Source organism: Aliikangiella maris, from assembly GCF_040719265.1.
Taxonomy (GTDB): domain Bacteria; phylum Pseudomonadota; class Gammaproteobacteria; order Enterobacterales; family Kangiellaceae; genus Aliikangiella; species Aliikangiella maris.
In genome coordinates this window covers 1-57,671 of the sequence record NZ_JBFDAH010000028.1, presented here as the reverse complement: position 1 = coordinate 57,671, position 57,671 = coordinate 1, and the positions used below count along the sequence as shown (strand labels likewise).

Here is a 57,671-nt window from a genome sequence, read left to right as displayed (position 1 = left end):
TCACTAGTTTTTAATCTCTAAAAGAGAATGTTTTTAGCTAAAGTTATTCGTACAGCAAACTTCTTAGGTTATAAAAAATCTTAAGCAAATTTTTTGCACTCATAGATACAGTTTATTTGAACCTGGTTGCATTTAAAATTAAATTATCAGGTACCATGCACTTCATTATCTTTAGTCACCAAACAGCCATATTAACTTTCAAAGAATCATTGGTGAACACTGCGTCATAAAATGCAGTATTTATACGTTTATAATAGATAAGATTTTATCAATTTAACGATACGTTTTTATCAGGCATTTTCTCAGAATAATTGCGCGTTCTTAAGGTAATGGATTTAGAGGTAAATGAGTGGCTGAACCTAATGATAAAAAAGTTATATGATTAATTTTTCAATATTACTCAAGGTTTATTTTGAGTAACTAATTAATGGCAAGTTATTAGCCTCCTACATAATACATAAGGGGAATTTTAATGTTGGATACTTTGGCGAACAAGCTGATGATAAAAGGCAGTTTTTATGGTTTATGCTTGTTAATTTATTCAACATCACCTTGCGCTGATGATATGGAATACACAACCGTTTTGACCTATAAAACAAAATATTTAGCTAAAATCGGTGCAACGGTTGATACTAATGTTTTTCAACCTTACTTTGAAGCGAAATCAAAAAGTGGCTTTTACAGTTCTTTGTGGTTGAACATTCCGCTTGAACACGGTAATCCTAACAAGTCTATCGAAGTTGAGCCAAGCATCGGGTATATATCACACTTCGAGGGTTGGACCTTGAACACTTCTCTTACTTTATTTGATATTGAAAATCCTGACACATTGGATTTTGATGGAGATATGATAGGCTCAAAAATTAGAGTTGAGAACTCAATGATGTACTTTGAAGTATTGCATTATACCGCAGATGACAATAACAATGGATTGCTTTCAGAAATAGGAACGGAATTAAAGTTTTTCGAAAAAGAAAAAATATTTGTGAACTTGAGTTATGTTGATGGACCGTTGCACTTTAAGCCTATCATTTTTTCAAAGGTAAAATTAGTCAGGCCAATTGATAACTCGAACTTTAGCTTTTCGTTAGAGTTACTTAATGTTATAGATAAAAAAAGCTCTCAAGATGTTAGAAAGGATGGCGTTTCACTCGGGATAAGTTATGCTTTTTAGGTTTTGGTGGGTAGGGTTTATTTTTAAGCGTTATTTTTGGCAGGTTATCTGCCAGCTTTGATTGTTTTGTAGGCACTTAGTGATCATGTCAGCTTATGTGTTTACACAAAAAAGACTGGCATAAAAAAAGCCTAACTATTTCTAGTCAGGCTTTTTTCAACGAATCAATGGTGGCCCGGGACAGAATTGAACTGTCGACACAAGGATTTTCAGTCCTCTGCTCTACCAACTGAGCTACCAGGCCATAATGCTTACTAAAGTAACTTGTTTAAGTAAGTTAAACTTTACACACCAAAGTGATTTTCAATACTGTGAAATGGCATCACCTCGGGAGCGCGCTATTAAACTAGGATTAGGATTTAAAGTCAAGCATCTAATTAAAAAAAATTATTTTTCGGGTGGCACGTAACCTTCGATTTTGTCGTAATCACCACCAAATAAGAATTTCTCCATTTCTCCGGTTAAATAAGCTCGTGCTTCAGGGTTTGCCAGACTAAGCTGTTTTTCGTTAATCAGCATGGTTTGATGGCCAATCCAGAGCTTCCAGGCTTCGGCAGATATATTGTTTAAAATTCGCTCGCCTAACTCACCTGGGACGGGAGCAAAGCTTAGCGGCTCGGCTTCTTTTTGTAGCTTTTGGCAAAATATCATTTGCATTATCTCACTCGTTTATTTGAAAGTACCGAAATAGAAATTTTTTAATTGGCGTTGGCAACGCCAGTCTTTTTAATTCGTTGATATTATGCCATTTTTGCTGGCTGGTTTCCTCAATTGTCCAACCATTTGCCGATTGACCTGTTGGCACCTTAGGCGCGGTATAGACTTGGGCGTGTAAATGAAAATGAGTAAAAGTATGCTTGATTTCATCGATAAGGTTTTCACACATTGTGTCATCGCTTTGAGGCTTAACTGAGTCGATGGATGATGGTTGAGAAAATTGTGGGAGTGTCCATAGCCCTCCCCAAATGCCAGTTGGTGGCCTTTTAACCAATAAAACTTGCTGACGTGGATTAATCTGCAAATACATTTTTGCTTGCTTGGTAGGAATCGTTTTCTTTGGCTTTTTATGAGGATACTCGGCTGTTTTTCCATGAATGTAAGCCAGACAATCGATGGCTAGTGGACATTGCTCACATTGTGGTTTGCTCCGGCTACAAAAGCTGGCACCCAAATCCATCATGGCTTGATTAAAGTTTGCGGTGTTTTCCTGTGGCGTATAACGACTTGTTAAGTCCCATAAATGCTTATTCACGGCTGATTGACCGTACCATCCATCAACCATAAATACACGCGCCAAGACCCTCTTAACATTGCCGTCCAAAATAGGTGTTGGCCGGTTCATTGCCAGTGACAATATAGCGCCAGCCGTCGAACGGCCAATGCCCGGGAGAGACTCCATTTGTGCCAGTGTTTTTGGGAAACGCCCGTTGAACTCTGTCATGACTTTTTGTGCACATTGGTGCAGGTTTCTTGCTCTAGAGTAATAGCCTAAACCTTGCCAATGATGAAGGACATCATCTAGTGGCGCATTAGCCAGTGCTTTAATGGTTGGGAAACTGCGCATAAACTTTTGGTAATAAGGAATTACAGTCTTCACCTGAGTTTGTTGCAACATGACTTCCGAAACCCATACTCGATAGGCTGTTGGATTCTTTTGCCAGGGTAAATCTTTGCGACCGTGAGTTTGATAAAAGGCTAAAATTTTTGCAGCAAATGATTCTGGCGTTATTAACATGCTCAAGTTCGATCTAAATCACAGATTAAAAAATGTCGTAATAGAAAGGAATAAAAATAGACAGTGTCAGCCAAAGCGTTAGCGCCAGCGGAATGCCAATGCGCATAAAGTCTTTAAACTGATAGCCACCCGCATTCATAATTAACAAGTTGGTTTTATAGGCCATCGGTGTTGCATAACTAAAGTTAGCACCAAACAAAACGGCAATAACAAATGGCTCTGCGGGGAGGCCCAATTGACTGGCAACACTAATCGCAATGGGTGTACCAATGACCGCCGCGGCATTGTTTGAAACAATGTTGGTTAAAACTGCGAGCAATAACATCAGCGCACTTAAAATAATCGGCGGTGGTAGCCCTTGGGTAAAAAATAGAAACAGTTGCGCTAGATAATCTGCACCGCCGGTTTTCATTAATGCTTCACCCAGTGCCAGACTGGCGACAACAATCAAAATAACCTGCGTGTTCAATGCGCGGCTGGCGTCGCTCCAGTTAATGCAACGAGTGGTTAGTAAAGCCATGACACCGAGCAATGCACTGATAGCTATGGGTAGTATGCCAAAGGCTGCCAAACCAATCACCAGGCCCATAATAAATAAAGCCAATGGGGCTTTGTTGGTGTGGGGCAAATCCGTGGTTGCATCTAAAACGAGTAAGTCGCCTTTTTTCTTGATTTCGGCAATTTTGTCGCGCGAACCTTGAACCAGTAATATGTCACCCACATGCAATGAAACGCTGCCAAGTTTTTTATACAGATCAATTTCTTTACCTTCACGGTGCAGGGCGATGGCAACCATTTGGTATTGATCAATAAAACGAATATTTTTTAGGGTTGAACCCGCCAGTGGCGACCCAGGCACAATAATAACTTCAGCTAATTGTTGATCTTCTGCAATCAGAGGGTGAGTTTCATCGACTTGGTGTTTACCCACAAACAACTGCGCACCTATAATTTTTTCATAGTCTTTTAAGTTTTCTGCAGTATCAGAAACGCGAATTCGATCGCCTGCCTGCATAACAACATCGGGCATTGGCATGATGCGAATATCTGAAGAGGAACCAAAGCGTTGAATTCGTTCTGCCTTTAAAGAGCCGTTAGTTGCATCAATTAATTCGGCAAGGGTTTTGCCAACGCCAAATCCTTTTTCATTGAGCGTTAAGTGAGCGGTAAATAAACGCGGTGCGGAGCTTTCAAGAATAGAGTCGCGTGGCGGCAGTAATTTGGGGGCAATTAACCATAAATAGATAATGGCTACAACGCCTGCTACGGTCGCTGGAATGGCAAAATCGAATACACCGAGTTTGCGCATACCTTGTTCAGCCGCTACTGCGACCACCAGCAGATTGGTTGAAGTACCAATAGTGGTTGACATGCCACCGACTAAAGTCGCAAATCCCATTGGCATAAGCATACCGGAAGGGGATGTATTATTCCTCATCGATACGCTGATCAAAATGGGAATTAGTAAAACTACAATTGGTGTATTGTTCATAAATGCAGAAAGTACAGCGGCAACCAGTAGCGTGACCAGCAGTGAAAGCTGAGGATTCGACTTCCATAAGCGCCCCAGCATTCGGCCAACCGGCTCTAAAGCACCGGTTCTTACCAGACCTTGTCCGGCAATCATCAGTGCACAAACTGCAACCAATGCTTCATGTCCAAAACCATAAAAAAAGTGGATAGATTCCAGATGTCTGCCATCGGGCTGAATGTATGGAAATATCTCAAAAATGACAGTAACCAGAATGAGTACCGCTAGACAGCTGGACTCCAGTTTAATATCTTCCCGCCGGAATAAATACAGCGCAGCTATTGTTAAAAACAGCATGGCTAAAGCATGATAGTTGGGAATGGCTGGGAACATAGTGTTCAGAAATGAATTATTGTCAGATGTATTAGTTTGTCAGATTAAACTAAAACTAACACTTTTTTGAAAATGATCAATAGTTTTATTGGTATGCCTATTTTGTAGTCTAAAACATTTAAGCCGAATCTGGCGCTGGTTAGTCATTTCAAGAATAATGAGGTTTTTTATTAAAAAATCTTATTTTTACCCACTGATAGCCTTGTTTGTCGTGAGACTGATATAATTTAGGACTGTTTAAGATTAAGTGAGCGAAATTGTGCAAGAGTCTCATCGAAAAGTTCGTAGTTTTGTTCGGCGAGAAGGACGAATGACCGCTGGTCAGACTTTGGCCTATGAGTCAATGATGCCTGATTACGGCATCACCTATAGTCAACAGGTTTTAAATCTGACCGAATTGTTTGGTAACAGCAATCCGGTAACGCTGGAAATTGGTTTCGGTATGGGGGCTTCGCTTGCTGAGCAGGCTGCCAACTACCCACACTTTAATTTTATTGGTATCGAAGTGCATCGGCCTGGGGTGGGGTCTTTGTTGGCGCGCATGAAGGAACGAGAGTTAACTAACATTCGGGTAATCAGCCATGATGCCATCGATGTGTTACAACATATGATTCCGCTAAACAGTTTGAGCAAACTACAGTTGTTTTTTCCTGATCCGTGGCATAAAACTCGCCATCACAAACGGCGTATTGTTAAAGATGAGTTTGTCACACAGGTTCGTAATAAGCTTTTGTCTGGCGGTATTCTTCATATGGCAACTGATTGGGAAAATTATGCTCAGCACATGTTAAAAGTGATGCAACAAGTCAGCGGTTGGGAAAATCTATCTTCTACCAACGATTTTGTTCCAAAACCTGAGGACAGGCCTGTGACCAAATTTCAGCAGCGTGGTGAACGTTTGGGACATGGCGTTTGGGACTTAATGTTTAAAAAATGTTGATGGTAGAAGCGGGTTAATAATGGAAAGTGCTACTGCTTGAATTTCGCTAGCATAAGTGCTTAAAAATTTTTACCTTTGCTGATTGTAAACCGATAAAAGCATCCCCATTGACAAACAAATTGACCGCCTGTCTGGTCACAAGCGGCTTACTTGGGCTTCGCAATCCGGCGGTAATAAAGTCCAGTCATAAACTTGAACGTATGGTTAAATTTATTTTATTTGACCGGTGACGCATAACTGTCATGACTGTTTTTCTATAATGATGGTATGCAAATAATCTGTTGAATAGCGTATATTGTTTTCGTTGTTTAATGGTTTGTATTTCAATTCTATTTAGGATGCTATCTGTGTTTAAGCGAATTTCTGTTGATGAAGCAGCAACGCTAATTGAAGAACAACAAGCGTTGGTTGTTGATATTCGGGATGTGAATACTTTTGCTAATGGTCATATCAATCAAGCCATTCGAGTCGATAACGATAATCTGCGCCAGTTTTTAGATAGCAATGACAAATCGAGACCACTTGTGGTGTGTTGTTATCATGGGAATTCCAGTCAGTCTGCTGCGCAAATGTTTTTTGAACAGGGCTTCACTCAAAGTTATAGTATGGATGGCGGAATGTGTGAATGGGTCATTAAGCACCCGGTTGTAAGCTCTTAATCAAGCGGGTTTGCTAACAAAGTTCTAATACTTTTTTTACCAGTTTTCTAATACCACTGGCTGCTTCTGAAATATTATTGGCAAGCATATAGGCTGGCGTTGAAACGACATGATATTTTTGATCGACCACAAAATTGTTGACCGGACACTGAATATGTATGCCGCCCATCGTTTCAATGGCTGTCGCAGTTTGAGGGTCATTGCCAATCGTTAATTGGACCGCCTCGCCATAAATTTTGGGTATCAAAGCGGGCGAAATACAAATAAAGCCCATCGGTTTTTTGTTGGCAACAAAAGTTTGAGTTGCTTTTAACACACTGGGTTCGATGTGACAGTTTGCTCCGGCCAAAGCAAAGTTGCTCAGATTTTTAGCAACACCAAAGCCGCCAGGAAATATCATCGCATCAAAAAATGAGGGTCTGAATTCATCGAGTGACTTGATATTCCCACGGCAAATTCTGGCTGATTCAATCAAAACATTTCTTGAACCGGGCATTTCTTCGCCGGTCAAATGATTAATGGTGTGGTGTTGATTGATATCTGGTGCAAAACATTGGTAATTGGCACCCTGTTCTTCAAGAGCCAGCAGGGTGATGACACTTTCATAAATTTCAGACCCATCATAAACGCCACATCCCGAAAGAATTACCGCTACGTTGGCCATAGTTACCTCGTCTTATTTATTTAATGATAATGAGTATCTGCTAATTGTTAATTCGCACAATTACGCGCCAATTTGCTTTAAGACTAGGTTGTGATAAAGGCGAAATCAATACTCGATTATTGAATATCTCGGTAAAATTTTTTGAAAATCGGTAATTTGGACTATTTTTTGTTCATGATTTAGGCGATTTCCCTGTAAATGGTTTGATCATGAGGCGTTCGTTTGAGAAAATACGCACCGTCAAAATTCCCGCTTACTTTAGAACCTCGACTTAGGAGTCTATATGTCATCTCGATTTCAGTTAGCGAACGCTATACGGGCGTTAAGTATGGATGCTGTACAAAAAGCCAAATCAGGGCATCCTGGCGCGCCAATGGGTATGGCCGATATCGCTCAAGTACTTTGGTGTGACCATTTACGGCATAACCCCAGTAACCCCGAGTGGGTCAATCGAGATCGATTTGTTTTATCAAACGGCCACGGCTCAATGCTGATTTATTCACTCCTTCATCTAACCGGGTATACCTTAAATATTGATGATTTAAAAGCTTTTAGACAGTTACATTCAAAAACACCGGGACATCCTGAATTTGGTTATACACCTGGCGTTGAAACGACAACTGGTCCATTAGGACAAGGTCTCGCCAATGCCGTTGGTATGGCAATTGCCGAAAAATCATTGGCGGCACAGTTCAACCGCCCAGGATATGATGTGATTGATCACCATACTTATGTTTTTCTGGGTGACGGTTGCTTAATGGAGGGAATCTCCCATGAGGTCTGTTCATTGGCTGGTACTTTGGGATTAGGCAAGTTAATTGCTTTTTATGATGATAACGGTATCTCGATTGATGGTGAAGTTGAAGGGTGGTTCACCGATGACACCGGTAAGCGTTTTAGAGCCTATGGCTGGCATGTAATTGGTGATGTTGATGGACATGACCCCGAAGCGATTCAGCAGGCTATTGAGCTGGCAAAAGCAGAAACTGCTCGTCCAACCATGATTTGTTGTAAAACGACCATTGGATTTGGCTCACCTAATAAAGCCGGTAAAGAAGATTGCCACGGCGCACCGCTTGGCAATGATGAAATTGAGCTAGTGCGCAAAGAGCTTAACTGGCCACATCCACCGTTTGAAATTCCAGAAGAAATTATGCAAGCCTGGGATGCTAGAGAAAATGGTAGCAAATTGGAGTCCGAATGGAATGATACTTTTATTGCTTATCGCGAGGTTTACCCTGAACTTGCGGCTGAGTTAACTCGCCGTTTGAGTAATCGTATCAGTGGTGACTTTGAAAGTGCTGCAAAAGCCTATATCGCAAAAACCCAAGAAGCTGCTGAAGGAATTGCAACACGTAAAGCCTCACAAAATGCGATAGAAGCGTTTGCGCCATTTTTACCTGAATTTATTGGTGGTTCTGCCGATTTGGCTGGTTCAAACCTGACTAAATGGCGTGATTGCAAAGCGATAACGGCCGAACAAGCCGATGGTAACTATTTATATTACGGGGTTCGTGAATTTGGCATGTGCGCCATCATGAATGGAATTAAACTACACGGCGGCTTTATTCCATTTGGCGGGACCTTTCTAATGTTTATGGAATATGCACGTAATGCCGTGCGTATGGCGGCCCTGATGAAACAGCAGGTCATTTATGTGTTCACACATGATTCAATTGGACTTGGTGAAGATGGTCCTACGCATCAGCCTGTTGAGCAACTGACTGCATTGCGTTCAACACCTAATATGGTTAACTGGCGACCTTGTGATGCCACCGAAACTGCGGTTGCCTGGAAAAGTGCGATTGAGCACCAAGATGGCCCAAGCGCATTAATCTTAACCAGACAAGGATTACCCACGCAACCTCGTACCAAAGAGCAACTTGCAATGATTGCTAAAGGCGGTTATGTGTTGGCCGATTGTGAAGGCAAGCCCGATTTGATCATCATCGCTACCGGTTCAGAAGTTCAATTGGCAGTACAAGCAAAAGAGCAAATCAGTAATCGAAAAATTCGCGTAGTTTCTATGCCAAGTTGTGAAGTCTTTGAAAAACAAAGCAATGATTACAAAGAGTCTGTTTTACCCGCCGGCGTGACTAAACGAATGGCCATTGAAGCTGCCTATGGTGACTTCTGGTATAAGTATGTCGGGTTAAATGGGGTTATCGTATCAATGAATCAGTTTGGTGAGTCGGCCCCAGCCGGGGAGTTATTAAAAGAATTTGGTTTCGATATTGAAAATGTCGTCGAAAAGGCACAATCACTATTTGTGTCGGAATAAATTTTGTGTCGGAATAAATTGCGATTTATTCCGGTGCATTGAATTGGCGGATTCAATATTAAAGCTGAGCGCTTTATGTTTTAGTTGCAACCAGCAGTAGCTGAATTTAGAAGAACGTTTGAGGAAACACAATGACAGTTAAAGTAGCAATTAATGGTTACGGACGTATTGGTCGAATGGTATTGAGAGCAATTTATGAATACAACAGAGAAGATGAAATCAAAGTTGTCGCGATTAATTCCTCTCATCCAATTGCCACCAATGTGCATTTAACCAAATACGACACCACACACGGTCGTTTTGAAGCAAATGTCGAAGGCGATGACGAAAACATGTACGTCAATGGTGACAAAATCGCTATGTTGGCTGATCGTAATCCTGAAAACCTGAAGTGGTCTGATTATGATGTAGATGTGGTTTTAGAATGTACTGGTCACTTTAAAGACCGTGCTGGCGCATCAAAGCATTTTGTTGGCGGCGCGAAAAAAGTGTTGATCTCTGCGCCTGGTGGTTCAGATATTGATAAAACAATTGTTTTTGGTGTTAATGATAATACCCTGACAGCAAATGATAATATTGTGTCAAATGCTTCGTGTACAACTAACTGTTTGGCTCCTGTTGCTAAAGTTCTGCATGAAGGTATTGGTATTGAAAATGGGTTAGTTAATACCATTCATGCTTACACCAACGATCAGCGCATCATTGATAATCAGCATAGTGACTTAAGACGTGCAAGGGCGGCAGCGCAATCAATTATTCCAACTAAGACCGGTGCAGCTAAAGCGGTTGGTTTAGTTTTACCCGAACTATCTGGACGACTGGATGGCTTTGCACTAAGAGTACCAACTGTAAACGTTTCTGTCGTTGATCTAACATTCGAAGCATCTCGTGATACAACTGCTGAAGAAGTTAATGCTTTAGTTAAAGCTGCGGCGGATAATTATGTGCTCGACTACAACGATGAACCACTGGTTTCTATCGACTTTAATCATTCTCCTGCTTCGTCAACTTTTGATGCCACTCAAACACGGGTTAATGGAAATCTGGTTAAGATTTTAACTTGGTATGATAATGAATGGGGCTTTAGTGTGCGAATGATAGATACCGCTATTGCCATGATGAATGCGAAATAACGGTTTTAAATAGTGTGCTTAATTCAAGCCATAAGGTTCAGATATAATCTGAAAAAAATAGTGCGATTAAGTATCTAAAGAATAAAATTAAAAAGTGTATTTAAAAAGTGTGTTAAGAATGATTAATTGATTATTCAATTAATCATTCGCTCACTGCTCGATGTTATAAAGACGATATTATAAATAAACCTACAATAAACTTTCTGTTTAAGCTGGAGAAAGAAACAGCATGTCAGTTTTAAGAATGTCTGATTTGGACCTGACCGGTAAACGGGTTCTGATTCGCGAAGATTTAAATGTCCCCGTCAAAGATGGAAAAATCACTTCTGATGTTAGGATTCAAGCGGCTATTCCAACTATTCAATTAGCCTTGCAAAAAGGAGCTAAAGTGATGGTAATGTCACATCGTGGCAGACCAACTGAAGGCGAATTGACCGAAGAAGATTCAATGGCGTTGATTGTTGAACACATGCAATCGTTACTTGATGTGCCGGTTATTTTAGCCAGTGATTATTTACAGGGCGTTGAAGCTGCTGAAAATCAGGTGGTTGTGTTTGAAAATGTTCGCTGTAACATCGGTGAAAAGAAAAATGATGATACGTTGGCCAAAGCTTATGCGGCGCTATGTGATGTTTTTGTCATGGATGCATTTGGAACGGCTCATCGGGCACAGGCTTCAACCTACGGCGTTGCACAATTTGCACCCATAGCTTGTGCAGGACCATTGCTGGCAGCCGAACTTGATGCATTGGGCAAAGCGCTTGAAAATCCGGCTCGTCCTTTGGTCGCCATTGTAGGCGGCTCGAAAGTTTCGACCAAATTAACTGTTTTGGAAGCTTTATCGGGAATTGTTGATCAATTGATAGTCGGTGGCGGAATTGCCAATACCTTTATCGCATCTGAAGGACACAATGTTGGCAAGTCATTGGTTGAAAATGACTTAATTGATGAAGCTAAACGCTTGTCTGCTGCCGCAATTGCAAACGGTGGCGAAATTCCGAAAACAATTGATGCTGTTGTCGGTAAAGTGTTTTCAGAGACAACATCTGCTACTTTAAAATCGGTTAACGAATTGGCCGATGACGATATGATTTTTGATATTGGTCCGTTAACGGCAGCTAAACTATGCGAGATAATCAAAAGTGCGGGTACCATCGTATGGAATGGCCCAGTTGGTGTTTTTGAGTTTGCACAATTTTCCAAGGGAACAGAGCAAATTGCGCAAGCTATCGCTGATAGTTCTGCCTTCTCTATTGCTGGCGGTGGTGATACGCTAGCGGCCGTCGATAAGTTTGGTATTACCGATAAAATTTCTTATATTTCAACTGGTGGCGGCGCATTCCTTGAGTTTTTGGAAGGCAAGAAGTTACCCGCTGTTGAAATTTTGGAGCAACGTGCAGCTCAAGCATAATGGATTGCCTGGTGTTTTAGTTTAAGTACCGGCTAAGGCACCGGAATAATGGCAACCTATTTAAAAACAGATAACGATTCAATGGTAACGGCTATCATTAATCGACAGTAATCGAATTTAACACAGATACAATTAAAAACGGAGATAACAATGGCACTGATTTCTATGCGACAACTACTCGATCATGCGGCAGAGTTCGGGTATGGCGTTCCGGCATTCAATGTAAACAATCTTGAGCAAATGCGGGCAATCATGGAAGCTGCCGATGAAACCGACAGCCCGGTCATTGTTCAGGCATCTGCTGGCGCGAGAAAATATGCTGGCGCACCTTTTTTACGTCATTTAATCCTAGCCGCGATTGAAGAGTTTCCACATATTCCCGTGGTCATGCATCAAGATCACGGAACTAGTCCCGCAGTTTGTCAGCGCTCAATTCAACTAGGATTTTCATCGGTAATGATGGATGGCTCATTAAAAGATGATGGTAAAACGCCTGCTAGTTACGAATACAACGTTGATGTCACTCGTCGTACCGTAGAAATGGCACATGCTTGTGGCGTAAGTGTTGAAGGCGAGTTGGGTTGTTTAGGCTCGCTGGAAACTGGTGAAGCCGGTGAAGAAGATGGTATTGGCGCCGAAGGTAAATTAACGATGGATCAAATGTTGACTGATCCAGAAGAAGCGGCAGATTTCGTCAAAAAAACTAATGTTGATGCGCTGGCAATTGCAATTGGTACTTCTCACGGCGCCTATAAATTTACTCGCCCACCAACCGGTGATGTTTTAGCGATAAGCCGCATCAAAGAAATTCATGAACGAATTCCTAACACCCATTTGGTGATGCATGGTTCTTCATCGGTTCCTCAGGAATGGTTGAAAGTAATCAATGAGTTTGGTGGTGAAATTCCAGAGACCTATGGTGTGCCGGTTGAAGAAATTTGTGAAGGAATTAAACACGGTGTACGTAAGGTAAACATTGATACTGATTTGCGCCTGGCTGCTACTGGTGCTATTCGTCGCAGCTTGAGTGAGTCTCCTGCTAATTTTGACCCACGTAAATATCTGGCTGTGTCGGTATCAGCAATGAAAGAAATTTGTTTGGCACGTTATGAAGCGTTTGGTACTGCAGGTAACGCCAGTAAGATCAAACCTATTTCATTGGAAAGCATGTTTATGCGTTATGCAGCTGGTGAATTGGAAGCGAAAGTTAAATAATACTAGGTTAGCCATTAAGTTTTATTGGGCAGTATGTTGATTGATTCGACATACTGCTCAAACTATTCAATCTGTTTTAAAAGAACGGATAAAAACTATAAGAATAAAATAAGTACATTAGAAAACTTTAAAAAAATAGAAATTGATTACAAAAAGAGTAAAAAATTTTTGATACATTGCTTAATATGAATCTTAACAATCAAATGTTTTATTTGGTTTACTGCTAATAAGGAATTGCTCATTAATCTGGTCAATGGAAATAAATCTAATCATGGAATGCTGGATACAACGCGTGAAGTTGAAGTGCCAGAAGGGATTACCTTATCATTACCGGTCGCAGGTCTTGTCAGCCGCTCTTTGGCTTTTATTATCGATTTCTTAATTCGTCTTGCTGTTATCCTTTTAAGCGCGCAAGCTTTATCTGTATTCGACAATATGGGTATAGGATTGTTACTGATTTTGACTTTTTTTATCGAATGGTTTTATCCGGTATTATTTGAAATCTTTTATCACGGACAAACCCTCGGGAAGAAAGCTTTAGGGATTGCAGTCATTAATGATGATGGAACGCCTATCGATTGGTCTTCATCGATTATTCGCAACTTGCTGAGAGCTGCTGACTTTTTACCATTTTTTTATTTCTTTGGTATTATCAGTATGTTATTTAGTCGCGACTTTAAGCGTTTGGGTGATTTGGTTGCCGGGACTCTGGTAATTCATCAATTAGAATTGCAAAAAACTGAAACTGAAAATTCAGCTGGAGGTATTGCACCAAAGGTCGCATTAAATCTTGAGGAGCAGCGAGCCATTGTTAATTTTGCAGAACGTGCACCTCGCATGTCTGAGTCAAGAGCGGCTGAATTAGCAAACTATTTGGCCCCCTGGCTCAATACTCAAAAAATACAGCAGGGCACTGAGTCGCCTGTAGTGCAATTGAATAAAATTGCCCGGTGGCTTAGAGGTCACAAATGAGACAAGAAGAATTCGAAAAGCGTTATGAGAGTGATTGGCAGGCGTTTAAAGCACAGGTTGTGTTGGCTGAGTCGTTTGGATTTTATAAACGTAGTGCGCCGGGGGAATTAGAGGCATTTGCCGAGCGATATCGTAAACTGTGCTACTGCCTGGCTTTGGCAAGAGAGCGACAATACAGTCCGTATTTAATTTCTCAACTCGATGCATTGGTATTTCGCGGCCATCAATTGTTCTATCAAAAGCGAGTGGGCGTTTTTCGGCGTATCTATCAGTTTATTTTGTTTGATTTACCGGTGGCGGTAAGAGCACAACTTAAATTTTTTTTGATAGCTTGTGCGCTTTTTTACCTGCCTGGTCTTATTGTTTTTGGTATTACTTTAATGTCTCCAGAGTTTGTGTATTCTGTTATTGATTCGGTAACTGTTAGCCAGATTGAAGGCATGTATGATCCGAGTATGGATCGTATTGGCCGCGAACGCCAATCGGATACTGACTTTATGATGTTTGGTCATTACATCAAAAATAATATTGGTATTGCTTTCCAGTCTTATGCTGGTGGCATCATCGCCACTCTTGGGACTCAGTTTTATTTGATTTATAACGGTATCTTTATTGGTGTCATTGATGCCCATATTATCAATATCGGTTACCAGGAAACTTTTTATTCTTTTGTTGCTGGTCATTCTTCCTATGAACTAACAGGTATCACCTTATCTGGTGCGGCTGGATTACAACTTGGCTGGAGTATTATCGCGCCTGGCAATTACACGCGTCGTCAGGCTTTGATTAATGCCGGAAAAAGATCAATGCCACTAGTTTATGGGGCAATTTTTCTACTATTTATTGCTGCTTTTGTCGAAGCATTTTGGTCATCTACCACTGGTATTCCAAGTCAGACAAAATATCTGGTTGGGATTGCTGGGTGGTTATTTATATTGCTGTATTTTACCTTTGCCGGTCGAGGAAGAGGATAAGCGATGGATCTAGAGAAGATGACGGTTACCGTCAGACCTCGTAAAAACTGGGAAGCCATCGACTTAGGTGTTGCACTAGTTCAGCAAAATGCCTGGCAACTTTATCGAATTTGGATGTTGGTTACTTTACCCGTTTTTTTTGTTGCGTCATTGCTATGGGCCGAACATGGCTGGCTCGTTTATTTTATTTTTTGGTGGTTGAAACCTTTATGGGAAAGACCAATGCTACACTTTTTAAGTCGTCAGTTATTCGGTGAAAAACTCTCCGTTTGGCAATGTGTTAAAAGTTTTTTTTCACTGGCTAAAATTCAATGGTTTGCCAGCTTAACTTGGCGACGAATGAGTTTTACTCGGTCTTTAGATCTGCCTATTATTCAGCTTGAATATCTGAATGGTCAAAAGCGCAGTCAACGATTGCGAGTATTACATTCGTCAGGATCAAGTGCTGCAGTTTGGCTGACTTTGATGTTTATTGGATTGGAGTCTGTTTTTTATATTGGCTTTATAGTGCTTGCCTATTTTTTGATTCCCCAGCAATTGATGCCAGTCGACAATATTTATGGATTCATTTTACTGCTAGAGGACTCTTATGGAATTAACCTATTGCTGAATGGTTTAATTTACATTTCTGTATCGCTAGTAGCTCCTTTTTATACAGCCTGTGGTTTTGCTTTATATTTAAATCAGCGTACTTGCCTCGAAGCTTGGGATGTCGAGTTGGCTTTTAAACGATTAGCAAAACGACTATCGCTATTAAACGGAGACGACCCGCAGCATTTCATGGAACCCGCAGTAAATAAACCGAATGAAAACTTGAATTCTGTTAATGGTTTTCAATCACAGCATAGTAAAGGAACAACTCGTTTGGCCGGATTGCTACTGGGGATAGTTTGTTTGGTAAGTGCGATCCAAAGTGATCGACTGATGGCGCGCACAACGAATAATTTATCTGCTGCTGAACAGCAACAACGTCAACTTCAGTTAAGTCAGTCTGAGCAAAGTCAGTCTGAGCAAAGTCTGCCGAATGAATATACTGAGTCTAATGCATCGGTTTCAGAGCCCTCTTTAAATAATCAAGTGTTGACTGGATACTCGCATAATCAAATTAAGCAGTCGATAGATAAAATAGTTACGGGCGAAGAATTTAACCAAAAAGTTATTAAGTACCGTATTGAGAGGCGAGAGCCACTAACGGCTAAAAGCAAAAATTCAAGCGTTCGTGATAACAGTGGCGTTCAATCACTTTGGAACTTTTTAGGTTATATTATTTCAATCTTTTTTGAGTTTGTGTTATGGGTTTTATTAGCCCTGCTGGTGATATTCTTAATCAGTAAATATCGGCATATTCTGGTTGGTGTCAAAGGAATTTCGCAACCGCATCAAAGTAAACCTTCACAATTGTTTGGGTTAAATCTATCGCCTGAATCAATTCCCGAGCGACCTTGGTTAGAAGCGTTAAAACTACTTGATGATAATCAAATACGTGAATCGGTGAGTTTATTATATCGGGCGACGCTTGTTTGGTATATGGATAACTCTCGGGTTGTCATTTGTGAGGGGGATACCGAACTGGAATGTTTGCAGAAAATAGAGCGAACGACACAAAATAATCAAATTGAAAAAAATATTGAAGGGCAAGCTGCATTTGATTTTACTCAAGGGCTAACTGAAATTTGGCGTAAACTGGCTTATGCTCATCGAACAGCCTCTATGTCAACTGTTAAAGACTATTGTAAAAAATGGCCAGATATCTTTGTAGTGGCTGCGCAGAGGGATAGTGAGTGAACCGGTTGATTAATATTTCCAAGGTAACTTGGGTTATTTTGATATTTTCAATATTGATATTTTTATTAGCAAGTTGGTTTTTTAATACGTTTGATAGGGTTGCCTATCAAGAAAATATTGGCGCGAGCCAAGAGGCCAGACAAAACCCATTTTTAGCTGCTCAACTTTTGTTAAAACAAAAGCGTATTGAGTTTGAGACTTTACAGGACTTTTCATTTTTATCGCGTAATCCCGGTCAGTTTGATACGCTGTTAATAAGCAGTTCAAGAGTTGGTTTAACCGAGCAAAGTCGCGATATTTTAATGCAATGGGTACAGCAAGGTGGTCATTTGATATTGCTGGCAACTGAATATTTTGAGTTTGAATTCGAAAGTAGTCGAGACAAATTTTTAGATAGCTTAGGGTTACGTTTTTATGAAATGGACTTTGATCATCGAGTTTACAGCGATGAACATGGCGTGTCTCGACTAGTTTTTCAAGGATATGAAGAACAGACAGAAATCCATTTTTATGCTAACGGTTATATTGAAGATATTAGTGGCAATGCCAGTTTTGTTGGTGGTACTGATTTTGCCGACCAATTAGTTCAGTATGAGATAAAGTCGGGAATGATTTCTGTGCTGACTGATTTTTCCGTGTGGGAAAATGACCGGATTAATAAACATGATCATGCGATGTTTTTATTACAACTTATCGGAAGTTCGCCAAAAGTATGGTTGGTATTTAATCCGATTCAGCCTTCTCTACTGGTATTGGCATGGCAAAAAGCCTCATATATTGTGATAAGTTGTGCCGTATTATTCATCGCATTTTTATTGAGTAATATGTGGCGTCAAGGAAAGTTAAATAACGACGCCGAGCCTTCTCACCGTGAAATCATGCAACATATTCGAGCAGCGGGTGAGTTTAGTTTTCGACAAGATCAAGGACTCCAACAAATTCAAGTGCTACGAGAATTAATTGACAAAAATATGGCGCAACGGGTCTATGGATATTTTCAACTGAGTTTAGATAAACGACTGGAAAAAGTTGCTGAACTAACGCAAATAGACAAAAAGAAGCTACAAACCTTGTGGGAGCCTGCCGAACTCAATCAAGATTCCTTTGTTGAGCTGGTCAAGTTGATACAAGAAATAAGGAAACACCTATGAATGAAATAAATTCTGATTTACCTAATGCTCAGCAAACAGCCGAACAAACTGAAGCGCAGAGTGCGGTGCCTGAGAGAACATTGATTCAAGTATTGATGGACAATATTAATCGCGCTTTAATTGGTCAGCAGGAAATTGTTGAGATGGCTTTAACTTGTCTGGTTGCTGGTGGTCATTTGTTAATTGAAGGGGTTCCCGGATTGGGCAAAACCCTGCTAGTGCGCGCAATAGCGAAAAGCTTTTCGGGTGGTTTTTCTCGTATTCAGTTTACTCCCGACTTAATGCCAAGTGATGTGACTGGACATGCGATGTTTGATCCAAAGACGGAGACTTTTCGAATTCGTAAAGGACCTGCTTTTACTCATTTATTATTAGCCGATGAAATCAATCGAGCTCCGGCTAAAACTCAGTCAGCTTTGCTTGAAGTCATGCAGGAAAAAAAGATTACCATTGAAGGTAAGTCTTATGCGGTCAACTCGCCATTTATGGTATTAGCAACACAAAATCCCTTGGAGCAGGAAGGTACCTATCCGCTACCAGAAGCTGAGCTGGATAGATTTTTAATGAACATCCATATGGACTATCCATCAGTTGAGGATGAAATCTCGCTGGTAAAATTAATCACTACTGGACAAATTGATGATTCAATATTGTTAGATGAAATAAGTGCGGTAACCGACGCGCAAAGCATTATTGATTTGCAAAACCAGGCAGCAGAAATTACGGTAGATGATGTGTTGTTCGATTATGTGGTTAGAATTGTTACCGCAACACGTCAATGGCCAGGTATCCAAATGGGCGCGAGCCCTCGAGCATCTATTGGAATCATTCGGGCTGCCCGGGCATTAGCATTAGTACGCGGTATTGACTGGGTCACACCTGACGAAATTAAAACGGTCACACTACCAGTATTAAGACATCGAATTGTATTGTCTGCTGAATTGGAAATAGAAGGTGTGAGCATTACACAGGTTGTAGATGATATTTTAACGCAAGTTTCAGCGCCGCGTATTTAGCCTCTTATTATAACCTTTGACTAGCCTATTGAACTGAATAAATCGCTATGAAAATGACTAAACGAGGATATTTTTTATTATCTATCGGGTTATTGATAGCCATTTTTGATGGCTTATATCGAATGTATTTGTATCAAATACGTGATAGCCAATCTGTAGCATGGATTGGTGAGACTTGGTTTATCTGGTCTATTATATTAGTTGCTTTATTTGTTTGGGCGGCTGTTTCGTTGCGCAATCTGAAAGGTGTTAATGTTACCCGGGAAATTGCTGCAACTTTGCCGGTTAATTGTTTTTCTGATGTTGCTTTAACCGTAAATAATCAGAGTGGGAAAGCGCTCTCTGTCCAGGTTTTTGAACATACACCCGATATTTGCATTGTTAAAAATCTACCCGCTAAAATAAAAATTGATCACCAACAATATACGGTTGTTCGTTATCAACTTAAAGCAATTGAGCGTGGGGATTTAATCATTAACCGTTGCGAACTATGGGTGACTTCTGATTTTGGGTTGTTAACCCGACGAGTTTATCTTGACTGTAAAACTCACTCGAAAATTTATCCTAACTACCGTTCTATTTTGAATTATATTCTACTTGCAACAGAACAAAAAACGCAGCTGATGGGAATCAGGCAAAGACAGTTGCGTGGTGATGGTTTAGAGTTTCATCAGTTACGTGAATACCGTATGGGTGATAACTTGCGTCAAATTGACTGGCGTGCAACGTCTCGTTTACATAAATTAATTTCTAAAGACTATCAGCAAGAGCGCGATCAAAATATTATTTTTTTGCTGGATTCTGGCCGTCGAATGCGTGCTCGAGATGGCGAACTATCTCACTTTGATCAAGCGCTAAATGCGATGTTATTGGTTGCCTCAATTGCATTGCGTCAGGGGGATGCTGTGGGGTTAAAAATTTTTGGTGGAGATGACTCTTTTATACTCCCTAAAAAAGGCAGCTCAACAATTAATGCCTTGTTAAATAATGTTTATGGATTACATCCGACTCATCATGCATCTGATTTAGTTGCTGTTGCGCAATCGCTTAGTCAGCAATTTAAGAAGCGTTCACTGGTAGTGATTATTTCTAATGCACGCGTTGAAGATGAACTGGAGTTAAAAACTGCGGTAAATACCTTAAAAAAACATCATCTGGTGATGCTGGCTAATATGCGTGAACAGGTATTAATGGATGTCCTTGAAGAGCCTGTACTGCAATTAAATGATGCGTTTCGCTATGCTCAGACTTCGATTTACCTGGCACAAAGAGAAAAATTACATCAAACTCTGATTCATGATGGTATTGTTGCTATCGATAGTGTGCCTGGACAGCTGGCGATTAATATGGTCAACCAATATTTCGAAATAAAGCGTAGTGGGCGGCTTTAAAAACTAAGCTAAACAATATTTGATTATGAAAAGAATTTATCGATTACTCGTCATTTTGATGGGACTTATTTTGTTTTTGGGCATCTATATGCTACAAAAAAAGGATACCTATTCTAACTTGGGACCGATCGGTTTTCATTATGAAAGCACGGTGTTAAGTGATAGATTGTGCTTAAGCATTCTAACAATATTTTTAAAATAAACGCTTTCTTTTTTTGAGCGAGCAATCAGCAAGGCTCCTTGTAAAGTGCTGGAGATATATTGAGCGATAACGTTTGATGAATCTTCGGTTTGAATTAAATTAGCCTGCTTTAATTGATCAACCAGTTCAGTTAGCCAGTCTTCATGAAAATTAAAAAAGTTAATGACCTCATGCTGCATCGATTCGGGGAGACTGATAAATTCACCACTTAGTGCAGCACATAAACATATTTTAGTTTGTGTTTTATCGGTCTCTAAATAAGGTTGAAGATATTGCTCAAAGCGCTCTAGCGGATCGCAAGTTGATTCATTAACTGATTGTCGAAAAGAATCATAGGATTCAGTATATTGGCGAATAACAGCACAGCCTAAGTCAGCTTTTTTAGGAAAGTGATAATGAATACTGGAAGTTTTAATACCAAGTTTTTCACTGATATCTTTGTAACTAAAAGAATTATAGCCACTGGTTTGAATAAAGTTTTGTGCAATTGCCAGAATTTCTTTGGCAGTACTCATGCATATTTCCTGTTAACTGTCTGATTGTTTTGCCGATAATAAATGCCCAGTTTTAACAATGATAGTCGCCCCTTGTTCTTTTGTAAATGGATGATGTGTGCTTAGGTGAGGATTTCGAATCCAGGTTCCTGCTGGATAGTCGCCGTGCTCATCAAAAAAATGCCCACTTAATACAAAGATTTCTTCGCCTCCCCAATGTTGATGAAATTGAAATTGAGTATTTGGTTGCCATTTAACCATTGCAACATGCTCATTCTCAAATTGATGAAGTGATAATACGCTTAGTCCTTCGACTAATCCCGGCTGCCAATGACTTTGGTGAATATTAATTTGTTTTTGTTGGGTATCTTGTTGCGAAAACTGGTGAAGTTTTACCAGGATTGTTGCGCCATGTTCACCTATTTGAGGGGTATGCGATGTACCAATAGGATTACGCACATAAGTTCCTTCGGGATAGTCACCGTGCTCATCAGAAAAAATACCGGCAAGTACCAAAAACTCTTCTCCGCCGCCATGACTATGTTGAGTAAATTGGCTATTGGGCGCATAACGAACCAAGCTGGTTGCACGCGCTACTTCACCACCGACGCGATCCAGCATCATCCGCTCAACTCCTGGCATTGGTGATTGTACCCATTGGTAATTGTCAGGTTTAATCACCACCCTTTGATTAAAGTCCGCATTCAGTCGCATAATTTTTCCTGTTGCCATTTTATTGTAAAGTTAAGCCTTGAACATTGTATTTAAAATTAGTGATTAATCGGATTTTATTAAATAATATTTTAGTGCATCGTGTTAGCGATGCATATTTATCTGGTAGATATTAAGCTGAAGCGCTAGGACGTTGGTTGACGGCCTGATACCAGCGATCAATTGCTGGAAAAGCTGACAAACTGAATAAATTCAGATAAAGAGCAAAGTCTACTGCGCATAATGCGGTAATGTCGGCAATTGAAAATGAGTTGCCAGCAACAAAAGAGTTGGTTTGCAATTGCTGATTAAGTTGTTCGAGTCCTTTGTTTGCCCAAGCTTTGTTTTGCTCACCCCAATTGTGATTTTGATAAATTTCCAACTCGCCCAATCCCTCTGTGGCATGATGAAAATAATGGCTAACTGTTATCATCAGTGAGTTATCCATTTTTCTTTGCCACATTTCAATTGTTGCCTGTTCTTCGGGAGTTGTACCCATCAGTGCAGGTTCGGGTTGAAGCGCCTCAAAATATCGGCAAATTGCGACAGTCTCACTGATGAAATTGCCATTATCAAGTTCTAACAGTGGAACCGCTGCAGAAGGATTTTTGGCTAGATAAGCTTCGGTGCGATGTTCACCTGCGGGAACATTGATTTGTTCAAAGGCGACATCAATATTTTTTTCTGCCAAAAACATTCTCACGCGGCGAGGGTGAGGAAAGGCTTTGAACTCGTAAATTTTCATTGGTAAATTCCTGAATATCGTATTTTAATGTATCTACTGGTAGGTAGATTCGATATCAAATATATTAAGGGAGATGTAAAAGTCCGTCAAGCGGTCAAATCAAGCTACTGGAAAATTGCAAGAATATTAATATTGCAAAAACTGTAAAAATCGACAATATTAGCCTGGCCGTTCAGCGACGACTAATTGTTCTGGGTAATCATTAATTAGGAATATCGATAAGCTGGGATAGGCTAACAGGAAAACCAAGTCAAACAGCCCGGAATTAAGGTTATTTATTCTGGACTAATATTTATGGAGAATAAGGAATGAGTGGTTTCAATCAAATAAAAAGGTGGATACTAGTAGCCGCGTCAATTATGGCTGTTATGCTGACCCAAAACGCAATGGCTAAAATTTATAAATGGGTTGATGAAAATGGAAAAGTCCATTACAGCGACAAGCCATTTCCCAAGGCAAAACAAAAAGATACTCAGGAATTATCAATAGATACGCGTGCTGATTCGTCAAGCCAGTCTATTTCAAATCAGTTCAGCAATCAACGGGCTAATGCCGGCCAAGCTGCTTGTGCTCAATTCCAAATGAATAGTGCTGCCTGGCAAGCCTGTCAAACGAATCATTTAATTAGCTCTTCTCAGGCACAAAATGCACCGCCGCCCACGCCTACTTCAAAATCAGGTAAACCCGAGTTAACCAGGTGCCAAAAGGTTAAGAAAGATTATGAGGCGCTTACTCAAATCAAAGTTGAAAATGGTATCAGATCTTTTAATACCTTTAGAGAAGATGGCAATATTGTCAGTCAGGAACGTAAAGACGAAGTGATTGCTGAGCTCAAAAAAATACTGGATTCGTCTGAATGTCGCTATGAATTAAAGTAATATTCATCTTTGAGTTGTTGCGCTGGGTTGTCGTGCTGAAAACTTACCTGCTTATCGCTTAAATTTCTCGTTTGTCTTTTGTTACATATTGTAATACTTAAATCGCTGAGTGCTACTGAACCATTCGAAAATACATGGTCTAATTTCGGCAAGTTAATATGAATTAAAACGTATTCCTACGTACAAATTGTAATCAATTTTACACATTGAAAATGCTGATTTGCTAAAAATATTGTGTGATCCTTAATTGATTGATGAGCGGGAATACTCGTTTAATTTATTCGCAGCGTTTTAAAAATTCGACTGTACAAATTCACTGTATAAAATGTGACTTATTGCAAGTTACAGGGGTTGAATCTTTGACGCATGATCACAATATTGATGATTTAACTATCAACAACCTAATTCAGTCTTTGTAACAAAATTTACGGGAGAGTTATCAGTGAAAACTTTATGTCGACTTTCTATACTGCTGGCACTTTTGCTGCAATCGATAAATTTGCAGGCATCATTGCCACAAGTTGATCCAGAAGGTAAACCATTGCCTTCTCTTTCTAAAATGCTAAAGGGAGTTAATCCTGCGGTGGTTAATATTGCCACTTTTTCTGAAAGGCAACAGTACAATAACCCTTTACTCAACGATCCATTTTTTCGACGTTTTTTTAACATTCCCGATCAACCCCAAGAAAATCGCAAACCACAAAAAATGCTGCGTGGTGCAGGCTCAGGAGTAATTATTGATGCTGAAGAAGGTATTGTTGTAACCAATCATCATGTGATTAAAAATTCAGATGAAGTACGTGTTTCGTTAATCGATGGACGACATTTTACGGCTGAAGTTTTAGGTAATGATCCGGAGTTAGATGTTGCGGTGTTAAAAATAAAAGCCAAAAATCTAACGGCGGTAAAACTGGGTGATTCAGAAAAACTTGAAGTTGGAGACTTTGTTGTTGCGATCGGTAATCCGTTTGGTTTAGGGCAAACGGTTACTACAGGTATTGTCAGTGCACTAGATAGAACAGGTCTTGGTATTGAAGGCTATGAAAACTTTATTCAGACCGATGCTTCAATCAATCCTGGTAACTCTGGTGGTGCGCTGGTTAATCTGTATGGTCAGTTGATTGGTATTAATACGGCAATTATTGCCCCTGCTGGTGGCAATGTTGGTATTGGATTTGCCATTCCAATGGCGATGGTCAAATCAAGTGTTGAGCAAATTATTGATAATGGTGAAGTAAGACGTGGCCAGTTAGGTATTGGTATTCAAAATATTGATGTTGATTTACAAATTGCTTTTGGTTTGGAAAATGGACAGCAGGGAGTTTTGGTTACAAATGTTCGTGATGGGTCTTCTGCCGATGAAGCAGGTTTAAAAGCTGATGATATAATCATTGCCATTGACGATGAAAAAACCATATCAACTGGAAAACTACGTAGTCAGATCGGTCATCGAAAAATTGGCGACAAAGTCAAAGTCACTTTCATTCGTGAAGGTAAAGTTAAATCACTCAAAGTTAAAATTGGTGAACCTGTTGGTGCAGTAAGCCGCAGTGGTAGTTTACATAAATTACTTGATGGGGCGCGCTTTGCTGATAGTGAAGAGGGTGATGGCGTTGTATTAACTGAGCTTGATCGAAACTCTTACCCTGCTTATAGCGGATTACGAGAAGGCGATGTTATTGTTGGAGTGAATAAACGCCGAGTTAAAAATATGCGTGATTTCAATCGTGCACTTAAGCTGGATGACGAAAAAATTCTGTTGCGTGTACTGCGAGGTCGCTCAACTTTCTACTTAGTTATTCAATAGTTATTTTGTGTTTGGAGTTAATTATTTTGCGTCAGTTGTTATGAGTTGCGAAGTTTGGTACTCAATCGTAGCGTGAAGTATTTAGCATTAAATGTTTGACAATAAATATTTGACTTTAATCACAATAGATTATTAATCAATTTAATACCGGAGCTTATCTAACTCTAATGGATTTGCTCCGGTTTTTTATCAGTTTTTCACTGAAATGTCACATTCTTCATTTAAGTCGACAGATGAACTTTGTTTTATTCTGCCTCCATTGCGCTGAGTTGCTCTTAAAAATTCCTTAAGTTGTTAAAATAATCGTTTACCTTTTTTTATGTGGAGAATAATCACAGAAAAATTTTAAGGATAATAAGTGTTTTATTCGCCGCAGAGAATTTAATCAAACAAATTCACGTTTAATATTATTGGCCTCTAGGTTGATTAATGTGGCCTAGTCGAGCATTGTGAAAATAGTTTTAACAAATACGGTAAATAGTTCAAATTTACTGATGAAAGTGCGTATAATTCCTACCTGACGGGTTATGCTGTAAAGTAATTTTAAAATAATTGTTAGGTCTGAGTAATCAAATTAGTTTACAGTTAAATTTTATTTATGGGTTATCGCGATTAAGCTAGAGTTATGTCTCAACAAATTACGCAACGGCCAGATGGTAGCTGGCTGTATCAATCAAATGAGCCTTTTTTATTGGAGTCAGGAGAGTCCCTGCCTTCACTTGAGCTTGTCTACGAAACCTGGGGAGAACTTAGTCCGCAAAAAGATAATGTGATTGTCGTCCATCATGCGCTGTCTGTCGGAGCGCATGTGAGTAAAACACCACAAAATACCAAAAAAGGGTGGTGGAATGATATGGTCGGAGAGGCAAAGCCGATCAACAGTAATGAATATTTTGTTATTTGTATCAATAACTTGGGGAGTTGTTTCGGCTCTTCAGGTCCTGTAAACATCAACCCACAGACAGAGCGGCGTTATAATGCACAGTTTCCCGAAATTACTATTGGGGATATGGTAAATAGTCAAAAACAGCTTTTGGATTATCTGCAAATAGCGCAGTTATACGCGATAATCGGTAATTCGATGGGCGCTATGCTGTCGCTAACCTGGGCAATCGAGTACCCCGATTCGGTTGAAAGAGTGATGCTCAGCTGTACCGCTTATAAAGCTTATCCCGCCAATATTGCTAATCGTAACATTCAGCAGTCGGCTATTCGCATTGATCCCGCCTGGAATCATGGTGACTATCAGTCGAACGAATCGCTTGAAGGCTTTAAGCTGGCACGAAAGTTAGGGTTATTCAGCTATCGTAATTCAGCAGAATGGAATCGTCGATTTAATAGCCATTTAAATTCTGATACAGAAGATATGGAAATTACTCGATATATGGATTACAACGCTCAAAAGTTTGTCAAAACCTTCGATGCAAATAGTTATTTGACGATTACTACAGCTATGGATCATTTTGATGTTACTAAAAGCTATCCATCAACCCGCGCTGCATTTGAAAAAATCACTGCTAAAGTGGTGGTGATCTCCGAAGAGTTTGACATCTTATTTACTCCACAACAACAACGAGAGTTGTTTGCCTGTTTACAGGATGCTGATGTTGACAGCTATTTCATTACCCATCAATCACAATATGGACATGATGCCTTTTTAGTCGAGATTGATCGCTTTGGCAATTATATCTGCGACTTTCTGCAAGATAAGCCGGTTGATTTAATCGATAGCTAAACTGATTTATTGCTGAAGTGATTTAAGTCTCTATCGCTCAATTATTCATATCACCCGAGCGACCGGTATGACCGATTTGACTGAATGCTCTATCAAATCGGCTATCTATATAATTCAATTAACGATTGGTTAACACTCGACTGATAAAACCTTTTATGTATCGAGTTTCTTCGATTGCAGGGTGGATTGGGTGATCTGGTCCCTGGTGACATTGCTCTATAATCTGTAATGTTTTATCTAAATGTCGGCTGCCCGCTCTAAGACAATCTTGTAGTTCGCTGGTTTTCAAATGCATTGAACAGGAGGCAGAAAGTAAAATGCCATCTTTACTCAGTAGTCGCATTGCTGCTTCGTTAATTTTTTGATAGGCCTTTAAACCTGCTCGATGATCTTTTCGTTTTTTAATAAAAGCAGGGGGATCAACAATGACCAGATCAAATTTTTCATTTTGCTGTTTTAGTTCCGTCATTGCGGAAAAGGCATCACCTTCAATACAAGTTACTTTATCGGCAACTTTATTGTGCTGGGCATTCACTTGTAGTTCATCTAGTGCTTTGCCAGAAACATCAATACACCAGACTTCGCTGGCACCATGATTTGCCATTTGCAGACCAAATGCACCAATATAACTAAAAACATCGAGTACTCGTTTACCTTCGGTATAACGGGCTATTTGCTGGCGGGAAACGCGATGATCAAAAAACCAACCTGTTTTTTGCCCACTAAATGGATGAATAATAAACTGAGTATTATTTTCTGTGATTGTTAATGTTTGTGGCGTTATACCGTGTGCCTGTTCAACTACATCGGATAAGTTTTCTGCTTGTCTAGCTCGAGTATCATTACGAATTAATATTGATGTTGGAGAAAACACCTTAAGTAATGCATCAATAATTGCTGACTTTAATAATTCCATACCTGCTGTGGTAATTTGAATAGCCAGGTGCTCTCCGAATCGATCTACAATCAAACCTGGCAGACCGTCACTTTCTCCATAAACGGCACGATAAAATGGTTGGGTAAAAAGTCTTTGACGCAGCGATAAAGCAATATTCAGTCGATGAACAAAAAAAGATCGATCAATAGCGATTTGTGGATTACGATTGATCAACCGACCACATAGTAAATTATTCGGGTTAATGTACGCAGTACCTAAATATTTTCCTGTAGAGGCTTCTACATTAACCAGCTCACCGATTGAAAACTGCTTTAATGGTGTTTGCTGAGTATCGACCTCGTTGCTATAGATCCATAAATGACCATTTTTAAGACGTTTTTCTTCATTTTTTTTAAGGCGCAGAGATTGTAATGGCATATTATGTTTCCAGCGTATTTTTGAGCGAAGTGATTGGACAGATTACAACCGACTATTGTAACAATCATTTGTGGCTTTCGGGAATAAATATTCATCTCTTTTACTGATGGAACATTTGGATAGGTGTTGTTAAAAGTTAACCTTTGCGTAAGATACACTCTTATAAGTTATAAGTTATAAGTCATAAGTTATAAGTCATAAGTCATAAGTTAAAAGTCATACAGATTTTTATACACCGACAGTCAGTTGTTTTCGTAATTACACAATGAAAGTATAAACCCAAAGGGTAACTAACACAGATTCATAATACCTAATAAAATGAGTTTTAGTGCTCACACCCAGGGGTATCGGGCAATGAGTCTCTAATTTTGAAAAAGTGCTCAATATTGTCTAGCATAATATCGACTAATTTAGGTTCAAAATGCTTACCTCTTTCACTTTTGATAAAGGTTAGAATTTTCTCATCGGGCCATGCATCTTTGTAGCACCGATTGCTTCCTAGTGCATCAAACACATCAGCTAGTGCAGTAATTCGTCCAAAAATATGAATGTTTTCACCCGCGAGTCCTTCAGGGTAACCTGTACCATCCCATTTTTCATGATGATGACTGGCGATAATTGCACCGGCTTGCAGTAATATTAAATCGCTGCCTTCTAGCATATCACCACCGCGCTCGGCATGGGATTTCATCACATCCCATTCCATAATATCGAGCTTGTCTGACTTATGCAAAATGGAATCAGGTATCGCTATTTTTCCAATATCATGCAACGGTGAGGCAAGTTTAATAATTTCAATCTGTTCACTATCGAGCGGATAAAGCTTTGCCAGTAATTCACTATATAGTGCAACGCGTTTTACATGATTACCGGTTTCTTTCGAACGATTTTCAACAACTTCGCCCAATCGATATATAATTTCTTTTTGATTTTCTTTGATGATTTCTTCTAATCGAATATTTTCAAGCGCAACAATAATATTTTCTGTAAATATGTTCAATAGTTCTTCATCGACCGAGCTAAGACGTCGTGAAGGTTTAAAGTAAAACATTGTAATGTAATAACGATTCTCACAGTAGATCAACACCGAATTATCCGTAAAGATATTGCCTTTGGTTTTAATTGCCTGCGAGACACTTTGCTGAACATCACTCGATAACTCATCCAGACAAACATTCGAAATTTGTCCCAATTGATCAACAAAGTAAAACTTGTCGAGTTTGCTATCTTCAATACGAAAAATATGAGTTTCATCAGAAACAATAAATGCTTCATCTAAGTCGAGCAGGTAAGCAACCTGGGTAATTGTTCCAGATATAAATGAATCAAATGCATGTTTATCAAATATTCCGCGAGAAGCATCAATAACTTTTCGTAAACCTATTTTGGATTGCTCTAATGACATAATATCGGTGTATGAGCGTAAGCTAGCGTGCATTAACGTAAATAACTTTTGAGAAGTGAGCTCGGTTTTACATTTATAATCATTAATATCAAAGTTTTCGATGACTTCTCTTTCTGGTGCCTGGCCGGGTTGACCTGTACGCAAAATAATTCTGACTGCACTATATTGCATATCTTTACGGATATAACTGACTAAATCGAGTCCGGCATGTTCTGTTTCCATGACAACATCAAGCAAAATAACGGCTATATCGGTATGTTCTGACAGTAGTGACTTGGCATCATTGGCTGAGTAGGCATTAATAAAGTCAATTTCTCTGCCTTTGAACTTAAATCCACTTAACGATAGTTCAGTGACCGCATGAACTTCGGGCTCATCATCGACAATCATTACCTTAAATTTTTCGAATAATCGACTTTGTGTTGCATGGCCTTTGATGGGTTCTTCTGCAAAAATCAATTCATCATTCATTCTTTTCACCTGAAATAGGTTACATCTAAAGGGAGTTGTATAATGAACCTGGCACCCTGGGGTTGAACCGGTTCAAAAGTGATAGCCCCTTTTAATTTGTTTACTACTAAAGTATAGACAATATTTAGGCCTAAACCACTACCACCTTTACCTCTTTTTGTTGTAAAAAAGGGGGCAAATATCTTACTTCGGATATTAGGCGGAATGCCTATGCCGTTATCTTCAATGATAATGAGGAGATTATTTTCAGTGGTATCGGCAATAATATGAATTTGAGCATCGTTTTGTTCCTCAAATGCATGGGTTAAACTGTTAATAATCAGGTTTGTAATAATTTGGCTTAGCGCACCTGGATAAGTTTTAATATTACATTGGGTTTTTACCTCTAACTTAACATTTACAGTATGTCGCTTATAAATGGGAGAGAGGCTGATATTGAGTGTTTCTAAAAACGATTTGATATGAAAGTTTTCTGCAAGGTCAGAAGTTTGATCTACAGCAACTTGCTTAAAACTGCGAATTAACTGACTGGCCTTTTGTAAGTTATTATAAATAATGTCAACGGAATCACTACTGTGCTTTAAAAAATCATTAAAGTCGGTACGGGTCAGTTGATTAGCTTCGACTTTTTTTATAACTTTTTGGGCTTCATATTGCAGTGATGTGGCAGCCGTCAATGACACGCCTAATGGGGTGTTAACTTCATGGGATATTCCTGCAACCAGACTGCCTAGTGAAGCAAGTTTTTCTGACTCGATTAACTGCTTTTGAGTTTGATCAATAATGGTAATCGCATTTTCCAACTCCTGATTACGCTGTTTGAGCTCTTTGGTTCTTTCCTCGACGTGTTGCTCTAGTGTTAAGTTGAGTTTGGCTAAATTTTCTTTTTGTTGCTTCAATTCGTTAATATCTTTAATTGTGCCGCAAATTCTTAATATATTACCGTGTTGGTCTTTTTCTACCACCTTGCCTTTACATTCGCACCAGAGCCAGTTGCCGTTAATGTGCCTTACTCGCATCATTTCATCAAATGTATCAATAGATTCTTTGAGATGATATTTAATCGAGTCGATAAACGGACGGTAATCATCAGGATGAATAATCTGTTTGATATCGGCAATGGAAAACGTTTCTTTTAACCCTTGGTAATCAATCCAATTACATTCACCACTGTGTGTGACTTCGTTGGCAATAAAATCCCAATCCCATAATTCATCCCCCGAGCCCCAGAGACTTAAGCGCAATTGCTCTTTTGTTCTACTGGTTGAGCGATGTGCTTTTTCCAAATCAGTAAACCGTCGGTATCGCTGATAAAACCAACTGATAATCACTGAAAAAAAGATTAGCCAATAAATAATGAGCATAGGTTGGGATTGCCACCAGATTGCGTTAACCGTTATTGGCAATGTAAAGATTGGACTGTTCTTGGTGCCCGTTGCTGTTCGAGCCTGGAATTCATAATAGCCATCATCAATATTCATAAAAGTGGCGGTTCGGGTTTCGTCTGGCATTTCTATCCAATTATCAATAAAGCCTGTTAATCTATATTCAAACTTTCCTTTCAGAGAACTATAAAAGTCGAGATTAGTCAGTTGAAATGAAAATGTATTTTCTGCATAACTAAGGTTGAGTGCTTTATCTGTAAAAAAGTAGTCAGGCTTCATAATGCCGGCATTATCCTTTTTATGTTTTAAGACACTGAACTGACTAATTGAGATTTGATTGTTAAGCTGGTGAGTAATGTTTTTGCGAGAATTATCTACTATATTAAAGCCCTTTGTTCCGCCAATATAGATATAACCAGATGGAGATTGACTAATGGCGCCAAAGTTATACTCCAGTCCTTGTAATCCTTCATGAATTGAATAATTATCAACATGCAGTGTTTTTTCATCGATTCTCGAAATACCCTGGCTATGTCCCATCCATACACTATCGATGCCATCGTAAATAATGTTCCAGACACTAATATTGGCAAGTCCTTGTGGTTTACTGATATTAATAAAACCAGTTCTTTCTTTATTTAAAATACTAACACCATTGAGTGTGCAAACCCAGATTCGATTATTTGAATCAATAGTTAACATATGAATGACTTCATCACCAAGGCTTTGTGGATTATTTTTTTCGGGAAGGTACTGGGTCATTTCATTATTTTTAGGGTTATAGCGAATCAGGCCCGCACCGATTGTGCCGGCCCATAAAATCCCTTCTTTATCTTCAATAACATGACTAAAACTTCTTGCCATTTTAGTCAGTTTTAAGTTGGGTGAAACCAGCTTTTTTTGAGTCTCATCAAAATAGATTAAACCCTTTTTTTGTGCTGAAAACCAATGTGTACCTTGTGAACTTAAAAAACCAAAATTTAAAAAGTTAACATTTCCCAGATCTTTATCACCGTTAATGCGAGTCAGCGCTTTTGTGTCAATATTAAAGTGATATAAACCAAAGCCACGTGTGGCAATAAAATAATGTCCATCACGACCTTTGGATAAACTCGTCACTAAAATATTGTCAAAAAATTTGAGTTGCGGATAAAGCGTATCTATTTTTGAAAAAAAGGTCATGTTAGGCAGGCGATAAAACATGCCGTTTTCAGTTGCAATTAACTCTAAATCACCATCGAATAAAAAGCTTCTGACATCTAAGAGTGGACCTGAAATATCATTGGTCAGGCTTTTAGAAAAATGATAAAAAATACTTGGACTTATTGAGCTGCGATTAAATCCATGTGATTGCGTTCCTACCCAAACGCTATTGTCTTTATCTAAATGTAATGTTCTGATGTTATTGTCAGATAGGCTGCGAGGCTCATTGGCTTGGTGAGTAGAATAATGAACTGAAAGATCACTGCGTTGAATGGTATAAAGTCCATCATTGGTCCCAATAATGATTTTTTCACCGTTACTTTCAATATCTTTCACATTAATCACATTCTCTGAATTATATTGAACATCAAGAGATTTAAATAGCCAGCTATCTTTCAGTTTAGAAATTTCAGTCAGTTCGCCTTCTCGACTAATAACGAACACTTTATTGGTGGCAAATTTAGTGATAGCGAAACTGTTTTTTACATTTGTTAAGTACTGCTGAAAATTGAAGGATTTTTTAGCGCTATCATAGTGGATGACTTCGACGGTATTATCACTGACAACTAAAATGTTGTCCCCCATAAAAGATAATCCATCAATCGTTGGGACGACTTGAGATTCTCGAGCATTTTTATATTGTGCTTGAAGCTGATTTGACTTTAAGTCAAACAGCAAGACACCTGCGCCAGATGTACCAATAAGCAAATAATTTTTCCAGCATAATAATTCTGTGATTAATCCATTGTCGAGATCTTTGAATATATCAAAAAACTGAAACTCTCCTTTGGTTTTATCAAGCCTTTCTAGTCCGGTTACATTGGCGGCCCAAATTATATTGGGAGAACATTGGGTAATAGCTGAAATAAAGTTGTTCTTGATTTTAGTTTTGCCTTCGCTGTTTTTGGTAAAGTTAGCGAAGTGACTGGCGTCAAAACGTGCAAGACCACCTTGTGTTCCGACCCATAAATAGCCTTCCAGATCACGATAGATTGCGGTTACCGTCACCTGATTTAATCCCTGCTCGACAGAGTATCGGTGAAAGTGCTTGTTAAAGCCGCGATAAGGCGATTGGCTATTTGCCGCGGCAAGATGTGTTCCTATAAACAACAACAGCAGAATATAAAAACGATACATCTTGGCCTAAATGATTGAGATAGTGTAAAACTAAGTGTAGAAAAAAAATGCCAAATAGAAAAAAAGAGTTGAGAAAAACGCCGGAAAAAAGTGCTGTAATGCGTTTAAGTTACTAACAACGTCATCATTATTGAGAAAAATTATAGTATTAAATTTGCAATACTTGAGATAGTAAACACTACGCTATCTCCCATCAAGAGTTGATATGCGCTAGGTTGCTATGCGCTATTTTGAGATAATCGACCAGAAGACGGGAGTAGTCAGTTAAGACTTTGCGGGGTACAGATTTTATTGGCTTTAGGCTATGACGATTAACTCTTTTGGCGAATGCGTTAAGATTTCGCAACCTGTTGCTGTTACCAGAACATCATCTTCAATACGGATACCGCCCCAGCCGGGAATATAGACACCCGGTTCAATGGTTATAACCATATTTTCTTCAAGTACAATGTCACTTTTTAAGGTCAAAAAGGGTTGTTCATGTAAATTTAAACCGACGCCATGCCCCAATCCCTCACCTTGATATTTGCCATATCCACTGGCATCCAGAATTTGTTTTGATATTTTGGCTGGATGTTGTGCAAGCATACCGGCTTTGACACTGGCAACACCCGCTTGCTGAGCATCTTTTACCGCCTGGTAAACATCAAGTTGTTTTTCGTTGGGCTCGCCGACCACAAAGGTGCGTGTCATATCTGACCGATAGCCATTGATGACAGCACCGAAATCGAGAATAATTAAGTCGCCAGCGGTTAATTTTCGTTGTGATGGAATACCGTGAGGTAATGATGTGCGCTCACCTGAAAGAAAAATAGTTGGAAATGAAAGTCCTTGTGAACCTTGTTTTTGCATTTGATATTCAAGCTCAAGACTGACATCTCGTTCGCTCATTCCTGGCTTTATGAATTTAACTAATTGCGCTAATGATTCATCGGCAATGGCTGCGGCTTGACGGATATTGTTGATTTCCGTTTCATCTTTAATCATGCGTAATTTTTCTACCCAGCCTTTTACGCCATTTAACTGAATATTTTGCAATGATTGTTGGATATGTTCATATAAAAAATAACTGAAATACTCTTTTTCAAAGGCAACCGTTGATGCACCTATTTCATTAAGTAACAAATTAAATTGTTCGCCAAGAGTGACATGGTCACGGTCTCTAACAATCACCTCAATATTTTCGCATTCATTTCTCGCTTGTTCGGCATAGCGATAATCGGTAATCAAATGTAGTGACTGTTGATGAATAACCAAATAGGCAACATTGGGATCGGAATTATGAAATCCACTTAAATATTGACAGTTTTGAACGTTAGATATAATGATCGCATCATAAGATAACTGGCTTAACAGTTTTCTTATATGTAATATTCGTTTAATATAATCGGGTTTCATTATGATTTTCAGTTATTGTGATATTGTACGCGATTGTATCTGTAAGCGCTGAAAAATTGCAATAATTAATAATCATGATAATGATTAAAATTCAAGATGATAAATTCATATAAAGTAAAGTGCATAGGATGATATATTGTTTTAATTTAATTCAGTGTTTTAATTCAATTCATTTTTGATGAGCCGGATTTTTATTTATTTGACTTTTTATTCATTCTATTTGTATTTATTGGGACAGCGTTTAATAAGTTTAATTTGACAGAGGTATTATGACTACTAAGGTAACAGATACAATAAAACAAGATTTAACTCATCAAATTAGAACCTACTCAAAACTACCATTTCGTTTAACATTAGGATCTATTGCAGACTATTATTCTGTCAGTTTAACACCAATTCGTCAGGTTATTGACGAATTAATTGAAGAGAATATTATTAATCGTAAAGCCAATGGTCGATTGGAACGAATGGTCATTCCATCGGGTAATGTTCAACCCGAAGAAAATGCAGAGTTTACCAAGCCGCTAAAAGCCACTTCTTATCTGGATGAAAAGATTACCGATGACATAGTTAAACTTTGTCTGGAAAATCACAGCGAATATTTACGCGAAGAAGCCACAGCCAAAAAATATACTACCGGGCGTACGATTATTCGTCAGGTTTTTTCACGGCTTGCTGGTACCGGGTTAATCGAACATGTTCCTCGTTGTGGCTGGAAAGTGAGAAGTTTTCGTCAAAAAGATATGCAGGACTATTTAGAAATTAGAGAAAATTTAGAAGTAAAAGCGTTACAACTCGCTCGGCCTTATATGAATAAAAATGTGCTGATAAAAATGCGCGATGGTAATGTTGTGAATGACAATGCCGATCTTTCACAAATAGATAACCGACTGCATGATTACTGGATTAATTTATGTGATAATTTTTATATTCAGGATTTTTTTAAGCGTCATGGTGAATTTTATACGGCGTTGTTTGACTATGCCTCGGTTGATATTTGCGTCAAGTCAGGCATGGCACAAGAGCACCGGGATATTCTTAACGCACTAATTGAAGACGATATTCAGGGGGCGGAAATTGCACTGCGCACTCACATTAGAGATCAAAAAGAAAACGTCTTACGCCTGATTAATTTACGCAAACAAACTAGCTAAAACGTTTAATACTGTAAGGTTCAATATTAATCGAAAGTGCCTGTTGATGGATAATCTGGCTGATAATTTGCGCGGTGACCGCAGCTTGAGTCAACCCTAAATGTTGATGACCAAATGCCAGAATAACGTTTGAGTTTTTTGGTGAACGGCCAATTATAGGTAGTGAATCTGGTAGAGAAGGACGGTGTCCCATCCAAGTGGAATAATGGTTTTTATTAACATTGGTAAGAATATTTTGTGCATGTTGCAGCAATTGCAGCGCACGTCGCTCATTGGCTGGCGCGTTTAATCCGGCGAGTTCTACTGTTCCGGCTAATCTCAAACCTTCCTCCATTGGTGTTAATACAAATGAATGTTCAAAGCTGGTGATAGGACGGGTTATTTTGACCTGCGGATCTGACAGCATCAAATGGTAGCCTCGCTCTGTTTCCAGTGGAACGTTATGTCCCATTGTTTTTAATAAATCTTTCGACCAGGCGCCACAAGCAATAATAATTTCTTTTGCAGTAATATCCGCTGTGGTGGTTTTTAATGTCACTTGCGTCTGTGATGCGTCAATGCCAATGACACTATCTTGTTTAAAGTTGCCGCCTTGCGCCATAAATTGTGCAAACAAAGCCGTGACCAATCGAAAAGGGTTAATCGTATGGGCGGTATCGGGAAAGTAAAGTGCGCCAGATATCGAACTTTTTAAAGCTGGCTCAAATGCGCTGACCTGCTCAGTCGATAAGATTTGTACATTGATTCCATGTGGTTCAACTAATGCTGCGTGTGCCAGACATTTTCGCCGTCCACTTTCCGTAGAAAAAACGGTTAGTGCACCTTGCTGGCTCATCAAGTCGGTAAGACCGGTTCGGGCTAAGAGTGTTTCAAAGGTTGCTATGGAAGGACGATTTAACTGTTTTAAAGCATCAATGGAGTGCTGACTTTTATGGGGCATGGCTGCCCAAGCAAAGCGCATCAGCCAAGGCAATAAGCGAGGAAAATATGACCAGCTGATTGCTAATGGGCCAAGCGGATCGAGGAGTAATTTAGGCACTTGTAGTAAGGTTTTAAAATTGGCTAGCGGTAAAATAACATCGGTAGCAAAATGGCCCGCGTTGCCTTTTGAACAACCTTCGCCTGGTGCACTGCGGTCTATTAATAAAACCCGTTTACCTTCGTATTGTAAGCGCTCCGCAATGGTAGTGCCGATAATGCCTGCACCAACGACAACGACATCATGAGTGAATTTAGACAAGCGCTATACTCCAGTTTTAAATATTTCAAATTTGACCTAATAGTTTGCTAAAGTTTGCAAATAGCGACCGCTATGAGCAATTGTTGCAAGTTAACCCGACTAATAGCGCTATATAAAATAGTGTATTGGGGGTGAGGCGACTCACTTGACCAATTGCCGTTATTATTCACAATGCCTGACATCGCTTATCACATGAATAGATCTAAATATTCAAAAAATCATGTGCTTAAAGTGGTATGAAGGATTGTGGTGATTACAACTTCAGTCTTTTAGCCAATCAAGACACGAAGAATAACAAAAATATGTTTTATTGTATACAAAATAATGTTAATCTTATGTCGTCAAATTTAGCCCGGACTGGAATTGTTTTGATGATGGGTATTATTTAGCAGATTTTTTTTATTGAGGCAAAAAGATGAATGTAAATTGGACAGGCGTATATCCCGCAGTAACTACCCAGTTTAAAGAGGATTTTTCTATCGATCACGAGAGCAACAGCCGAATGTTGGACGAACTGATCAACGATGGCGTTCATGGCATTATTGTGTGCGGTACAGTGGGTGAAAATTGCTCTTTGTCTGCAGAAGAAAAGCGATCAGTGATGGAAGTTGCGGTGAAAACTGTTAATGGTCGAGTGCCGGTGTTAAGTGGTGTTGCCGAAACAACGACCGCATTGGCACAACAATATGCTAAAGATGCCGAACAGATTGGTATTGATGGATTAATGGTTTTACCCGGTATGGTTTATCGTTCAACTGAAGATGAAGCGATTTATCATTATCAGCAAGTGGCATCTTCAACCGGTTTGCCAATTATGATTTACAACAATCCGATTACATATGGTGTTGATGTTTCAATTGAAGGCATGAAGGTACTGGCTGAAACGCCAAATATTGTTTCGGTGAAAGAAGCGACAGAAGATACTCGCCGCATTACTGAATTATTCCGTGAATTTGGTGATCGTTATGTTGTGTTTGGTGGTGTTGATGATATTGCCTTAGAGAGTTTAATGCTTGGCGCAACAGGTTGGATCTCGGGCTTAACTAACGTATTTCCAAAAGAATCGGTCGCAATTTTTAAACTCGCCAGCGAAGGTCGATATGCTGAAGCCCGAGAAATCTGGCGTTGGTTTTTACCTTTGCTGCGTCTTGATACTATTCCAACACTGGTACAGTGTATTAAGTTTGCAGAGCAGCTTGCCGGACGTGGCTCTGAACGCGTAAGAGCGCCACGTTTGCCTCTAAAAGGTGAGCAACGTGCTTATGTCGAACGTTTATATCGTGAAGCAATCGAAAATCGTCCGAGCCTTTAGTGCTCGGTCTTTTGGATTCTTTCCATTCTCAGTTGGAGCATTCGCACATTCGCGGTTTGTAACAAACCTCTTACACTGAGCACTCTGATTAAATTGCATTTTGTTAGGGCTCGTTGCTAAGTTTTACTACGTTGAATGCTTCTTTGCACTTACTTTTTAAGAGGGGAGTTAATATCTCATGACACTACGCCCTGTTTTAATTGACGGACAATGGCGTCAAGCCAATGCTGAAAGCCAGTTCCAAGCGTTTAACCCAACCAATGGTGATTGCCTGTCAGATATCTATCCCGTATCGAGTTGGCAAGATTGTGATGCCGTGTTAAATGCGGCAAGCGAAGCCTATCAGCAGTTGCAACAGGTGACTCGCCAACAAATTGCCCAATTTTTAAATGAATATGCCGATTTGATTGAAGCAAACAGTCAGTCAATTGTTGAAATGGCTAATCTGGAAACCGGTTTGCCGGTAACGCCGCGTCTGGCTGATGTGGAATTACCACGCACAACTTCGCAACTGCGTCAGGCTGCCAGTGCAGCACTCAATGCGGATTGGACGATGCCAATTATCGATTCAAAAAATAATATCCGTGCAATGTTGCAATCGATTGGTCCGGTTGCTGTATTTGGGCCAAATAACTTTCCACTGGCATTTGGCAGCGCTTCAGGTGGTGACTTTGCGGCAGCTATAGCTGCCGGAAATCCTGTCATTATCAAAGCCCATCCATCGCATCCGGGAACGACTCGGTTGATGACGGAATTGGCATTTAAAGCAGTTCAAAATGTGGGTTTGCCAGAAGCTACGGTACAGCTTATTTATGCAATGTCGAATGATTCCGGATTAAAACTGGTTGGTGATGCGCGCATTGCGGCTACCGGATTTACAGGCTCTCGTCCTGCGGGGCTTGCGCTAAAAAATGCAGCTGAAAAAGCGGGAAAACTGATTTATCTGGAATTATCCAGCATTAATCCGGTAATTGTTTTGCCTGGTGCCGTCGTTGAAAATGCGGACACCATCGCAAACGATTTTACCAATAGCTGCGTCATGGCTGCTGGACAACTTTGCACTAAACCTGGATTATTGATTGTTCCCGATGATGCATCGGCCGATAAACTGGTCAATACCATCGCAGAAAAATTTTCATCGGCTGCTGTAGGTACACTCTTGTCACCGGTTTCAGCGGAGCATATTCAAAATAATATCAATACATTGATTGATGGCGGCGCTATCGAGTTAACTCAGGCTTCGCTTGAGGAAAGCCCACGCTTTTGTCAGTCAAACCGATTACTGAGTATTAAGGGGCAACAATTTATTGAAGCCAGTGAACTTTTCCAAACTGAAATATTTGGTAATGCTTCATTAATTATTCGCAGCAAATCCGTAGCTCAAACACACAGGATTATTGAGCAGCTTGAAGGTAACTTAACTGGTTGCTTTTATTCTCACAGTGATGGTCGTGACGATGACGCTTATCAGTTGCTTGAGCCTGTCTTGCGTCAAAAAGTTGGACGTATACTCAATGATAAGATGCCAACTGGGGTTGCTGTTTCTCCAGCAATGAATCATGGCGGACCGTTTCCTGCGGCTGGACATCCAGGATTTACCGCAGTTGGTATGCCTGCGGCAATTAAGCGTTTTGCTGCGTTAAAGTGCTTTGATGGTGTTAGGCAAAATCGTTTGCCTGATATTTTAGCGGATCGCAATCCGGGAGACATTTGGCGACAAATTGATGGTCGCTGGACAACTGAGAGCTTATAACGTTGAAGCGCTTTTTTATAAAATGGTTATGGCGAAGCGATCGTGACAAAATGGTAGTGGCAGCATGAGAGATGAATTAACAATTATTGATTCTCATACCGGCGGTGAACCAACGCGTACTATTGTCAGTGGTGGACCCAACCTAGGAAACGGTACTATGGCTGAGCGATTGCTCAGATTTCGCGATGAGTATGATCATCTTCGCCGGGCGTTAGTGAATGAGCCTCGTGGTGCAGATGTGATGGTCGGCGCATTATTGTGTGAACCCTGCCATCCAGACAATGCCGCTGGCGTTATCTTTTTTAATAACGTAGGTTATCTTGGCATGTGTGGTCATGGCACAATTGGGCTGGCGGTTACTCTTTATGAAATGGGAAAAATTGGTTTAGGCACTCACTGGATTGAAACACCCGTGGGAAATGTTCAAATTAATTTGTTAACACCCAACCGAGTTACGATAAAAAATGTTCCCAGTTTTCGACTGACTAAAGGTGTATCTGTTGAGGTTGAAGGGATTGGAGAAGTTACCGGTGATATTGCCTGGGGCGGCAATTGGTTTTTTCTGATAAAGGAACAGGTTCACCGACTGACATTAACTCAACAAAATATTCCGCAACTCACCGATTATGGCGTTAAAGTCAGAGAAGCACTGCTTAAAGCCAATATTACCGGCAAGGATGGACAAGAAATCGATCATATTGAGCTATTTGCCAAGCCCACTGATCACCAGGTTGCAGATAGTCAGAGTTTTGTGTTGTGCCCAGGCCGAGAATATGATCGTTCACCCTGCGGCACCGGAACTTCGGCTAAATTGGCATGTCTTTACGCCGACGGTGAGTTAGCAGAGGGGCAAGTCTGGCGACAACAAAGTATTATTGGCAGTATTTTCGAAGGCCAAATTGAATTAGTTGGCGAAAATCTCATACCTAATATTACGGGTGAAGCCTTTGTCAACCTGCGTGCCAGCGTTATCATTAATGATGATGATCCCTTTCGATTTGGTATTTCTGGTTAATGGTTTTTTGATGGCAGGGTTGAACTAGCCAATAAACAGAAGAGTATATTCAGTCATATCGCAAGGGCAATAATAAAAACCGCAATGCTTTTTTTATCGGTTTTTAATCGAATTGTTCGATAAATATTTCGCTTTATTCCCTCATGCTCTACATTTGTGTAGAGCATTTTTTTATTCATTCAAAAAAATCAGTTAAACTAGCCCCACTTATCAATGATTAACGTTAAATTATGCCTTGGTTGCAACTAAAATTAACCACAACTAAAACTTATGCCGATGCCGTTGGCGATGAACTGATGATGTTGGGTGGACTATCTGTCACGCTCGAAGATGCTGCCGATAATCCAATTTATGAACCCGCGCCAGGTGAAACACCTTTGTGGAATGATATTCAGATGATGGTGTTGTTTGATGCACAAATTAACACAGACGAAGTTTTGGCTGTTTGGCAGGAAAATCCATTCAGTGAGTTTACAGCCCATGAGAAATTTGAACAGGTTGAAGATAAAGATTGGGTGCGTGAGTGGATTAGCCGTTTTGAGCCAATGAAATTTGGTGAGCGTTTATGGATTTGCCCTAGCTGGCAGCCTGTCCCTGATGAAACCGCTGTTAATGTGCTGTTAGATCCGGGGCTGGCATTTGGGACGGGGACTCATCCAACAACCAGCTTATGCTTACAGTGGTTAGATCAGGCCGATCTGCACAATAAAACTGTCATTGACTTCGGGTGTGGTTCAGGAATATTAGCGGTTGCCGCTTTAAAATTAGGGGCCAGTAAAGTTTATGCTGTTGATATTGACCCGCAAGCAATTACTGCAACCAGCGAGAATGCAAAGCGCAATGGCGTATTAGATGAGCGATTAATCATTGGACAACCCGAAATTTTAGGTGATGTCGTCGTTGATGTTTTGGTTGCTAATATTCTGGCTGGACCACTTGAGTCATTAGCTGAGCAAATTTCGTCTCATTGCGGTTCTCATGCTAAGATTGCTCTTTCCGGTCTGTTAAATCATCAGGTTGAATCAGTCAGTCAAACTTATAGCACTTGGTTTGATATGCAACAGGCGGAAAATTTGCAAGAGTGGAGTCGCTTAACAGGCACAAAAAAATAAGAATCGCAGTAGGTAAATAGCCAGTGCAAGTGAAAGATAAAACCCAATATACACGTTGTCCAGAATGTAAGACCGTATTTAAAGTCACCGACCAAATGTTGGCCATGGCACATGGTAAAGTGCGCTGCGGTGCTTGTCTGGAAGTTTTTCAGGCAACCGATTATTTATTACGGCCACGTGATCAAGCCTCTGCGGCAGGTACTACCGCAAACAAGCTGCCCACACAGGAGCTTTCTACTGCCGATACTCAAGAAAATGCGACCTACACTGCACAAGAACAAGTGCAAAGCCAGCCAATTAAGCCTGATATTAATGAAGAAGCGCTCGACATAGCTGACGAAATAGATTTTACAACAGATACGAAAACGGAAATTGCCGCTGACATCGATCAGAAAAATGCAATTGACGAAAGTTTTACCAATGAAAATTTTGATGCCTTTGATGATAACGACGCTGCTACCCCAGAAAGTGATCTGGCAGAACAAATCGCTGATTTTGATGGTTTTGATAAATTTGACAGTTTTGATGAATTTGAAGAGCAAGGCGTTAATACTCTCCATATCGATGATGAGATTATTTCGGAACCCTTGTCAACTGCATGCGAAAAAGATGAAGAGTCTGTAAATTCGACAGTGGACACAAGACTTAGCTGGGAAGAAAGTGATGAAGTTACTTTTTCAGATATAGATGGACTGGATAATAAATACCCAGAACTTGAATCGCCTGATAAGTCTGATGCAAAAACCTCAGATATTAAGTCTGACACTGCGTTTCAATCAGAGTCAGAATCTGAATTAGAATCTGGATCTGGATCAGAATCTGAAGCAGAACTAATATCTGAATCAGAGTATCGTCCTGAATCAGGACTGACCGGTGAAGAAGATCTCATTGCTTATGAAGCTGAGCTTGATGAAAGTGATTTTATTGACGATGAAACCGATGATTCAAAAAATATCGATATGGACTCTGATTACTTAGCTGAATCATTAACCTCTCAAATCCAGGATTCCGACGTTGAGCCTGATCCTTTAGATGAATTTGAAGGGCGAGTACAAAAAAATAAAACCAGTTTACGTACTCTCATTATTGTGCTTTTGCTTTTGGCTTTAATTGGCTTTGGGGGATGGCAATTCTGGAAAAATCGGCAGCAACTAGCCTGGGATTCAACCTGGGGGGAAGTTACTCAAGGGGTTTGTGAAGTGCTACCTTGCGAGTTAAAACCTCGCCGGGATGTTAGCCGAATTCGAGTAGTACAGCGTCTGGTAACGCCTGCCGAAGAAGGCAACAGTATGCTCGATATTAAAATCTCAATGATCAATGAAGCCGCTTTTGAACAGCCATTTCCGCGAATTTCAATTCAATTTAGCAATTCCAAAGATGAACTAGTGGCGACTCAGCATATTGAGGTTGGAGATTATTTACCGCAGGATGCCCACAAAATGATGCGTGTTGGTCAGGAAGTGCACATTGGCTTTCTGACTAAATTACCGCATCCAGACGCATCGGGGTTTGAATTTATCTTTAATTAAGATAAATTTAATCCTACGAATTAAAAGTAATAAGCAATTGCTAATATAAAACTAAAATTTTTAGTCAGCGCCTATCTGCTAATATTCTGATTTATATAAAGAAAACAAATTTCAAGTGCTTGTGCAAAAAATCCAGCTAAAAAAAGTGACAAAATTAGCGACCTTGTCGTTTTCAAGTCCAAATAAAGTGTGTAAAATCTGCTGCTTTCTTGACCAACCTAAGATTAGTCGTTTCTGATACTGTTGTTCCCAATATGAGGATAGGTTCATACTTACTGGATAATAATCTGTTTCTGGCCCCTATGGCTGGTGTAACCGATCTGCCATTCCGTAAGTTGTGCAAATCTCTGGGGGCAGGCGTTGTCGTCGGTGAAATGGTGACATCAGATCCAACTCTGAGGCATTCAAGAAAAAGCCGACTCCGATTATGTCACGATGGCGAGCCAGGTATTCGAGTTGTACAAATTGCTGGTGGCGATCCTCAAATGCTCGCACAGGCAGCCGTATTCAATGTCGAAAATGGGGCGCAGATTATTGATATTAATATGGGATGTCCGGCAAAAAAGGTTTGTAAAAAAGCTGCTGGTTCAGCATTACTTAAAGATCCTGAACTGGTCGACAACATATTAAATGCTGTTGTAAAAGCGGTGGATGTACCTGTCACGCTTAAAATCAGAACCGGATGGGATACTGACAATAAAAACGCAGTACAGATTGCCAAGCTGGCTGAACAGGCTGGTATTCAATCACTGGTGGTCCACGGGCGTACACGCGCTTGTAAATACCAAGGTGAAGTGGAATACGAAACTATCAGACAGGTTAAACAGTCTATATCGATTCCGGTAATTGCAAATGGTGATATTGATTCACCAGAAAAAGCGCGACAAGTGTTGGAGTTCACGGGTGCAGACGGCTTAATGATAGGCAGGGCAGCTCAAGGGCGGCCTTGGATCTTTCGGGAAGTTTTGCATTACTTACAAACAGGAGAGTATTTACCGAAAATCCATATTGATGAAATACAACAAATTTTACTCACTCACGTAGCTGAACTCCATTCATTTTACGGTGAGCTTCAAGGATTAAGAATCGCCAGAAAACACGTAACCTGGTATTTGACCAGTCATGGTTTAACGGATGGCTTCAAAAAGCAATTTAATGAAATTCAATCAGCTGAAAAACAGCTTTGGGTTTTAGCTGAATACTTTAACCAAAGAAAAATTGAAAAGGCACAAGTGGCATGAATTTAGAAACCGTTGAAACACTAGAACAGAAAGAAAGCAGTTCTTTTGAGATTGTAAATCAACAAACCACGCTGAGAGAAAGCGTTGAACAGGCAATGAAAAACTACTTTGCCCAACTAGAAGATGAAAAGCCAACTGATATTTATAATCTGGTTTTAGCTGAAGTTGAAGCGCCCTTAATGGAAACAGTAATGGCTTATACGCAAGGTAACCAGACAAAAGCATCACAAGTACTTGGCTTGAATCGCGGTACACTAAGAAAAAAACTAAAAATGTATGGCTTAAACTAAGCCTGACATTCTGATACAAAGCGGGCGTAAGCCCGTTTTGTATCTATACTATATCAATTCCGTCAATTTAGACCTTATTCTTCTTTAAACTATTCTAAACTTAGAGATCACTATGAGTTCCATTCGATCCATCAAACGGGCTTTAATCAGCGTCTCCGACAAAACCGGTGTTGTTGAGTTTGCCCAATCATTAACCGATTTAGGCGTTGAAATTCTATCTACCGGGGGCACAGCGAAACTGTTAATGGAAAATAATATTTCTGTAACTGAAGTTTCTCAGCACACCGGATTTCCTGAAATGATGGATGGACGCATAAAAACGCTGCACCCTAAAATTCATGGTGGCATTCTCGCCCGACGTGGTCAAGATGATAGCACTATGCAGCAACATGATATTCACCCAATTGATTTAATTGTTGTTAATTTATATCCATTTGAAGCAACTGTAGCGAAAGATGATTGTAAACTGGTTGATGCGATTGAAAATATTGATATTGGTGGACCAACCATGCTCAGAGCTGCGGCGAAAAATCATAATGATGTTGTGGTAATTGTCGAACCAGAAGATTATCAGGTTGTATTACAACAACTGAGTGAGCAACAAGGTACTGATTACAACTTGCGCTATCGACTGGCCTGGAAGACTTTTGCGCATACGGCAAAATATGATGCGGCCATTTCTAACTATCTTGGCGCGCGACTGTCTGCTGATCAGCAAAGTGGTGAGCAAGTTGCTGATGAATATCCTGAATCTTACAGTGTTCAGTATAAAAAAGTCCAAACTATGCGTTATGGCGAAAATCCCCACCAGACAGCCGCATTTTACCAAGCGCTTAATCCTTGGGAGGCATCGGTTGCAACCGCAACGCAATGGCAAGGGAAAGAATTATCTTTTAATAATGTTGCCGATACTGACGCTGCGTTGGAATGTGTCAAATTATTTGCAGAACCGGCTTGTGTCATTGTTAAACATGCCAATCCTTGTGGCGTTGCTATTGGCGAAAATATTTTACAAGCTTATCAAAATGCCTTTCAAACCGATCCAACTTCAGCTTTTGGTGGCATTATCGCTTTTAACCGCGAACTGGATCATGATACGGCAAAAGCAATTATCGAAAAACAGTTTGTCGAAGTTATTATTGCCCCTAGTGTTTCAGAAAGAGCTAAATCAATCGTCGCGACTAAAGGCAATGTTAGGCTTTTATCTAGTGGTCAGTGGCAACAAGCACAACCCGATTGGGATTATAAAAAAGTAAATGGTGGATTACTGATACAACAACGTGACTTGGGCATGATTAGCGCGAACGATTTAAAAATAGTGACCGAAATTAAACCGTCTGAACAACAAATAAAAGATTTACTTTTTTGTTGGAAGGTTGCCAAGTGTGTTAAATCAAATGCGATTGTTTACGCCAAAAATTTACAAACAATTGGTGTTGGTGCTGGGCAAATGAGCCGAGTATACAGTGCAAAAATTGCTGGTATCAAAGCGGCCGACGAAGGATTACAAGTGAAAGGTTCTGTCATGGCTTCTGATGCCTTTTTCCCTTTCCGAGATGGTATTGATGCAGCGGCTCAAGCCGGTATTAGTGCCATTATTCAGCCGGGTGGCTCAATGCGCGATCAAGAAGTCATTGACGCTGCCAATGAACATGGGATGGCAATGGTGTTTACTTCGATGCGTCACTTTAAACACTAAATGTTTATTCACATATAACGATTAATATAAGTTGAAACGAGCAATAAAATTATGAAAGTATTGATAATTGGTGGTGGTGGCCGCGAACACGCGTTGGCCTGGAAAACAGCTCAGTCAGATACGGTAAATGCCGTTTATGTTGCACCAGGAAATGCTGGTACAGCGTTGCAAGATAAAATACAAAATGTCAACATTAAAGCCGAAGATGTTGATGGTCTTTTAGCTTTTGCACAACAAGAAAAAATTGGTTTAACCATAGTCGGTCCCGAAGCACCACTATGTTTAGGTTTGGTCGATCGTTTCCAATCGGTTGGTTTAAAGTGTTTTGGACCAACTCAGGACGCAGCACAATTAGAAGGTTCAAAAGCTTTTACCAAAGACTTTTTAGCACGCCATAATATTCCGACGGCAGCTTACGGTAACTTTACAAATATCGATTCAGCTAAAGCTTATGTTGAAAAAGTGGGAACGCCAATTGTTATTAAAGCCGATGGTCTGGCTGCTGGTAAAGGCGTTATTATTGCCAAAGAAAAAGCAGAAGCTTTTGCTGCAATTGAAGATATGCTAGCGGGTAACAAATTTGGTGAAGCTGGCCATCGAGTTGTGGTTGAAGAGTTTTTACAAGGCGAAGAAGCCAGCTTTATTGTCATGGTTGATGGTAAAAATATTTTACCACTTGCTAGCTCGCAAGATCACAAGGCGCGCGACAATGGTGATAAAGGTCCAAACACTGGTGGCATGGGCGCTTATTCTCCAGCCCCCGTCGTGACGCCAGAAATGCATAAAAAAATTATGCAGCAAGTCATTGTTCCAACCGTTGAAGGCATGGCCTCTGAGGGGCATCCTTACACTGGGTTCTTATATGCCGGTATTATGATTTCACCTCAAGGTGAACCCAAAGTTTTAGAATATAACTGTCGATTTGGCGATCCCGAAACACAACCGATTTTGTCACGCCTGCAATCGGATTTGCCGGCACTTTGTCTGGCTGCACTTAACGGTGAATTAGATCAACAAGTTGTACAATGGGATGATCGATTTGCGGTTGGTGTTGTTATGGCGGCTGGTGGATATCCTGATGCTTATGCAAAAGGAGATGTGATTAGCGGTTTAGATTCTGACATTGAAAATACCTTGGTATTTCATGCTGGCACTGCACAGGAAAATGAAAATGTGGTGACTGCCGGTGGCCGAGTACTGTGCGTCGTTGCGCTAGATGAATCGGTTAGTAAAGCACAACAACTAGCTTATCAACGCGTTAAAACGATTCATTGGAATAACGTTTATTACCGCGACGACATTGCCTATCGTGAAATCGAACGTGAAAAAAAATCATCTTAATGAATTCTTAAAATAATTTTTATTTCTTGTTCAGTAAAAGTTTAGGCGTCACAAGTTGAACGTGTTTGGCTTGTGGCTTTTTTAAATAAATAGACTTTTTTATTTTGATGAAGTTATCATAACCAATGATTCGTCAGTTAAATTGCTTGTCAATTAAAAACTATTTATTTATGATGGTAATAAATTTTGGGAGTCGTGAGTATACGATAATGACAGGGAATGGTTCTTGCCTGTTTATTCCTTATAAGTTCTAAATAATTTTCTTTTTGAAAGTTACTTTTCGTATCATATTTTAATTTAGTATATTTAAATTAGTATATTTAAATTAGTATATTGTTCAGTTTAAAAAGTTTAAATCGATATATTTATCGCTAACTATTTAGTATTAAAGATATATGATTTGAAAAACTAAAAGAAGTAATAAAATATAATATTAACTCATATTCAGGTGATTAAGATAATGAGAAAAACAGGACTACTGGTAACGGTTATTTCCTCTATATTTTTTTGGATGAGTGATGTTATTCTCGCCAATGAAATAACGGCTGATTTTAATGGTGATGGATATTACGATACTTTCACTCAAGCATTAAAGTCTGGTGAAGCATCAAGTTTACAGCCTAAAACGGGTAACAGTATTTCTGGATTTCATATTAGCTGGAATGCTCAGCATCCTGGAATTCCGGCAATCAATGATTGGAGTGAACAATATTACACTTCGTTTTCTGAGAATTTAAATACAAGTCCTGGTGACGAATTATTATTAGTCGGAAAGCGTCAAATTATCTTACTTCATGGTGATATTATCACCCCCATAGTAACCTATAACGAAATTAAAAATGCCATTATTTCCTGGGATATTAATGGACAAATTTCCTACCAAACTTTTGATTTAGACGTTAATCCAGATGAATACAATATATATTTTGGCGACTTTAATGGCGATGAAATTCAGGAGATTTTATTTCAAGGAAAAAGCCGTGGTTCAAACCTCTATATTCTCGATGGTAATGGCAATATAAAGCAAACGATCAGTAACGGTTTTAAAGGTTTAGACTGGTCGGGCGCAAGTTACCAGCTGACAATTGTTGATATCAATAAAGATGGTCGAGATGATATCCAAATGGAAAGCCTCAAAGCGGACATTCCCGATAATTTTGCCTATTCAAATGCTAGTGGAACAATCAATCATATCGACCTTGCTTATCACCTGGATGAATCACCTAAAACCGCCACATTGGCCGGAACTATCGGTGGCGAATTTAATGTTAATGAGTCTGGTGCTGCGACCTATACATTACCGATCAGTCTACCTTCAGGTACAGCTGATGTTACGCCGAATATTGCATTAAACTATTCAAGTCACGGTGGAAACAGTAATGTCGGTATTGGTTGGGGCGTTTCTGGATTTTCTTCTATTACCCGTTGCCCCAAAAATTACGAACAAAATAATGAAATAAAAGCTGTTACACACTCAATCAATGATATTTTTTGTATTGATGGGCAACAATTATTTAAACAGAAAGATGATGATACCTATGGCGGTAATGGTGTTAAATATCAAACCGAACTTTTCTCTAATAATACAATTACTTCCTATAATACCGATGGTAACTCAGGTAATGGGCCTGAATACTTTACTGTAAAAACCCGTGATGGAGATACGCATTATTATGGTAAGTCCAATAGTGAGAGTGTTAATGCTGTTATCGTATCAACAAATAATAGTGTCAACTCTACCTGGTTACTAGAAAAGACAGTAGATTTAGCCGGTAACTATATTCAGTATGTTTATGCAAAAAATAATGAAGGAACAGAACACTATATCGATGAAATTCTTTATACCGGAAACAATACTTTAAACTTCAGCCCTTATAACAAAATTGATTTTGTTTACGCCGATGAAATTGATGTTCAATTTGAAAGAGTTGATCGCTATGAAGGTTATCACGCAGGTTCTAAGGTCAGCTTATCTAAACTATTAAAACAAATCAGAATTTATAGTAATCAGGCGCACCTAAAAACCTATCAATTATACCATCAGTTATCTAGTGCAAACCGTGTATATCAGCTAAACGCAATTCAGGAATGCACTTACTTAAATAACTGCTTTCAGCCAATTAATTTTAAGTGGAGTGATCGCTCAACAGGTTATGAAAAAGCGGGGCAATACTTCGCTAATAAACCGACTAGTTATAATTTACGTGTTGCCGATCTGGACGCTTCTGGAAAAAGCGATTTAATCAGCTATGTCAACGGAAAACTCTATTTGAATATTGATCATGGTACTCAGTTCAGCTCTGGATTTAGCATGTCACAGTCTGAGTTTAATTCACTTAAATTAATTGATATTGGTGCCAATGGCGCGACAAATTTGATGTATTTTACGGGCAATTATTGGCGTTTACTAAACTATTCAGCATCCAGTCAAACATTCTCAGCTTCAGCGCTTAGAATTTCTAATTCAATCCCCGTTGATAATCTGTTTGTTGTTGACTTAGATGGTGATGGAAGACAAGATATTTTAGATACCAATAGTAATAAATGGTATCGACAGTCCCGATACGGTGTTCTGGAAAATATCTGTCCTCCTGCTGAATCGTATCCACCGAGCTGCACTAAAACAGTTTATTATCCGTTCAACTATAACCCCATTAGCTATTCTTTTTCGAGCGGCACATCAACCAATGTGCATGATGATTTAGTCATTTCGACAAAGTATGACAAAAGTGCCAGGTTTAGCGACTTTAACGGCGATGGTGTTACCGACTTAATTGTAGAAGCAACCCAGGTTATTTGGGATGATACGCGAGATATATGGCAAAACCCCGACTCTCCCCCTACGCCTTCAACAACAACGTCTGGTATTTTTAGTTTTGTATTTGATAAAATTTCAGCAAAATTTAAATCTTACGGATATATTGGGCCTGATACGATTCAAAGTATTACTCCTTTTGATATTAATAGTGATGGACTTACCGATGTTTTATTTGTGGAAAACAATAAATGGTACTACCGAATAAATCGTGGTGGCAGGCAAGGTTTAACAGGAAAAATTGACTCAGGCATACCGGCTTCAACGACCGAGGCTGATAATAATAAAATTGTACTGTTAGATCATAACCACAATGGTAAAATTGATTTTTGGGTTTATCAAGATACCAATAATACTCCCAAGTATAGTGTCTATGAATTTGTTGATGGTGAATTTAAATATAAAAAACAAATCTCTAACATACCTGAAAATCCCGTTGCCTACTATGCAATGCTTGCGGGGTATGGATATAACGACTTAATTCTAGTTAGCCAAGGTGATAATAATTGGGAACGTTGGCGTTTATATGAAGCTGATACCGCATTACGCACCGATCTGATTACACAAATAACTTCAGGATACGATGTAGCGACAACGATCAATTATTCATCGCTCACTAATAGCAATATTTATTCACGTAATGCGTACGGTTCTTATCCTAATATTTATTTAACAACGCCGATGATGGTGGTATCTAAAGTCGAAAGTGATACGGCGACTTATGATTCTAATGGAACAGAACAAACGGTTGCTGTCTCTTATCAATATGAAGATTTGCGGGCGCATCTAAATGGTCGGGGTATGCTTGGTTTCAAAAAGCTAACCACTATTGATGAGCAATCGGGCATTATAACTACAACAGAATATGAACAGTATTTCCCTTTTATAGGCTATCCAAAGAGTACTATTCGCAAGTTAGTCGATTCAAATGACGATGAGACTATTTTGAGTGAAGCAACCAATACCTGGGCTCAAAGTACAAAGCAAGGCCAGGTATTCCCATACTTGTCTCAATCTCATGAAAAAAACTGGTCATTAATCTCAGATAGCACGCCAAGTGATTTAACGAACAATACACGACAATTTATTAATCAGGTGATTACCACCAATTCAACTTACGATGCTTACGGTAACTTAACTTCATCAACAATTCTCAATACCGATCAAATAAATGGTGGCAAAACCGGCCAATGGTTTGAAACTACCACGGCATCTACCTATGGAAATTCTGATTATGAAAGCAAATATGCACGTCTTACCAATGTTACTGTCACCAAAACTCGTAGTGATGTTTCTGGCAGCGAAGTGGAGTCCAGTAGCTTTGAGTACTTTGCTGAGTCAGCTAAACACGATGGCTCAGAACATAGCGGTTATGCCGGTATGCTTAAATCAGAAACCAGTTTTAGCGGTAATGATCAGGTTAAGAAAACCTACGCCTATGATAAGTGGGGCAATAAAACTAAGTCGACAATCGAAGCGAAAAAGCGTAATGCAGTAACTTTAACCTATGACACTTCTGCTAGCTCAAGAAGCACAATTACCAAATATGATACGAAAGGGCGCTTTGTTGAAAGTATTAAAAATGATTTAGATCATGAAGAAACCTTTACCTATGATTCTCGTTTTGGTGGCGTACTAACCCAAACTGGGCCAAATGGACTGAGTACTCATTTCAAATATGATGAAACGGGCATGAAGTATGAAAGTAAAGGGGTTGACGGTACTTATAGTCAAACTTACTTATATTTATGTGGAACATCGGGAATCAGTTGCCCCAATAAAGCAGAGTACTATAGCGAAACAAAAGCCTATGCCAGTGATGGCAGCTTAATGAGTGGTTATGCGCGCGAATTTTATAATAAGCTCGGTCAAAAAATAGTGACCGCCAAAGAAACCTTTGGGGGAAAAGTTTTAATCACTCGCATTGAATACGATAAATTTGGTCGAGTATCAAAAGGTTATCAGCCGGTGTTTGGAACAGTGGATACGATAGCTAATAGCTTTACCTTAGCTAAATATGATGCATTAGGTCGTCTTTATGAAGAAGAAGCACCAGGTGCACGAATCACCAGTAAAATCTTCAATGGTTTGTCAACGACAACAACGAATGCGATTGGTCAAACGGTTGTTGAAACCAAAAATATTAATGGTGATTTATTATCGGTAACAGATAATGCCGGTAAAACCATGACCTATGTTTATAACGGTAAAGGTAATTTCACGACACTGACCGATAGTCAGAGTAATTCTATTGTTAATGTTCTTGATAGTGTTACCGGTCGCAAAACTCAGACTATCGATCCAGATAAAGGCACTTGGGATTATTACTACAATGGCTTTGGCGAGTTAATCCGTCAAAAAGATGCGCGCGGTGTTGTGATAATTCAGGAGTATGATGAGCTTGGGCGAATGATTCGGCGCGTTGATAATGCGGCAGTGAATGAGCATGAAAGTGTTAGTGGTATTGATGTACAAACTACCTGTTGGCATTATGATACAGCCAAGCTCGGTGACTCAGCTTCAACTATTAAAGGCGCTTTACATAGTGTTAAGCTTTATGTGGATGATATAAGTTGTTCTAATCCGGATAATGTAACACCATTACAAGAAAAAATAACCGACTATGACGCATTAGCGCGACCAGAAAGTGTTATGCAAAAACTGAAGGCCGAAGGCAGCAGTGCTGTTGAGCAGTATTTGGTGATGAATGTTTATAATGAGACGACAGGTCGAATAGATTATAGCATTTTACCTGAATCAGTGACGGTTAAATCACACTATGATGATTATGGCAATGTGATTAAATTAACGGATGGTTTAGATGAAAATAAACTTTATCATGAAGTAAAAAATATTGATGAGTTCGGTAATTTAGTCGAAGAAAAATTTGGTAATAATATTACGACCAACCGTTCTTATAATCAGAATACCGGTTATTTAGAAAGTATTATTGTGGGTTTAAACTCTAGTCCGGTTGTGAATTTCAGTCAGGGGTTTGACAAAATTGGTAATGTGATAAGTCGTACAGATCACATCGCTAATCGATTGGAAACTTTTGGTTATGCGGAAGGTTCAGTTAATAATTTACTCAATCGTTTAACCAGTTTTAAGGTTAATGGTACATCAACTAAAAACTATAGCTATGATGAACTTGGCCGTATGAAGTCTAAGTCAGATATGGGGGATGATTATCGTTATGGTGAAGGGAGTGCCGGGTTACATGCGGTATCGAGTATTTATAACGGTACTGTTAAAAAGCGTTCATTTACTTATGATGCAGGTGGTAACTTAACTTTTGATACCGACCACGCCAACAGCAATAATAATCGTGAGATACGTTATGCGGCATTTGAAAAGCCGATCTATATCAAAAAAGGTACGAGCAATCCTAGTCAGATTACTTTCCGTTATGGCAGTAGCCGTGAACGTTATCGACGAATTGATAATGTTTATGAAGGGAGTACTGCCGTCACTATTGAGACGACTTACTTAGGTAACTATGAAAAGGTTGTTCATACTGGTGGGGCTAAAAATGGGGACGTTGAGCATAAGTATTATATTGGCGGTGTAGCACTTAAGATTGATACTGATAAAGCGGATGGTTCGCGTCAGTCGAAAACGCGATATATGCATAAGGACCATTTGGGGTCTGTGATTGCGATTTCTGATGAAAGTGGTGGTGTAGTTCAGCAGTTCCGTTATGACCCTTTTGGTAAGCAATATGAAATCACGAGTCAGTCGCCTTATTTAGATACGGCTATTACCCATAAATTAGAAATTACTGATCGCGGATTTACCGGTCATGAGATGCTTAATAGTGTGGATATTATTCACATGAATGGGCGGATTTATGATGCGAATATTGGGCGGTTCTTGCAGGCGGATGCTTATGTGCAAGCGCCTAAGAATATGCAGAATATGGATAGGTATGCTTATGTGTTGAATAATCCGCTGAGTTATACGGATCCGACGGGGCACTTTTTTAAGGCGTTGAAGAAGTATTGGCGGGCAATTGCTGCAATAGCAATTAATATTTGGTTGCCTGGTGCAGGTGGACTTTTTACTGGTTTTTGGGGAGCTGTTGCTACTGGTGCAATATCTGGCGTTGTAGCTACAGGGAGTTTGAAGGGGGCGTTGATTGGCGCATTTAGTGCGGGTGTTTTCTTTGGTATAGGTGAAGCTTTTAACAAGATTGCATATTCTACCGAAAATCTTGTCGCTGGTTATAAAGCGGGAGTGAGCCTTGCTGATTTGGCTAAAAATGGATACTTAACTGCGGCCCAGACTGTAGGAAAAGTTCTTGCTCATGCAGCTGCTGGTGGAGTCATGTCAAAACTTAGTGGAGGCAAGTTTGGTCATGGGGCATTAAGTGCTGGTATTACGCAAGCTTTTGCTAAATCTATTGATGGTATAGATAGCTCTACAGCTGGATTTAGCGGCAAAAGAGTATTTGCTGCAGCTTTATTAGGTGGGAGTGTATCAAAGCTTACAGGTGGAAAGTTCGCTAATGGGGCTGTTACTGCTGCGTTTTCTCGGGCGTTTAATGATGAGAGTCATTGGCGTCAAAAATTGTCATCAGCAAAAGATTGGGTTGCAGAGAACGGAGGAAGAGTAATAACGACTGTCGGTGGTACCATTCAAGTAGTAACAGGCGCAGGGCTATGCTCAACTGGGTTAGGATGTGTGCTAGGAGCACCATTGATAGCTCATGGGGCAAATAATATCTATGAAGGCGTAACAGGCGAAGATGGGCTACTTCGCGAAGGCTACCAAGCTGCAAGTAAATTGTTGACTGGGGATGAAGTATATGGAGATTATGCTTATGGAGCTGTTGATGTAGGGACATCATTAGGTGGTGCAACTAAACTAGTTCTTAAACCTGATTCGTGGAAATTGTTTAGGAATATACCAAGTGATTACACAAGAGCCTATAGTGTAACTGCTCCGACTGCTTTGGTTACTAATGCAGTAGTTGATACCAATACAATAATTGATACGTACAATAGAGGAGCTAGTCAATGATATATCTATACATCATCGGTTCACTCTTGGGCTATTTTGCTTTAGTTAGGCTAGGTAAATTTGTCGGAGAAAAACTTTCGAATAGTTTTATTGTATTCATGTATTTACTGGTAGTGGTTTTATTTGCGGTGTTACATTATCGAATATTTTTAAATGGAAGCTTTGGGGCATTTGTGATGGCTGATTCGACATTGAAGGATGTTTTTTCGGTTGTACTTTTTTTGTCAACATGTGTCTTTCCAGTCAACACTCTCAGGAAGTCCGTTCGAAAAAAACGAAAACGGTGAGCGATTGAATTGATTTTTGAAATCAATGGGGTCACCTATTAGTCAGCCGTGTCAAGTAAACAATAGAAATTATTACACCTACCATTAAGTAGGTGTTTGAGACAGTGAAAAGGGACAACCATTATTTAAAATGTACCAAATTGGTGTATTTTTTCTTTATGTATTACAATCAGTTGATTTTAAAAAGTTTATGATAAATGGGTGTCCCGGGTCAGTTTAAGTATGCTATTTCCGGACGGAGAAGTTTTGAGCTTAGGGTTTGAAAAGGAAAAGCTGTTCATTTTGATTGAGTGGAATGATTTTTTTGCTAGGTGCCATAAGGGGTCAAGTCTATTTAACAATATACAAATGGTTGAATGAGTATATCCATCGCTGAGTTGAGACACCCATAACTCAAATCTAAAATGATAATAACTAGTGCCATAAGGGGGCAAGCCCTGAAGGATCCCCACGAAATTCATAAAAATACCGTCTCTTCATACAGTGACGTATATTTATCAAGTGTAGTTTACTTTTTTACCATCATACTTCTTGCCAATTTCTTTATCATAAGATTGTGCAAGAATTAAACGACTTTACCCAATTAACATCGTCCGCTTTTTAGTGCTTG

The 57,671-nt window shown here is 39.6% G+C and carries 40 protein-coding genes and 1 tRNA gene; 27 read left to right on the top strand and 14 right to left on the bottom strand.

Features of this window, described 5'->3' with window-relative positions; all coding sequences use genetic code 11:
* Window positions 1-472 precede the first annotated feature (472 nt).
* Entirely contained in the window at window positions 473-1,174 is a 702-nt protein-coding gene (locus ABVT42_RS18790; RefSeq protein WP_353897455.1) for a hypothetical protein, read from the top strand.
* A 168-nt stretch (window positions 1,175-1,342) separates the two neighbouring features.
* On the opposite strand, the gene ABVT42_RS18785 is transcribed toward ABVT42_RS18790, so the two are convergent.
* From ABVT42_RS18785 to ABVT42_RS18770, 4 genes are all read right to left on the bottom strand, one after another.
* Window positions 1,343-1,418 (bottom strand) — tRNA-Phe (locus ABVT42_RS18785).
* A gap of 143 nt (window positions 1,419-1,561) precedes the next feature.
* Entirely contained in the window at window positions 1,562-1,831 is a 270-nt protein-coding gene (locus tag ABVT42_RS18780) for an oxidative damage protection protein (protein ID WP_417281489.1), read from the bottom strand.
* Window positions 1,832-1,835: 4 nt separating this feature from the next.
* Complete coding sequence (gene mutY / locus ABVT42_RS18775) at window positions 1,836-2,909, bottom strand: A/G-specific adenine glycosylase (RefSeq protein WP_353897454.1); 1,074 nt, start codon at window positions 2,907-2,909, stop codon at window positions 1,836-1,838.
* 25 nt (window positions 2,910-2,934) lie between these two features.
* Entirely contained in the window at window positions 2,935-4,773 is a 1,839-nt protein-coding gene (locus ABVT42_RS18770) for an SLC13 family permease (protein WP_353897453.1), read from the bottom strand.
* Between the two features lie 247 nt (window positions 4,774-5,020).
* Between ABVT42_RS18770 and trmB the strand changes: the two genes are divergently transcribed.
* On the top strand, window positions 5,021-5,713 hold the full coding sequence (gene trmB, locus ABVT42_RS18765; RefSeq protein WP_353897452.1) for a tRNA (guanosine(46)-N7)-methyltransferase TrmB: 693 nt from the start codon (window positions 5,021-5,023) through the stop codon (window positions 5,711-5,713).
* 338 nt (window positions 5,714-6,051) lie between these two features.
* Window positions 6,052-6,372 (top strand): thiosulfate sulfurtransferase GlpE, encoded by a 321-nt coding sequence (glpE, locus tag ABVT42_RS18760; protein ID WP_353897457.1) that lies wholly within the window; start codon window positions 6,052-6,054, stop codon window positions 6,370-6,372.
* A gap of 13 nt (window positions 6,373-6,385) precedes the next feature.
* Here glpE and elbB read toward each other — a convergent pair whose 3' ends face one another.
* Window positions 6,386-7,036, bottom strand: a complete 651-nt coding sequence (gene elbB / locus ABVT42_RS18755; RefSeq protein WP_353897451.1) for an isoprenoid biosynthesis glyoxalase ElbB — start codon at window positions 7,034-7,036, stop codon at window positions 6,386-6,388.
* 283 nt (window positions 7,037-7,319) lie between these two features.
* On the opposite strand from elbB, the gene tkt reads away from it, so the two are divergent.
* The 10 genes from tkt to ABVT42_RS18705 all read left to right on the top strand — a co-directional run bounded on the left by tkt (window position 7,320) and on the right by ABVT42_RS18705 (window position 20,365).
* Window positions 7,320-9,317, top strand: coding sequence for a transketolase (tkt, locus tag ABVT42_RS18750; protein ID WP_353897450.1), 1,998 nt, complete (start codon window positions 7,320-7,322; stop codon window positions 9,315-9,317).
* Window positions 9,318-9,448: 131 nt separating this feature from the next.
* Entirely contained in the window at window positions 9,449-10,450 is a 1,002-nt protein-coding gene (gene gap, locus ABVT42_RS18745) for a type I glyceraldehyde-3-phosphate dehydrogenase (protein ID WP_353897449.1), read from the top strand.
* Window positions 10,451-10,679: 229 nt separating this feature from the next.
* The gene (locus ABVT42_RS18740) at window positions 10,680-11,861 is read left to right on the top strand and encodes a phosphoglycerate kinase (RefSeq protein WP_353897448.1); all 1,182 of its coding nucleotides are present in this window, start codon (window positions 10,680-10,682) and stop codon (window positions 11,859-11,861) included.
* A 150-nt stretch (window positions 11,862-12,011) separates the two neighbouring features.
* Window positions 12,012-13,076, top strand: a complete 1,065-nt coding sequence (gene fba / locus ABVT42_RS18735; protein WP_353897447.1) for a class II fructose-bisphosphate aldolase — start codon at window positions 12,012-12,014, stop codon at window positions 13,074-13,076.
* 234 nt (window positions 13,077-13,310) lie between these two features.
* Window positions 13,311-14,048, top strand: a complete 738-nt coding sequence (locus ABVT42_RS18730) for an RDD family protein (protein ID WP_353897446.1) — start codon at window positions 13,311-13,313, stop codon at window positions 14,046-14,048.
* The gene (locus ABVT42_RS18725) at window positions 14,045-15,022 is read left to right on the top strand and encodes a stage II sporulation protein M (RefSeq protein ID WP_353897445.1); all 978 of its coding nucleotides are present in this window, start codon (window positions 14,045-14,047) and stop codon (window positions 15,020-15,022) included. Before ABVT42_RS18730 ends, ABVT42_RS18725 begins: the two co-directional genes overlap by 4 nt.
* 3 nt (window positions 15,023-15,025) lie before the next feature.
* Window positions 15,026-16,807: a hypothetical protein gene (locus ABVT42_RS18720; protein ID WP_353897444.1), complete on the top strand. Its 1,782-nt coding sequence runs from the start codon at window positions 15,026-15,028 to the stop codon at window positions 16,805-16,807.
* Window positions 16,804-17,958, top strand: coding sequence for a DUF4350 domain-containing protein (locus tag ABVT42_RS18715; protein WP_353897443.1), 1,155 nt, complete (start codon window positions 16,804-16,806; stop codon window positions 17,956-17,958). Before ABVT42_RS18720 ends, ABVT42_RS18715 begins: the two co-directional genes overlap by 4 nt.
* Window positions 17,955-18,974, top strand: a complete 1,020-nt coding sequence (locus ABVT42_RS18710; RefSeq protein ID WP_353897442.1) for an AAA family ATPase — start codon at window positions 17,955-17,957, stop codon at window positions 18,972-18,974. Before ABVT42_RS18715 ends, ABVT42_RS18710 begins: the two co-directional genes overlap by 4 nt.
* A gap of 47 nt (window positions 18,975-19,021) precedes the next feature.
* Window positions 19,022-20,365 (top strand): DUF58 domain-containing protein, encoded by a 1,344-nt coding sequence (locus tag ABVT42_RS18705; protein ID WP_353897441.1) that lies wholly within the window; start codon window positions 19,022-19,024, stop codon window positions 20,363-20,365.
* 138 nt (window positions 20,366-20,503) lie between these two features.
* On the opposite strand, the gene ABVT42_RS18700 is transcribed toward ABVT42_RS18705, so the two are convergent.
* The 3 genes from ABVT42_RS18700 to ABVT42_RS18690 all read right to left on the bottom strand — a co-directional run bounded on the left by ABVT42_RS18700 (window position 20,504) and on the right by ABVT42_RS18690 (window position 22,517).
* Window positions 20,504-21,082, bottom strand: coding sequence for a TetR/AcrR family transcriptional regulator (locus tag ABVT42_RS18700; RefSeq protein ID WP_353897440.1), 579 nt, complete (start codon window positions 21,080-21,082; stop codon window positions 20,504-20,506).
* A gap of 12 nt (window positions 21,083-21,094) precedes the next feature.
* Window positions 21,095-21,775, bottom strand: coding sequence for a cupin domain-containing protein (locus tag ABVT42_RS18695; protein WP_353897439.1), 681 nt, complete (start codon window positions 21,773-21,775; stop codon window positions 21,095-21,097).
* A 130-nt stretch (window positions 21,776-21,905) separates the two neighbouring features.
* The gene (locus ABVT42_RS18690) at window positions 21,906-22,517 is read right to left on the bottom strand and encodes a glutathione S-transferase family protein (protein WP_353897438.1); all 612 of its coding nucleotides are present in this window, start codon (window positions 22,515-22,517) and stop codon (window positions 21,906-21,908) included.
* Between the two features lie 308 nt (window positions 22,518-22,825).
* Between ABVT42_RS18690 and ABVT42_RS18685 the strand changes: the two genes are divergently transcribed.
* From ABVT42_RS18685 to metX, 3 genes are all read left to right on the top strand, one after another.
* Entirely contained in the window at window positions 22,826-23,395 is a 570-nt protein-coding gene (locus ABVT42_RS18685; RefSeq protein ID WP_353897437.1) for a DUF4124 domain-containing protein, read from the top strand.
* Between the two features lie 442 nt (window positions 23,396-23,837).
* Window positions 23,838-25,202 carry a Do family serine endopeptidase gene (locus ABVT42_RS18680; protein ID WP_353897436.1) on the top strand — a complete coding sequence of 455 codons (1,365 nt, stop codon included), beginning with the start codon at window positions 23,838-23,840 and terminating at the stop codon, window positions 25,200-25,202.
* 625 nt (window positions 25,203-25,827) lie between these two features.
* Window positions 25,828-26,937 (top strand): homoserine O-acetyltransferase MetX, encoded by a 1,110-nt coding sequence (metX, locus tag ABVT42_RS18675; protein ID WP_353897435.1) that lies wholly within the window; start codon window positions 25,828-25,830, stop codon window positions 26,935-26,937.
* Window positions 26,938-27,055: 118 nt separating this feature from the next.
* Here metX and ABVT42_RS18670 read toward each other — a convergent pair whose 3' ends face one another.
* The 4 genes from ABVT42_RS18670 to ABVT42_RS18655 all read right to left on the bottom strand — a co-directional run bounded on the left by ABVT42_RS18670 (window position 27,056) and on the right by ABVT42_RS18655 (window position 35,251).
* Window positions 27,056-28,252, bottom strand: a complete 1,197-nt coding sequence (locus ABVT42_RS18670) for a class I SAM-dependent rRNA methyltransferase (protein ID WP_353897434.1) — start codon at window positions 28,250-28,252, stop codon at window positions 27,056-27,058.
* 325 nt (window positions 28,253-28,577) lie between these two features.
* Entirely contained in the window at window positions 28,578-30,128 is a 1,551-nt protein-coding gene (locus ABVT42_RS18665) for a DUF3369 domain-containing protein (protein WP_353897433.1), read from the bottom strand.
* A 5-nt stretch (window positions 30,129-30,133) separates the two neighbouring features.
* Window positions 30,134-33,853, bottom strand: a complete 3,720-nt coding sequence (locus tag ABVT42_RS18660) for a sensor histidine kinase (RefSeq protein WP_353897432.1) — start codon at window positions 33,851-33,853, stop codon at window positions 30,134-30,136.
* Window positions 33,854-34,150: 297 nt separating this feature from the next.
* Entirely contained in the window at window positions 34,151-35,251 is a 1,101-nt protein-coding gene (locus ABVT42_RS18655) for a M24 family metallopeptidase (RefSeq protein ID WP_353897431.1), read from the bottom strand.
* Window positions 35,252-35,520: 269 nt separating this feature from the next.
* Between ABVT42_RS18655 and ABVT42_RS18650 the strand changes: the two genes are divergently transcribed.
* On the top strand, window positions 35,521-36,405 hold the full coding sequence (locus ABVT42_RS18650; RefSeq protein ID WP_353897430.1) for a GntR family transcriptional regulator: 885 nt from the start codon (window positions 35,521-35,523) through the stop codon (window positions 36,403-36,405).
* On the opposite strand, the gene ABVT42_RS18645 is transcribed toward ABVT42_RS18650, so the two are convergent.
* A complete protein-coding gene (locus ABVT42_RS18645) occupies window positions 36,398-37,645 on the bottom strand; it encodes an NAD(P)/FAD-dependent oxidoreductase (RefSeq protein WP_353897429.1) in 1,248 nt (415 codons plus the stop codon). The two genes, ABVT42_RS18650 and ABVT42_RS18645, sit on opposite strands and share 8 nt — an antisense overlap.
* A 415-nt stretch (window positions 37,646-38,060) precedes the next feature.
* Here ABVT42_RS18645 and ABVT42_RS18640 point away from each other — a divergent pair, with 415 nt between their 5' ends.
* The 10 genes from ABVT42_RS18640 (at window position 38,061) to ABVT42_RS18595 (ending at window position 56,774) form a co-directional block, all read left to right on the top strand.
* Window positions 38,061-38,957 (top strand): dihydrodipicolinate synthase family protein, encoded by an 897-nt coding sequence (locus tag ABVT42_RS18640; protein WP_353897428.1) that lies wholly within the window; start codon window positions 38,061-38,063, stop codon window positions 38,955-38,957.
* 178 nt (window positions 38,958-39,135) lie between these two features.
* Window positions 39,136-40,710 carry an aldehyde dehydrogenase (NADP(+)) gene (locus tag ABVT42_RS18635; RefSeq protein ID WP_353897427.1) on the top strand — a complete coding sequence of 525 codons (1,575 nt, stop codon included), beginning with the start codon at window positions 39,136-39,138 and terminating at the stop codon, window positions 40,708-40,710.
* Between the two features lie 64 nt (window positions 40,711-40,774).
* Entirely contained in the window at window positions 40,775-41,725 is a 951-nt protein-coding gene (locus ABVT42_RS18630; protein WP_353897426.1) for a proline racemase family protein, read from the top strand.
* Window positions 41,726-41,955: 230 nt separating this feature from the next.
* Entirely contained in the window at window positions 41,956-42,837 is an 882-nt protein-coding gene (gene prmA / locus ABVT42_RS18625) for a 50S ribosomal protein L11 methyltransferase (protein ID WP_353897425.1), read from the top strand.
* A gap of 23 nt (window positions 42,838-42,860) precedes the next feature.
* Complete coding sequence (locus ABVT42_RS18620) at window positions 42,861-44,366, top strand: DUF3426 domain-containing protein (RefSeq protein WP_353897424.1); 1,506 nt, start codon at window positions 42,861-42,863, stop codon at window positions 44,364-44,366.
* 254 nt (window positions 44,367-44,620) lie between these two features.
* Window positions 44,621-45,607: a tRNA dihydrouridine synthase DusB gene (dusB, locus tag ABVT42_RS18615; RefSeq protein WP_353897456.1), complete on the top strand. Its 987-nt coding sequence runs from the start codon at window positions 44,621-44,623 to the stop codon at window positions 45,605-45,607.
* Window positions 45,604-45,897: a DNA-binding transcriptional regulator Fis gene (fis, locus tag ABVT42_RS18610; RefSeq protein ID WP_353897423.1), complete on the top strand. Its 294-nt coding sequence runs from the start codon at window positions 45,604-45,606 to the stop codon at window positions 45,895-45,897. The genes dusB and fis overlap by 4 nt, the downstream gene beginning before the upstream one ends.
* A 112-nt stretch (window positions 45,898-46,009) precedes the next feature.
* Window positions 46,010-47,596, top strand: coding sequence for a bifunctional phosphoribosylaminoimidazolecarboxamide formyltransferase/IMP cyclohydrolase (purH, locus tag ABVT42_RS18605; protein ID WP_353897422.1), 1,587 nt, complete (start codon window positions 46,010-46,012; stop codon window positions 47,594-47,596).
* Window positions 47,597-47,647: 51 nt separating this feature from the next.
* A complete protein-coding gene (purD, locus tag ABVT42_RS18600) occupies window positions 47,648-48,937 on the top strand; it encodes a phosphoribosylamine--glycine ligase (protein WP_353897421.1) in 1,290 nt (429 codons plus the stop codon).
* Window positions 48,938-49,397: 460 nt separating this feature from the next.
* A complete protein-coding gene (locus tag ABVT42_RS18595; RefSeq protein ID WP_353897420.1) occupies window positions 49,398-56,774 on the top strand; it encodes a DUF4225 domain-containing protein in 7,377 nt (2,458 codons plus the stop codon).
* 96 nt (window positions 56,775-56,870) lie between these two features.
* Here ABVT42_RS18595 and ABVT42_RS18590 read toward each other — a convergent pair whose 3' ends face one another.
* The gene (locus tag ABVT42_RS18590; protein ID WP_353897419.1) at window positions 56,871-57,005 is read right to left on the bottom strand and encodes a hypothetical protein; all 135 of its coding nucleotides are present in this window, start codon (window positions 57,003-57,005) and stop codon (window positions 56,871-56,873) included.
* Between the last annotated feature and the right edge of the window lie 666 nt (window positions 57,006-57,671).

Coding starts and splice junctions, on each gene's coding strand:
- ABVT42_RS18790 (WP_353897455.1), top strand. CDS start 473: ATGTTGGATACTTTGGCGAACAAGCTGATGATAAAAGGCAGTTTTTAT.
- ABVT42_RS18780 (WP_417281489.1), bottom strand. CDS start 1,831: ATGCAAATGATATTTTGCCAAAAGCTACAAAAAGAAGCCGAGCCGCTA.
- mutY (WP_353897454.1), bottom strand. CDS start 2,909: ATGTTAATAACGCCAGAATCATTTGCTGCAAAAATTTTAGCCTTTTAT.
- ABVT42_RS18770 (WP_353897453.1), bottom strand. CDS start 4,773: ATGTTCCCAGCCATTCCCAACTATCATGCTTTAGCCATGCTGTTTTTA.
- glpE (WP_353897457.1), top strand. CDS start 6,052: ATGCTATCTGTGTTTAAGCGAATTTCTGTTGATGAAGCAGCAACGCTA.
- elbB (WP_353897451.1), bottom strand. CDS start 7,036: ATGGCCAACGTAGCGGTAATTCTTTCGGGATGTGGCGTTTATGATGGG.
- tkt (WP_353897450.1), top strand. CDS start 7,320: ATGTCATCTCGATTTCAGTTAGCGAACGCTATACGGGCGTTAAGTATG.
- gap (WP_353897449.1), top strand. CDS start 9,449: ATGACAGTTAAAGTAGCAATTAATGGTTACGGACGTATTGGTCGAATG.
- ABVT42_RS18740 (WP_353897448.1), top strand. CDS start 10,680: ATGTCAGTTTTAAGAATGTCTGATTTGGACCTGACCGGTAAACGGGTT.
- fba (WP_353897447.1), top strand. CDS start 12,012: ATGGCACTGATTTCTATGCGACAACTACTCGATCATGCGGCAGAGTTC.
- ABVT42_RS18725 (WP_353897445.1), top strand. CDS start 14,045: ATGAGACAAGAAGAATTCGAAAAGCGTTATGAGAGTGATTGGCAGGCG.
- ABVT42_RS18720 (WP_353897444.1), top strand. CDS start 15,026: ATGGATCTAGAGAAGATGACGGTTACCGTCAGACCTCGTAAAAACTGG.
- ABVT42_RS18710 (WP_353897442.1), top strand. CDS start 17,955: ATGAATGAAATAAATTCTGATTTACCTAATGCTCAGCAAACAGCCGAA.
- ABVT42_RS18705 (WP_353897441.1), top strand. CDS start 19,022: ATGAAAATGACTAAACGAGGATATTTTTTATTATCTATCGGGTTATTG.
- ABVT42_RS18700 (WP_353897440.1), bottom strand. CDS start 21,082: ATGAGTACTGCCAAAGAAATTCTGGCAATTGCACAAAACTTTATTCAA.
- ABVT42_RS18695 (WP_353897439.1), bottom strand. CDS start 21,775: ATGCGACTGAATGCGGACTTTAATCAAAGGGTGGTGATTAAACCTGAC.
- ABVT42_RS18690 (WP_353897438.1), bottom strand. CDS start 22,517: ATGAAAATTTACGAGTTCAAAGCCTTTCCTCACCCTCGCCGCGTGAGA.
- ABVT42_RS18685 (WP_353897437.1), top strand. CDS start 22,826: ATGAGTGGTTTCAATCAAATAAAAAGGTGGATACTAGTAGCCGCGTCA.
- metX (WP_353897435.1), top strand. CDS start 25,828: ATGTCTCAACAAATTACGCAACGGCCAGATGGTAGCTGGCTGTATCAA.
- ABVT42_RS18670 (WP_353897434.1), bottom strand. CDS start 28,252: ATGCCATTACAATCTCTGCGCCTTAAAAAAAATGAAGAAAAACGTCTT.
- ABVT42_RS18665 (WP_353897433.1), bottom strand. CDS start 30,128: ATGAATGATGAATTGATTTTTGCAGAAGAACCCATCAAAGGCCATGCA.
- ABVT42_RS18660 (WP_353897432.1), bottom strand. CDS start 33,853: ATGTATCGTTTTTATATTCTGCTGTTGTTGTTTATAGGAACACATCTT.
- ABVT42_RS18655 (WP_353897431.1), bottom strand. CDS start 35,251: ATGAAACCCGATTATATTAAACGAATATTACATATAAGAAAACTGTTA.
- ABVT42_RS18650 (WP_353897430.1), top strand. CDS start 35,521: ATGACTACTAAGGTAACAGATACAATAAAACAAGATTTAACTCATCAA.
- ABVT42_RS18640 (WP_353897428.1), top strand. CDS start 38,061: ATGAATGTAAATTGGACAGGCGTATATCCCGCAGTAACTACCCAGTTT.
- ABVT42_RS18635 (WP_353897427.1), top strand. CDS start 39,136: ATGACACTACGCCCTGTTTTAATTGACGGACAATGGCGTCAAGCCAAT.
- ABVT42_RS18630 (WP_353897426.1), top strand. CDS start 40,775: ATGAGAGATGAATTAACAATTATTGATTCTCATACCGGCGGTGAACCA.
- prmA (WP_353897425.1), top strand. CDS start 41,956: ATGCCTTGGTTGCAACTAAAATTAACCACAACTAAAACTTATGCCGAT.
- dusB (WP_353897456.1), top strand. CDS start 44,621: ATGAGGATAGGTTCATACTTACTGGATAATAATCTGTTTCTGGCCCCT.
- fis (WP_353897423.1), top strand. CDS start 45,604: ATGAATTTAGAAACCGTTGAAACACTAGAACAGAAAGAAAGCAGTTCT.
- purH (WP_353897422.1), top strand. CDS start 46,010: ATGAGTTCCATTCGATCCATCAAACGGGCTTTAATCAGCGTCTCCGAC.
- purD (WP_353897421.1), top strand. CDS start 47,648: ATGAAAGTATTGATAATTGGTGGTGGTGGCCGCGAACACGCGTTGGCC.
- ABVT42_RS18595 (WP_353897420.1), top strand. CDS start 49,398: ATGAGAAAAACAGGACTACTGGTAACGGTTATTTCCTCTATATTTTTT.
- ABVT42_RS18590 (WP_353897419.1), bottom strand. CDS start 57,005: ATGTTGACAAAAAAAGTACAACCGAAAAAACATCCTTCAATGTCGAAT.